The 54,347-nt window shown below is 47.9% G+C and carries 51 protein-coding genes; 25 read left to right on the top strand and 26 right to left on the bottom strand.

Translation table 11 applies throughout. The features are described from left to right. Positions 1-310: 310 nt before the first annotated feature. The 7 genes from QL223_RS23630 to QL223_RS23600 form a co-directional block, all read right to left on the bottom strand. Complete coding sequence (locus QL223_RS23630) at positions 311-940, bottom strand: hypothetical protein (RefSeq protein WP_281546140.1); 630 nt, start codon at positions 938-940, stop codon at positions 311-313. Positions 941-1,085: 145 nt separating this feature from the next. Continuing rightward, positions 1,086-1,478: a hypothetical protein gene (locus tag QL223_RS23625; protein ID WP_039850639.1), complete on the bottom strand. Its 393-nt coding sequence runs from the start codon at positions 1,476-1,478 to the stop codon at positions 1,086-1,088. A 360-nt stretch (positions 1,479-1,838) separates the two neighbouring features. After that, positions 1,839-2,264, bottom strand: a complete 426-nt coding sequence (locus QL223_RS23620) for a hypothetical protein (protein WP_281546139.1) — start codon at positions 2,262-2,264, stop codon at positions 1,839-1,841. Between the two features lie 135 nt (positions 2,265-2,399). Further along, entirely contained in the window at positions 2,400-2,693 is a 294-nt protein-coding gene (locus QL223_RS23615; protein WP_051997557.1) for a hypothetical protein, read from the bottom strand. Between the two features lie 141 nt (positions 2,694-2,834). Beyond that, positions 2,835-3,104, bottom strand: a complete 270-nt coding sequence (locus QL223_RS23610; protein WP_002542505.1) for a hypothetical protein — start codon at positions 3,102-3,104, stop codon at positions 2,835-2,837. Positions 3,105-3,236: 132 nt separating this feature from the next. Beyond that, a complete protein-coding gene (locus tag QL223_RS23605) occupies positions 3,237-3,803 on the bottom strand; it encodes an ankyrin repeat domain-containing protein (RefSeq protein WP_083939979.1) in 567 nt (188 codons plus the stop codon). 108 nt (positions 3,804-3,911) lie between these two features. Then, positions 3,912-4,175, bottom strand: coding sequence for a hypothetical protein (locus QL223_RS23600; RefSeq protein WP_281546138.1), 264 nt, complete (start codon positions 4,173-4,175; stop codon positions 3,912-3,914). 44 nt (positions 4,176-4,219) lie between these two features. Between QL223_RS23600 and QL223_RS23595 the strand changes: the two genes are divergently transcribed. The 5 genes from QL223_RS23595 to QL223_RS23575 all read left to right on the top strand — a co-directional run bounded on the left by QL223_RS23595 (position 4,220) and on the right by QL223_RS23575 (position 6,922). After that, positions 4,220-4,867 (top strand): RecT family recombinase, encoded by a 648-nt coding sequence (locus QL223_RS23595; protein WP_281546137.1) that lies wholly within the window; start codon positions 4,220-4,222, stop codon positions 4,865-4,867. 83 nt (positions 4,868-4,950) lie between these two features. Then, on the top strand, positions 4,951-5,130 hold the full coding sequence (locus QL223_RS23590; RefSeq protein ID WP_281546136.1) for a hypothetical protein: 180 nt from the start codon (positions 4,951-4,953) through the stop codon (positions 5,128-5,130). A gap of 1 nt (position 5,131) precedes the next feature. Next, on the top strand, positions 5,132-5,515 hold the full coding sequence (locus QL223_RS23585) for a single-stranded DNA-binding protein (protein ID WP_281546135.1): 384 nt from the start codon (positions 5,132-5,134) through the stop codon (positions 5,513-5,515). A gap of 26 nt (positions 5,516-5,541) precedes the next feature. Next, positions 5,542-5,778 carry an excisionase gene (locus QL223_RS23580; protein WP_002542500.1) on the top strand — a complete coding sequence of 79 codons (237 nt, stop codon included), beginning with the start codon at positions 5,542-5,544 and terminating at the stop codon, positions 5,776-5,778. Continuing rightward, positions 5,768-6,922: a phage integrase Arm DNA-binding domain-containing protein gene (locus QL223_RS23575; protein WP_281546134.1), complete on the top strand. Its 1,155-nt coding sequence runs from the start codon at positions 5,768-5,770 to the stop codon at positions 6,920-6,922. Before QL223_RS23580 ends, QL223_RS23575 begins: the two co-directional genes overlap by 11 nt. Before the next feature lie 311 nt (positions 6,923-7,233). Here the strand turns inward: QL223_RS23575 and QL223_RS23570 are convergent, their stop codons facing one another. From QL223_RS23570 to QL223_RS23545, 6 genes are all read right to left on the bottom strand, one after another. Continuing rightward, positions 7,234-7,470, bottom strand: coding sequence for a hypothetical protein (locus QL223_RS23570; RefSeq protein ID WP_002542498.1), 237 nt, complete (start codon positions 7,468-7,470; stop codon positions 7,234-7,236). Positions 7,471-7,482: 12 nt separating this feature from the next. After that, positions 7,483-7,806 carry a hypothetical protein gene (locus QL223_RS23565; protein ID WP_002542496.1) on the bottom strand — a complete coding sequence of 108 codons (324 nt, stop codon included), beginning with the start codon at positions 7,804-7,806 and terminating at the stop codon, positions 7,483-7,485. Positions 7,807-7,890: 84 nt separating this feature from the next. After that, on the bottom strand, positions 7,891-8,760 hold the full coding sequence (locus QL223_RS23560) for an aldo/keto reductase (RefSeq protein ID WP_281546133.1): 870 nt from the start codon (positions 8,758-8,760) through the stop codon (positions 7,891-7,893). A 178-nt stretch (positions 8,761-8,938) separates the two neighbouring features. Next, a complete protein-coding gene (locus tag QL223_RS23555) occupies positions 8,939-10,054 on the bottom strand; it encodes a lipocalin-like domain-containing protein (protein WP_281546132.1) in 1,116 nt (371 codons plus the stop codon). After that, positions 10,054-12,513: an ABC transporter permease gene (locus QL223_RS23550; RefSeq protein ID WP_281546131.1), complete on the bottom strand. Its 2,460-nt coding sequence runs from the start codon at positions 12,511-12,513 to the stop codon at positions 10,054-10,056. Before QL223_RS23550 ends, QL223_RS23555 begins: the two co-directional genes overlap by 1 nt. Further along, complete coding sequence (locus QL223_RS23545) at positions 12,494-13,165, bottom strand: ABC transporter ATP-binding protein (protein WP_281546130.1); 672 nt, start codon at positions 13,163-13,165, stop codon at positions 12,494-12,496. Before QL223_RS23545 ends, QL223_RS23550 begins: the two co-directional genes overlap by 20 nt. A gap of 398 nt (positions 13,166-13,563) precedes the next feature. Between QL223_RS23545 and QL223_RS23540 the strand changes: the two genes are divergently transcribed. Further along, a complete protein-coding gene (locus QL223_RS23540) occupies positions 13,564-15,024 on the top strand; it encodes a DUF2867 domain-containing protein (protein WP_039850641.1) in 1,461 nt (486 codons plus the stop codon). Between the two features lie 34 nt (positions 15,025-15,058). Here QL223_RS23540 and QL223_RS23535 read toward each other — a convergent pair whose 3' ends face one another. The 3 genes from QL223_RS23535 to rsuA form a co-directional block, all read right to left on the bottom strand. Next, entirely contained in the window at positions 15,059-15,712 is a 654-nt protein-coding gene (locus QL223_RS23535; RefSeq protein WP_281546129.1) for a DUF2913 family protein, read from the bottom strand. 4 nt (positions 15,713-15,716) lie between these two features. Beyond that, entirely contained in the window at positions 15,717-16,916 is a 1,200-nt protein-coding gene (locus QL223_RS23530) for a Bcr/CflA family multidrug efflux MFS transporter (RefSeq protein WP_002542487.1), read from the bottom strand. A gap of 504 nt (positions 16,917-17,420) precedes the next feature. After that, entirely contained in the window at positions 17,421-18,140 is a 720-nt protein-coding gene (gene rsuA / locus QL223_RS23525; protein ID WP_281546128.1) for a 16S rRNA pseudouridine(516) synthase RsuA, read from the bottom strand. A 269-nt stretch (positions 18,141-18,409) separates the two neighbouring features. Between rsuA and QL223_RS23520 the strand changes: the two genes are divergently transcribed. From QL223_RS23520 to rplY, 3 genes are all read left to right on the top strand, one after another. Further along, on the top strand, positions 18,410-18,877 hold the full coding sequence (locus QL223_RS23520) for a GNAT family N-acetyltransferase (protein ID WP_002542241.1): 468 nt from the start codon (positions 18,410-18,412) through the stop codon (positions 18,875-18,877). 59 nt (positions 18,878-18,936) lie between these two features. Further along, positions 18,937-20,712, top strand: a complete 1,776-nt coding sequence (locus tag QL223_RS23515; RefSeq protein ID WP_281546127.1) for a DEAD/DEAH box helicase — start codon at positions 18,937-18,939, stop codon at positions 20,710-20,712. Between the two features lie 202 nt (positions 20,713-20,914). Further along, complete coding sequence (rplY, locus tag QL223_RS23510) at positions 20,915-21,193, top strand: 50S ribosomal protein L25 (RefSeq protein WP_002542243.1); 279 nt, start codon at positions 20,915-20,917, stop codon at positions 21,191-21,193. 73 nt (positions 21,194-21,266) lie between these two features. On the opposite strand, the gene QL223_RS23505 is transcribed toward rplY, so the two are convergent. Beyond that, a complete protein-coding gene (locus tag QL223_RS23505; protein ID WP_002542244.1) occupies positions 21,267-21,530 on the bottom strand; it encodes a DUF1289 domain-containing protein in 264 nt (87 codons plus the stop codon). Between the two features lie 278 nt (positions 21,531-21,808). Here QL223_RS23505 and QL223_RS23500 point away from each other — a divergent pair, with 278 nt between their 5' ends. Continuing rightward, positions 21,809-22,120, top strand: coding sequence for a hypothetical protein (locus tag QL223_RS23500; RefSeq protein ID WP_002542245.1), 312 nt, complete (start codon positions 21,809-21,811; stop codon positions 22,118-22,120). 77 nt (positions 22,121-22,197) lie between these two features. On the opposite strand, the gene QL223_RS23495 is transcribed toward QL223_RS23500, so the two are convergent. Next, positions 22,198-24,555 carry a DNA polymerase II gene (locus tag QL223_RS23495; RefSeq protein WP_281546141.1) on the bottom strand — a complete coding sequence of 786 codons (2,358 nt, stop codon included), beginning with the start codon at positions 24,553-24,555 and terminating at the stop codon, positions 22,198-22,200. Between the two features lie 171 nt (positions 24,556-24,726). Here QL223_RS23495 and QL223_RS23490 point away from each other — a divergent pair, with 171 nt between their 5' ends. The 6 genes from QL223_RS23490 to QL223_RS23465 all read left to right on the top strand — a co-directional run bounded on the left by QL223_RS23490 (position 24,727) and on the right by QL223_RS23465 (position 31,941). Beyond that, positions 24,727-25,476, top strand: a complete 750-nt coding sequence (locus QL223_RS23490; protein ID WP_281546126.1) for a response regulator transcription factor — start codon at positions 24,727-24,729, stop codon at positions 25,474-25,476. After that, on the top strand, positions 25,476-27,974 hold the full coding sequence (locus QL223_RS23485; RefSeq protein ID WP_281546125.1) for a PAS-domain containing protein: 2,499 nt from the start codon (positions 25,476-25,478) through the stop codon (positions 27,972-27,974). Before QL223_RS23490 ends, QL223_RS23485 begins: the two co-directional genes overlap by 1 nt. Before the next feature lie 104 nt (positions 27,975-28,078). Beyond that, complete coding sequence (locus QL223_RS23480) at positions 28,079-29,101, top strand: sugar ABC transporter substrate-binding protein (RefSeq protein WP_281546124.1); 1,023 nt, start codon at positions 28,079-28,081, stop codon at positions 29,099-29,101. Positions 29,102-29,189: 88 nt separating this feature from the next. Continuing rightward, on the top strand, positions 29,190-30,230 hold the full coding sequence (locus QL223_RS23475; protein ID WP_281546123.1) for an ABC transporter permease: 1,041 nt from the start codon (positions 29,190-29,192) through the stop codon (positions 30,228-30,230). Next, positions 30,227-31,024: an ATP-binding cassette domain-containing protein gene (locus tag QL223_RS23470; RefSeq protein ID WP_046308019.1), complete on the top strand. Its 798-nt coding sequence runs from the start codon at positions 30,227-30,229 to the stop codon at positions 31,022-31,024. Before QL223_RS23475 ends, QL223_RS23470 begins: the two co-directional genes overlap by 4 nt. 5 nt (positions 31,025-31,029) lie before the next feature. Next, positions 31,030-31,941 carry a substrate-binding domain-containing protein gene (locus QL223_RS23465; RefSeq protein WP_281546122.1) on the top strand — a complete coding sequence of 304 codons (912 nt, stop codon included), beginning with the start codon at positions 31,030-31,032 and terminating at the stop codon, positions 31,939-31,941. Positions 31,942-31,951: 10 nt separating this feature from the next. Here QL223_RS23465 and QL223_RS23460 read toward each other — a convergent pair whose 3' ends face one another. Further along, positions 31,952-32,848 carry a DMT family transporter gene (locus tag QL223_RS23460; RefSeq protein WP_281546121.1) on the bottom strand — a complete coding sequence of 299 codons (897 nt, stop codon included), beginning with the start codon at positions 32,846-32,848 and terminating at the stop codon, positions 31,952-31,954. A 223-nt stretch (positions 32,849-33,071) separates the two neighbouring features. Here QL223_RS23460 and QL223_RS23455 point away from each other — a divergent pair, with 223 nt between their 5' ends. Then, positions 33,072-33,761 (top strand): DUF2786 domain-containing protein, encoded by a 690-nt coding sequence (locus tag QL223_RS23455; RefSeq protein ID WP_002542258.1) that lies wholly within the window; start codon positions 33,072-33,074, stop codon positions 33,759-33,761. 297 nt (positions 33,762-34,058) lie between these two features. Next, positions 34,059-35,057, top strand: coding sequence for an OmpA family protein (locus tag QL223_RS23450; protein ID WP_281546120.1), 999 nt, complete (start codon positions 34,059-34,061; stop codon positions 35,055-35,057). Between the two features lie 49 nt (positions 35,058-35,106). On the opposite strand, the gene QL223_RS23445 is transcribed toward QL223_RS23450, so the two are convergent. After that, complete coding sequence (locus QL223_RS23445) at positions 35,107-35,673, bottom strand: gamma-glutamylcyclotransferase family protein (RefSeq protein ID WP_281546119.1); 567 nt, start codon at positions 35,671-35,673, stop codon at positions 35,107-35,109. Between the two features lie 240 nt (positions 35,674-35,913). On the opposite strand from QL223_RS23445, the gene QL223_RS23440 reads away from it, so the two are divergent. Beyond that, positions 35,914-37,407 carry a carboxypeptidase M32 gene (locus tag QL223_RS23440; protein WP_281546118.1) on the top strand — a complete coding sequence of 498 codons (1,494 nt, stop codon included), beginning with the start codon at positions 35,914-35,916 and terminating at the stop codon, positions 37,405-37,407. Between the two features lie 48 nt (positions 37,408-37,455). On the opposite strand, the gene QL223_RS23435 is transcribed toward QL223_RS23440, so the two are convergent. The 3 genes from QL223_RS23435 to QL223_RS23425 are packed head-to-tail and all read right to left on the bottom strand — an operon-like array spanning position 37,456 to position 38,085. Then, a complete protein-coding gene (locus tag QL223_RS23435) occupies positions 37,456-37,620 on the bottom strand; it encodes a DUF2256 domain-containing protein (RefSeq protein ID WP_083939975.1) in 165 nt (54 codons plus the stop codon). Continuing rightward, a complete protein-coding gene (locus tag QL223_RS23430) occupies positions 37,617-37,868 on the bottom strand; it encodes a TIGR03643 family protein (protein ID WP_002542264.1) in 252 nt (83 codons plus the stop codon). Before QL223_RS23430 ends, QL223_RS23435 begins: the two co-directional genes overlap by 4 nt. Positions 37,869-37,908: 40 nt before the next feature. After that, the gene (locus QL223_RS23425) at positions 37,909-38,085 is read right to left on the bottom strand and encodes a DUF6435 family protein (RefSeq protein ID WP_281546117.1); all 177 of its coding nucleotides are present in this window, start codon (positions 38,083-38,085) and stop codon (positions 37,909-37,911) included. Positions 38,086-38,514: 429 nt separating this feature from the next. On the opposite strand from QL223_RS23425, the gene QL223_RS23420 reads away from it, so the two are divergent. Then, a complete protein-coding gene (locus QL223_RS23420) occupies positions 38,515-40,320 on the top strand; it encodes an HTTM domain-containing protein (RefSeq protein ID WP_039850597.1) in 1,806 nt (601 codons plus the stop codon). Between the two features lie 128 nt (positions 40,321-40,448). Here QL223_RS23420 and QL223_RS23415 read toward each other — a convergent pair whose 3' ends face one another. Further along, complete coding sequence (locus QL223_RS23415) at positions 40,449-41,039, bottom strand: porin (protein WP_281546116.1); 591 nt, start codon at positions 41,037-41,039, stop codon at positions 40,449-40,451. A gap of 157 nt (positions 41,040-41,196) precedes the next feature. Further along, positions 41,197-47,004 carry a VCBS domain-containing protein gene (locus QL223_RS23410; RefSeq protein ID WP_281546115.1) on the bottom strand — a complete coding sequence of 1,936 codons (5,808 nt, stop codon included), beginning with the start codon at positions 47,002-47,004 and terminating at the stop codon, positions 41,197-41,199. 908 nt (positions 47,005-47,912) lie between these two features. Between QL223_RS23410 and QL223_RS23405 the strand changes: the two genes are divergently transcribed. Further along, positions 47,913-48,791 carry a DUF1989 domain-containing protein gene (locus QL223_RS23405; RefSeq protein WP_281546114.1) on the top strand — a complete coding sequence of 293 codons (879 nt, stop codon included), beginning with the start codon at positions 47,913-47,915 and terminating at the stop codon, positions 48,789-48,791. Here the strand turns inward: QL223_RS23405 and QL223_RS23400 are convergent, their stop codons facing one another. Further along, the gene (locus QL223_RS23400; protein ID WP_281546113.1) at positions 48,792-49,127 is read right to left on the bottom strand and encodes a TraR/DksA C4-type zinc finger protein; all 336 of its coding nucleotides are present in this window, start codon (positions 49,125-49,127) and stop codon (positions 48,792-48,794) included. It lies immediately after the preceding gene. A 359-nt stretch (positions 49,128-49,486) separates the two neighbouring features. Between QL223_RS23400 and QL223_RS23395 the strand changes: the two genes are divergently transcribed. From QL223_RS23395 to QL223_RS23380, 4 genes are all read left to right on the top strand, one after another. Beyond that, a complete protein-coding gene (locus QL223_RS23395) occupies positions 49,487-51,676 on the top strand; it encodes a lipoxygenase family protein (RefSeq protein ID WP_281546112.1) in 2,190 nt (729 codons plus the stop codon). Positions 51,677-51,689: 13 nt separating this feature from the next. Beyond that, entirely contained in the window at positions 51,690-52,061 is a 372-nt protein-coding gene (locus QL223_RS23390) for a hypothetical protein (RefSeq protein ID WP_281546111.1), read from the top strand. A 252-nt stretch (positions 52,062-52,313) separates the two neighbouring features. After that, entirely contained in the window at positions 52,314-52,685 is a 372-nt protein-coding gene (locus QL223_RS23385; protein WP_002542779.1) for a hypothetical protein, read from the top strand. Between the two features lie 274 nt (positions 52,686-52,959). Continuing rightward, the coding region (locus tag QL223_RS23380; RefSeq protein WP_281546110.1) for an Ig-like domain-containing protein at positions 52,960-54,347 on the top strand (1,388 nt) is incomplete at its 3' end.

The raw sequence follows: 54,347 nt of genomic DNA, 5'->3' as shown, positions 1-54,347 counted from the left end.
TCATCAAGAAGCCGAATATACGTACGCATCTTAACTTTGATTGCAGATTCGTTTTGTAGGTACGTGGATTCCATATATGGAATGGGGCAAAAGCCACTTACCTTACCGCCCTTCGCTTCTCGGCACTCAACACGCCATCACTGTCTAAAACTTTTGGCGTGAATGTACCACAAAGTGCATAAAGCCAGATTTGATTTTGATCGCATGGGAGTTTGATTGGGGAGATTTTGTTCAAAGAAATTAAGTAGTTGCGGATTGAGAGGGTTGGCTGCGCGGTGCAGCCAGGGGGCATTAGCTTTGTAGAGAGACTTTACACACTTGGGTCAGCGTTTCGCTTGGTCATGACTTTGTGAATGATAAAAAGATACAACACGGCCAGAACATCTAATTGTACAAATCCGTTTGACCCATTACCTGATGAGAATGAGGCAATGCTCCCCCCCAACGAGAAGCCAAACTCAACAACATTGTAAACGGGTAAGACCCAATCATATGTTAAGAAGACGCCACCCAAGCCGTAGTAGTTAAAATAGAAGCCACCAATCCCAACAGAAAATACCTGTAGCCCTATATTTAGGTACGATAAGAAGAAATACCTATCGTCTCTTTTTACAACCGTATACCCTGCAGCGATATTCAATGCTGCAACGACAAAACCAAAGAAGGCATCCACAAATAACTGGTTGTAGAGAGACAAAACGCAGGCCACGATAGCGAGAACACCGGTCGTAAGTTGGCAGTAACCTATCACGGAAAAATACGACTCCCATCTCTGCGCTTTCTGCTGTTCCAGCGAAGCTTCATAAAGCTCAATCTCTTCTCGGCGAGCAGATATCTCGGCAATCAGCTTTTGGTAATTTTCTGGATGAGCATCTGGGTCAATTGAAGAGAGTGCCTCAATCAGAGACTTGGGAGAGTATTTTGAGTAGTCAACGTACATTGTCTTCCTTCAAACCGAAATGGTGGCCAACAGGCATTCCCTGCCCCAAAAATCAGATTAAGCGATTTTGGGGGAGGTGTGCAAACGCTGCGCGGGGCAGCCGGAGAATGCTATGGCCTGTTGACTGGAGAATGGTTCATAGGAGTTAGGTGAGTGCCAAAAAGAGCAAAGGTGATAACGCTATGAATAAACAAGAAAACAGCCAGAAGTAGAAAAATAGCAAGAAAAATATATCTGAAATCGTTTTCCCAATTTTAGCTGCCGTCTCTCCTGCATCTGAGGCTGCCACTCTTACAGCGATTGGCCCAGTTAAAATGATTTTCTTCCTAGCAAAATACTTTGCGGACATCATTCCCAAAAAGCATAAAAGCAATATGCTAGCTGCGGGTCCAAATAACATATCGCTGATTGAAGTTATTAGCGGTAAAAAAACGGCAAACAATATCATCATCGCGAAGCATGTAAGCCATATGCTCAATATCGAAGAGTCTTTAAAGTAGGCGAACTTCTGAGCAAACCATTTGGGAAGATAGAACATGGCAATCCTCTTTTGGAGATAACATCGAAGTAACAGGCATTCCCTAGCAAAGAACCAGCGTAAGCGAACAAGAGATGTTGTGCAAAGTGACGGGGAGATAACGTGCGGTCGGCATCAGGATAGACTTGAGAGCCCAAACACCAAAGCGTTGACAGGAAGAAAGGTGTGAAGGGCTCTCACTGACAATGAGAGCGGATTTGGCCGGTGATGGCCAACCAAGGCGTCCGCTTTACGTGTGATGCGGGTACACGGTGTAAATGAGCGCTTTGTTATTCGGAAAGTTTGGGGGAGAGCTAAAAGCTGAGCCGCCCTTTCATTGCATGGGTCATGGGCGGACGTGCCGTTTATATGCTCGTAGCGTTAGCTGCCAAACAAGCTACGAACTTCACGCTTAAGTCGAGGCACCTCTACCCAGAAGGATATTTGAATTAATCCATATCCAGCCAAAGCCAACAACGCCAATAACAGTGCGCCAAGGAAGGTAGTATTGTAGATTGCGCTAATTAAGCCATCCAAAATGAACACTGTCCAGAATACATAAAAAACGCATCCAACAAATCGGGGACGGTATGTGACAACCACCTCAGATACTTGATTACCTACCTGACAGACTGCAACTGGTCCAAAGGCATTTCCTAGCCATGATTTGTATGTCAGCTTTAATGATTCCCCTGAATACGACCCTTCAAGCTTCGAAGAAGATATTCTGGTCTCAAGTGAGGTGTCGGAAATTTCTACCAGATGTTTCTCTTGAAAGTACGGGAATAATCCAAAAATATTTTTCACACTTACATGCCATCACTAATTGGAGTGCTAACGTCACGATAACGGGCGTTTACTAGCCAAACTGACTGAAACCCCTGAATCACAGCGTGTCTATGAAAAATGCGCCACGAGTAAACGTCATGTTGATGGCACTTGTTATGAATCTGCGCTATCGTCTCGTTCCAACGATCTAATGATCCACTGCTGATGAATGCTTTTCCTAACTGCACTCATCATGGGTTCAAGGGTGGCCAAATCTCTAATACTATTGTCCATTTCAATTAGATGACCAACTCCAACTAAGTGCGGTTCTCCTTCATCTACACAACCGGGAACACCACAAAGAAATTGCCAGTCACCATCGGCATCGCGAACGCTATATCTTACTGGGCGAGTTTTTCTAAACACATGCTCGCACACGTAAACGCCGTAATTGGGGTTAAACTCCATTCAGCCTCCAGTCATAACGTCGCAATAACGGGCGTTTATCAAAATACCCAAACCGCTTTAACCCATTGAATTAAAGACACTTTAAAAAGCCACTGTGATGGCAAAGTGTCACGTTCATTGTCTTTGTTACGTTACGTATCACTACACATCTTCAATTGTTACTGCACCGAAAACACCGGAGAGTTGCTCTAGAAAATAACCAAGAAAACTAAAGTAATCCCCAGAGCGATGGCAGTACAACCCTTTACTAACAATTCTGATTTCAAACATCATCTTGCAGCCTTCAAACTCTGAAACCGTCCAAAGCTCCTTTTCAAATTGAAGCCTTGCTATTTTATTAAGATTATTAATAAATGATTGAATTTCTTCTGTGCTTTGATATTCAAATTGGAATGTCTGAGCTAAGCCCACAATCTCTCCTCTGTGACATAACATCGCAATAATGGGCGCTTATCAAACCGCCCAAAACTGCTTTAACCCCTTGTATTAAAAACACTTTTAAAAGCTGCTGCATTGAAAAAGCGTCCGCGTTCATTGGCTTTGTTAGGGCGTTTTTGTCTCCAAAGCTGCTAACAGTTCTCTGTTGCCATTCTCTATTGCTATAGAAACAGCTGATACACCTTCATTGTTCGTATAGTCGGGCTCAGCACCATGTGCAACTAATATCTCAACCGTACTGTGATGTTCATTAAGTGCCGCTATCATTAAAGGACTAAACGCTAATTCTCCAGCAACAGAGTTGGGTTCAGCTCCTGCTTGTAATAACTTGACCAATATATCGTCTTCACCCCATTGAGCAGCCATATAAACTGGTGTTTCACCCTGCCAATTCGAAACATTGGGATTTGCTGACTTTGACAATAGCAAATTAACCAATGGCTCATCACCCATAATAGTGGCTATGTGCAACATGCTAGCCCCACAGCTATTTTGATAATTCACATCTAAACCATTTTCAATAAGTCGAAGAGAACGAGAATTGTCTTTCTCCTTAACTAAGGATTCGATAGCCTTATTAAAATTTGTAGTAGGATCAGTGTGACAAGGCTTGTCACTACATCCAGTCACGAGAGCCAAAAGAAACATTAAACTCAGTAAATTTCTACCCATTGTTTCTGCTATGCCCTAACGCCGTGCACAGCGGCTTGTAAAAATGGCGGTTGTTTTGCGGGTTTTGCAAAACAAGTGACAGTTTTACAAGTCCGTTGCTGCACCTTGTTATACGCTTGCTGATTTACCATGCCAAAACACTTCTTCGTGCCAGTAGTGAAGTACCCACGACTTATCTTTTGGCCAAACTGAAACGTCATCACTTGCACCATAGCAAAAGTCGTCCCAGTACTGAATAAACAAGTCTGTATTTGTAAGAACTGCAGTATCTCGTTGCCAAGAAACGATAATATCGCATTTTGGTAATCTGTTAGTTAGCCATTCTCTCACTTCATTTTGATCAATAGCCTCAATATTGATCGCCCAATTCACCAACACCACCGAAAGCCGCGTTTTCCGCGCGTAAGGAGCCCACGATGACAACCACAGAACTCGCCACCCAGGACACGCAAGCTTTGGCCATCGTTGATATGGACATGCCCCACTACGATGTCGCGACCATGATGTTTAACCCTGACATCATGGGACGCCTGGAACGCTTTGCAGAGCTCATGGCGCAAGGGAAAACCACGGTCCCTGCCCACCTGCGGGGCAGCGTCGGTGATTGTTTGGCGGTGACCCTTCAGGCCATGCAATGGCGCATGAATCCCCACGCAGTGGCACAGAAAACCCACCTGGTGAATGGGACCCTCGGGTACGAAGCCCAGCTGGTCAATGCGGTTATCAATACCATGGCGCCCACGAAAGACCGGTTACATTACGAGTGGTTTGGCGACTGGGATAAGTACATCCATGCTGGGCTCCAGAAGAAAGATGAAGACGGACTGGGCGTGCGCGTCTGGGCCACATTGAAAGGCGAAACCGAGCCCCGTCAGCTGGAAATTCTGCTCAAGCCTATCACCGTGCGAAACTCCCCGAACTGGAAATCCGACCCACGTCAGCAAATTGCCTATCTAGCGGTTAAGCGCTGGTCACGTCTGTATTGCCCAGATGTCATTCTCGGCGTGTACACCCCTGATGAGCTCGACATGCCGACCGAAAAAGCCATCAACGCGGTACCGTAAAAGCAGAGTAAAACCGCATCATTGCTGTCCAAACTGGCCCGGCCCCCGAGGCCGAAGTTCCAACAGAGGCGCTGGACAGAGTGTTGGAAAAAATCCAGGCCGCGCAAACAGAAACGGAACTGGCGGAAATGGAAGACACCGCCAAGACACTCCCGCCAGCCGCATTAAAAACCGCCCGCAGCGCGTACAAAGACAAATTGGCCAGCTTACGCGCAGCCGATGAACAGCCAGAGCACGTCGTTGATGCAGAGAAGGAGGAATAAGATGCTGACCGTATTATGTCTATTAGGGGCAGACGCGGTCCTAAGGACCACGCCCAACGGCCACAACGTGGCTAGTCTCTCCCTTGCCTATTCCATTGGCTATGGCGCGAACAAGGAAACCCAATGGCTCAATGGCCAACTTTGGGGTGACCGAGCGGTGAAACTGGCGCCCCACCTCACCAAGGGCAAGCAGCTGCTCATCCATGCCGAGGACGTGGCCGTCGATACCTACCAAAAAGGCGATGGCACCACAGCCGCGTCGCTGAAGGCAAAAATCATGAACGTGGAGTTCACCGACAGCGCCAAGACCGAAACGGCCCCCGCGCAAGCACAGCCCGCAGCACCGATTGAGACTGACTGGCGTGATATCAAGCCCCCTTTCTAATGGATTGAACGTCTTCGGAGGTTCGAATGAGCAATTATCACTTTATCCGGCTGTCTGATTGGGCAGCCGCCGTATTCCCTGGTGAACATTACTCCGCGGCGACCATGTCGCGCTGGGCCAAAACACGCCAAATCGATCCGCCTCCGCTAAAAGTGGGCGGCCGATGGATGGTCAGGCAGGACGCGCGGTTTATTGGGCTTGGCGAGGTAGCCAGCCATTCGTCAGATCCATTGGTAGAAAGGATTTTGCACCATGGCCGCTAGACCCCGCTCTCATAACCTCACCATCCAGAACTTATATGAAAAGCTCGATAAGCGCTCCGGCAAAGTCTACTACCAATACCGGGATGCCAGAACGGGCCGCTTTCACGGGCTGGGCACCGATAGAAAAAGAGCCATCGCAGCCGCTAAAGAGCTCAATGAGCGGATCGCCGTCCAAATGCTGGAGCACTACCAAAACATTCTCGAGCAGAACACGGCCAAGGTGACCCGTCACGGTATCCGCACCGCCACCTGGTGCAAAAGGTACATGACACTTCAACGCGAACGGCTGAAAAGCGGCGAGCTGACGGAGAATACAGTCAAGCAACGGGGCTATTGCATCAATGTGCTCGAGACCCGGCTTGGACAAGTGGGACTGAAAGACATTGATACCAAATCACTGGCTAAGATCCTCGATGAATACAGAGCCAAAAAGAAAATGCACATGGCAGCACGGCTGCGCTCAACCTGGATAGATTGCTTTAAAGAAGCACTTCACGCCGGGGAGATTGAAGGCGGGATCAATCCGGCGGTGGCGACACGTGCGCCAAGGCTCAAGGTGGCAAGAAACCGCCTGACACGGGACGAATGGCCAGTATTGGTCGAGACGGCCAAGAAACAGTCTTTCCCCTATATGTTGCACTCACTTTATCTGGCCCTCACGACAGGTTTACGGCGGCAGGACCTGTGCGACTTGAGGTTTTCGCATGTCAAACACGGCCATCTGTTGGTGAGTATCAACAAATCGCGTGGCAAAACAAAACTCGCGTTTCCACTGACGCTGACCAATCCACTGGTCGGCCTGTCCTTGGGGGAAATCATTGAACTTTGCCGCGCCACGGGCGTGCTCAGTCACTACCTGCTCCACCTCACCACCAAACATGCCCCCACGCGCAAGGGCTCGAAGGTCAGTGCGATGTCTCTCAGCAAATCGTTTCTCAAAATCCGCGACGAGAGCGGTTTGACATGGAAAGATGGCACGGCGCCGAGTTTTCATGAGCTGCGCTCGCTGGCTGAACGAACCTACGCCGACCTCGGCTATGACACGCAGGTGTTACTGGGACACAAAAGCCGAAAAATGACAGACAAGTACCATGATGAACGTGGAAGTGAATATATCTATGTCAAAGCGCCTTTAAAATTGTGACGTTGTCACTCAAAACCCGTTTCTTGGGATCAAGGCACAATACCACTGGATCATCGCTGTCGTTTTGGAGGGATAGTTTTGGAGGGATTTTGGAGGGAACTTTTTATTACGTCTCACCGAATGAGTGAAGAAAATAGAGATAAGAAGGCATTTATCCGTTTAAAAACCCCAATCACCTCCATTAAAAAGTCAAAAAACAAAAGTGCTAATCATCTGTTATTAATACAATAAATGGGAGTATTTATAAACTTAAACCAAAAAGCGCCGGGTTTCCCCAGCGCCTTACATAACCTTACCCAAAGTCGGCATTTTTACTTCGCTATATTGAAGAATGCGCCGTCTTTACAAGTGAAGGTGTAGTATTTTTCACGCTCCATGTACTTCTCAAAGCCTTTACCTTCACAGTAGGTCGCGTTTAAATCTGAAGAAATGTTCAAACGGCTATCAACCACACGCTGATCTGGGTTTGGCATTGACTCCGCCGTTTCAATTGAAGAACAGCCTGCCATCAAAGCCGCTGCAGTAAGAGAAATCAGTACTTTTTTCATTGTCATCTGCCTTTATAAAACGTAGTTAGAGCCATCATTGCAGGCGAGCTTAATTTCGCCGCTCTTACTTGAGACGAAGTCACGAATACCCATGCTAGAGCAATATACCCTGTCCATCTCGACTATTTGTTCCAAAGAAATGTCACCACGGATAATGTAAGAGCTACCGCTGTCACACATCACGCGCAGTCCATCAACCGTGTGTGAATAGGCTTTTGCGCTGTCACTCTGACAAAGCTTGATAGCCGCATCGATACGTTCATCCATAGGATCTGGTGCAGACGAACAGGCTGCGAGCAGAAGAACGCCAGAAGCCACAAGTAACTTTTTCATCATCTTTATTAATCCCAATGACTAGTTTACTCAACACTTCCAACACATTAGCACAGACTGGATGGTGAAAACATATTGCGACTTGGTTCAAATCAAAAGTTTTAGGTTATCTTTTAGCCGCTCTATAGAGGAAGCAGTCGTCACGGGCGTGACACCATAATCAGATATGGTTTTTAGCACCAAGGAGGATGTCGTCGCTTCGCTCTCTTCTGCCTGCATTTGTAACTCTTCCACCATGATTGCATTGAGCAGATTGTCATACTCATCAGTTAGCTCGTCTGGCGAAAGCTCATAACTCCCATCTAGCAATGGGCTGTAACCAATGATTTCTGGTTTGCATTCAAGGTGTTTTAAAGCCCCGAATAAGTGTTCGTTCATCACTACCTGAGGGCCAAACTTGGCGTCGATGTTAGGAGACAACAAGGTATAGCGATACTGAACGTATTTGAATGGCTCAAGGTTGTTTTGATTGATCACATCGAGCAGCTCCAGCACTCTTGGCTCTTTATAGTTCGAAATGCCAAGCGCCTTGACTGTTCCCTGTTCGACAAGCGAAGACATCGTTTTCCAAGTTTCAATCAGCGGTGTGTTTTCATCGTCAACGTGGGCGTAGAGAACATCAATGTAGTCAGTTTGAAGACGGGACAAGCAATCATCGATTGACTGCATAATATTGCCGGGCGAGAGTCCATCCAGCTTGTCGTAAGTAAAGCCATCCACCGACTGAGCGCCGATTTTTGTCATGATTTCAACATCAGAACGGTCTTTCGTCTTCAGCCACTCTCCGATAACAGTTTCACTTTCGCCCCCTTTACCATCGGGATGCCAGACAGCGTAGTTATTAGCGGTGTCGAGTCTCCGTCCCCCCAACGCCAAGTATCCATCGAGAACTGAAAAACTCTCTTCGCGACTGGTATAGGTGCCGAATTTAGCCGTGCCCAAAATAATGGGGAACATATGCGCTCGCCTCGCATTCGCTAACTTTTCAAGCGGACTCGAAAGTTGCAATTATGTTAATAGTCATATTAACCATAGTCTTTGAGGGGAAAGAGAACAATATGTGAAAGATCAAATCACTAAGGTGATTCAGAACTTGAACAGCATCAGAGTGAATAGCAACGACATGGCCCAAGGCCTAGTAACCCGTTGCTTCCATAAAGCCGACGCCTTTTACCGAGCCATTTATCATGATTGGCCCTTCCCAATAAGGGAAAGTAAACGGTAACCAGTTCTGTTCATGGATGGGTTTAGTGGTAAGCATAATGTCCTGTTCAGGCACCTGAATCTTCCATTTGATCGGAAGATGGCGGCCAGTGGGCATTTTCGCGAAGGCGATAGGTTGAAGTTCAATTTCGCCGTTTTTCAGCGTCTTGGTGTTTCCTGCGGCATCAGTGATAGAGCCAAACCGGTAAGGCGATTGCTCCCCGCGAACCTGCACCAACATAAGCGAACGACCGTCATCAAGTTGAAGAGAAAACCAATCCCAACCAAGTTGATCTTCACTCAAGGCTTGGGTACTCCATTCGCGGTCAACCCAGCCTTTTCCAGATACCTTCACGGATTTGCCGTTCAATTCGATCACTCCATCCAATGCGACAGCTGGCACGCTGAAATAGTAAGAGGCGACATCTTTTACCGCATGTTTTTGGCTATAACCATTATCGCCTTGCAAAATCTCTGGAAGGTTTTTTGACATGGTTAACTTGAAAGTAAAATCCTTGTCTTCCGCTTGCAGTTTGGCTGGAAATGGTTGCTCTCCGTTTCCACGCCATTGCCAGTTATCCAACCACACATTGAATGGCTTATCTGATACGCCTGCTTGACCAATTCCGCCCCGGGAAAAACGCTCTGCGGCGAAAACACCCGCTTTCGTCGTCAGCACGGCATGAGCCATGAAAATCTGGTTGTTGTCCCAACCCTCACCTCTTTGCGATGAGATGGCAGAGCGGAACAACGTCCACTGAATACCATAATGATTTCCCGCTTCATCTTGCAGATTTCCTGTGACGTACCACCACTCCTGACGAAAATCGTCGTGCGAACCGTAGTCTTTCGGAAATTGGATTTCCCGGCCAGGAACTACCTTCGTAAAGTCTTCAGCATTAGCGGCAACCAGTGCAGCCACAGCAGTTCGGTCTGGCGGATCGTCTTTCAGCAACACGGAACCAAACAGTGCCAACAAACACAGCAGAGCAGCAAAGCTCCAGCCAATGACTGTCAACATAAAGGGTTGTGGCTTCGCCTCGCGCATTACTGAGCCTCCCGCAAGGAAAGGATTGCAGACCGCTTGATCAAACGCCACACAGGCCAACATCCTGCCAATAGCAACGTCAGCAAAGAGCCACCCAAGGTAATAAGATAACTGGCTGGGAAGTAGGACACCGACATCGTCCAGCCAAAAGAGTATTTGAGCACGATGTTAATTAACACTTCAGCGATAACGAGCCCAAGAGGCAAAGCAAACAGCGCGGAAAACAAGCCAATCAGCATCAATTGACCGCCACCTAAAAAAGCCAATTCCCGCCCTGATATCCCCATATATCGAAGCAGAGCATACTGACGTTGGCGCGAAAGCTCAGTTGCCAGCGTTGAGAAGAACAGTCCACAAATGGCGATGATAAGGGTTAGCGTGCAAAGCGTATCAGTAACCAAAAACGTTCGGTCAAAAATACGCATTGCAGTAGCAAGAATATCTCTTTGATTGCTGACTTGCGTCTCCTGCAGATTGAACTGCTTGCGCATGCCATCAACCAGCGCTTCTTCATTAGCGCCCTCATTAAAAAGTGCGGCCACTCCTACCCGTCCCGCATCCTGAATCCAAGGAATTAAAGAAGAGCGGTTAGAGACAATCACTTGGCTATATGGGTTACCGTAATCAAAATAGATGCCCGCCACTTTCCAGCCATCACCAAATGGGGCTGGAAGCGCAATGCTGTCTCCTGGTTGAGCATCAAATTTAAGCGCCAGTGACTCACTCAACATCATAGACTTGCCCTGATGCAAGTGGTTCCAGTAATCTGGCGCCGCCACTTTTATAGCCAGAGCCTCACGCTCTTCTGCACTGGTACCAATAGTATGGATTTCGACAATTCCTTGGGCGGTGTCTATTTCATGTCGCCACTGAACCAGACTGCGCTTAACTTCGTCTTGTTGTTCCAACCAATCTGATAGTTGCTGCGCCACCGCTTTTTCTGGTTTGACGTAGATGTCAGCCGCCAGTCGTTGCTGAAGCCAGTTTTCCGTTGTAGTTCGGAAACTTCCCACCATGGTTTCCATACCAATATTGGTGGCAATCGCCATCATAAAAGCCATGGCAGCAATGCCACGATAACTCAGGCTGGCTGACGCATCGGAAAGGAACCAACGCAGGCGGGCAATCTTGATCTTTTCAGAAAGTAGCAGAAAGCATTTCCACATCATAAACGGCAGAAACAAGCCGCCGCTGATAAGGATTAAGGCTATTAAGGTAAACCCTTGCGCTTGGCTTTGGGGTGCGCTGTAAACCAACATGGCGATGACAATAAACAGGGAGGCTACAATCGCTTGCCAGCTGAATTCTCGGCCAGAAAAACGAACCAGAGACATACGCTTTGAAAGGCGGGCAGGTGGCGTGGTAAGCAATCGATATAACGGCCAGCCAGATGCCAAAGCAAAACCACAAACGCCTAACAGGAAGCTGTAGAAGCCCCACTCCCATTGCCAGTTTAATGTGAGGTCGACATTCGCACCATAAAGGTCACTCAGGGTTGTTGCGACCGTTGGCATCAGTTTTTGGGCCAGTATCAGGCCTGCAATATTGCCGCCAATCAAACCCATAAAGAGCCAAATCAGCATTTCAAGGCTGACAACCCACGCTAGCGATTTCCTGCCAACGCCCAATTCTCGCATCAAGCCAACCAGTGGTTGTCGCTGTGCCATGGAAAGCGATATCGCTTGATAGAAGATAAACAGGCCAACGACAAAGGCCAGAAGTCCCATAGCGAATAGATTGAGGTGGAACGCTCTCGTCAATGGGCCCAATTGCGCCGTTTCTGTTCGGGATAGCGTGATCGTAGATGGAAGAACATCGCGCAATGCATCACGCTCGGCTTTATCCATGACCCCACAGTAAATAAGTTTGAAACCGTCATGGTCTGACAAGCCGCGGATAATAGACATGTCACCGAAAATACGGGTACCAGAACCAATCTGGCCACCTTCTACCAGTTTGATAGGTCCGATTTTGTTCCCATCTTTTAGCGTGATTTTTTGCCCATCCACCCAGCCAAGATGGTTAGCGAGTTCGGTGCTCACCCACTGGGTAGTGAATCCGTCTCGCAATGGCTGCTCTGCCGCCACTGAATCAGGGTTTGCTACGTTGAAAGCGAACATGGCGACGGTATCAACACCCATTAGCTGAATATCATGGCCATCCTGTGTTGAAGTTCGGTAGATATCGACAGGCACGCACTGGTTGAATCCTGCACGTCGCATCGAAATATACAGCGGCTCATCAACGCGTTTTCCGCGCTCACGATGATGGAGCACATAAGGAAACGGATTAGTAAATAAGCTGGCGCCTTTTTGGTAGCTGTCTTGCGCGTGTTGGTTGATTGACATAACACCAACCAACAAAGCGACGCCTAGCGTTAACCCCAGCCAGACAAGAAGAACCTGAAACGGATGTCGGCGGTAGTGTCCGAATAGCGCTTTAGCTACGGGTACGTACATTCAGAACGCCCCCTTGTAGCGTGACACGATGCCCAAGATAATCCGCCACTTTTTCACTGTGAGTGACAACGAGCAAAGTGCAATCAAGCGAATTGGTCAGTGTCGTGAGAAGACGCATTACTGCGTCGGCATTGCGCTCATCCAGACTGCCTGTCGGTTCGTCAGCCAGCAGGATTTTAGGTTCCATATAGAGAGAGCGCGCAATCGCTGCGCGCTGCTGCTGGCCACCAGACACCTCCTCGGGGTAGCGACCCAGCAAAGGCATCAAATCCAGCGCAGAGAGGATTTGTCGCCACAGAGCGTCGTCGTCATGCAGGCCTTTCAATTGGCGACAGAAACGGATGTTGTCAGCGATGGTAAGCGTGGGGAGCAGATTGAACTGCTGGAAGATCATGCCGATGTTGTTGCGGCGAAAACGAGTGCGGTCGCGCTCGGCAAGCTCGTGGATAGGCGTTCCCGCGACAATGACTTCACCGGAATCAGGATTATCTAATCCACCAATAAGGTTCAACAGTGTACTCTTACCTGAGCCACTCTCGCCCATCAAGGCCACCTGATCATGCTTGGCTAAGGATAGCTCTGCACCTTGCAATACTGGATGGAATTCCCCTCCATCAAGATAGCCTTTGCAAAGTCCAACCAGCTCTAGCATTTTTTCCCCTTGGTTTTTCCAACAAGCGTCGAAAAAGGTCGCGCGATAATGTGATAGGTGAAGCAATTTACCGCAAACTTCGGCGTCAAGAAAGGTGTTTGAATCCACAGCACATTTTGACAATTAATCACAATCGCCTATTTAACCATCAATTCATGCAGGCTATATCCAGCTTTAAAGGCATAGATAATCACAGATTTTTACTCTCTTTTCCGATAGCCTTGTTTCTTTGACACTGTGCTGACAACGAACAGTCACGCTTTCGCAAGTTAATTTGTCTTATTTCTCAATAAGGTCGTTGCGAAGGGAGTTTGTGCCAATGACAAAATATACGAGCAATCCTGCGGCAGAGATCGCTCTCATGGAATGAAGAAGTTTGCGATGAGATTCAAAATATGATGCCCAGTAAAAAGATGTTGGTGATTGGTGCGACGGGTTATGTGGGCAGTCATTTGGTGCCAAACTTATTGGCCTTAGGCTATCAGGTCATCGCAACCAGCCGCTCATTAGAGACACTAAAACATCAGGCCTGGCATAACCATCCCAACGTGACACTGGCGGAAGTGGATCTGTTAGACGAAGGTGACCTCTCCTCCATTCTGTCAGGAGTATCACAGGTCTTTTATTTGGTTCATGGCATGGCATCTGGATCAGATTTCTATCAGCATGAGCTCAATATGGCGCGTCATGTTTCAAATCAGATAGCAAAAAGTCAGGTTTCCCGGCTCATCTATCTGGGCGCGACCCAACCCAACAATGTCACTTCTACCCACCTCGCAGCCAGAAAAGTGACTGGGAATATCCTACGCGATTGCGGCAAGCAAGTGATTGAACTGCGCGCAGGCATTATCATTGGTAGTGGCTCTGCGGCCTTTGAAGTCATGCGAGATATAGTCTCTCACCTCCCTGTCATCACCACGCCAGTCTGGGTCCGTTCCAAATCCAGCCCGGTTGCCCTTGAAACCATGATTGGCTACCTCACCAAATTGATTGAAGTGCCTGTCGAAGGCTCTCCGATATTTGATGTCAGTGGCCCCGAAGTGATCAGCTATGAAGATCAAATGCGTCGTTTCGCCCGCATCATCAACAAGCGGATCTTCATCATTAAGGTGCCTTTACTGACACCCAAGATTTCCTCAATGTGGCTAACGCTTGTCACGACCGTGCCCAAATCTATTGCCAGTGCACTGATCGATGGACTGCGTTATGACTTGCTCCCTACCGGCAAGGACATAGGCACTCTAATTCCCGTACCACAACTCGGTTTTGAACAAGCCGTTGAATCCGCACTCAGCAATGAAAGTGATGTCGTAAAAAATGATATTTGGGGGTTTGACCCTGATGCCATCGCTCGCTGGCACCGAAATTATGGCTACTACCCCAAGCATGCTGGCTTCACCGTAGAAACCGATGCCACTGCGGCATCGCTCTGGTCGAACATACAAAAAGTTGGCGGTGATGAAGGTTATTTCTTCGGGAATTGGCTCTGGAAAATCCGGGCTTACATGGATGCAGCAGTTGGTGGAAATGCGCTGGGAAAACGTCGACCGCAAAGATCTTCGCTTGAAACTGGTGATTATATCGATAGCTGGAAAGTGATTCAGTGCCACCCGCAAAAACATTTGTCACTGCTGTTTGGCATGAAAGCACCGGGACTAGGCCGTCTGGAATTTACGGTGAAGGACTTGGGCGAAACGCGTTTGTTGGATATCCGCGCTTGGTGGCACCCTGCGGGTTTTAGCGGCTTGCTTTATTGGTTTGCGATGATGCCCGCTCACCTTTTTATCTTCAAAGGCATGGCTTTTGCTCTGGCAAAAAAAAGTGGTGCGAAGAAGACTACTCCTTCGCACCACATATAATTTCCTTGGGTCTGCTGACCTTTGCTTAACCTTATTAAGGCTTCAGACTCTCTGGTAACACCAGCAGTCTATCGGCTTGGTTGCGAGGCCAAATCTGGTATTCACCGTGGTATTTCACGATAGATTTGTAGTCAGTCACTTTGGTCATCAGCATGCCATGTTCGCGAACGGTTTCAATAAACCAAGATTCTGGACCACGAACATAAAGGCTCAACGGTTTTATCAGCTCGCCTTCTTCATTGAAGCTTTTGCCCAAAGCAATATTGCAGACTGCAAAAGAGTGCTGACCGTCTGAAATCACACGCACCTTACGGTTGATCTCGTATTCGGTGTGGGTCATCCAATCGGCCTCTTCAAGCGCGGCTACCAAAGCGTCAAACTGGCTTTTAGTAATCGCACTGTGCTCATCACCTTGCGGGAAGTGGTGATGATAAACGCTCGCAATATGTTGCATTTGGCCTTTAATATTGGCGTGTTTGCCCATGCTACGACCCTGCTGCACCCAGGCCGTCATTTCTTTAGAAACAGAATTTCCAAAGCGCTGTTTTTTTACTGCTTGGGCCACCCAACGGCAAAGGAAAGATTCCTCACTCACAGGGTTGCTTTGTAATTTGCCGCTAGCCTTTGCTTCTTCAAGTTCAGCAAGGGCAGAATCCACGACGGATTTAATGTCTTCGATGTAGCTCATTTTCTTATTTTTTCGCTAAGCCCCAGTAAAACAGGGCGGATAAAAACGCACATGCTGCCATAGCACCAGTCATCGGCCAGGCTGAATTCACGTGAATGACCGCCACTGTACCACCAACTATGGTGCCCGTACCAAATCTCAATGTTCCTGCCAGCGAGGACGCAGTGCCCGCAAGCTCGGGATACGCACTCAATACACACGCCATAGAGTTGCTTCCGACGATAGAGATGGTGCCGACAAAGAACATAACGGGAATCACTGTTCCCCATAAGCCCCATTCAAAAGCTTGCCCAGCAATCAGAGCGATACCTGACAGAAGTTGAATCGTCAGGCCGATTTGCAGCATCTTCTCACTGCCGATTTTGCGCACAAACTTGCCGTTAAAAGAGGTCATCACAATCAGACAGACGACGTTCAAGCCGAACAGATAACCAAAGTTCTGGGTACTTACGCCATAGTAGTCGATGTACACAAATGCACCGGCTGTCAGGAATGAGAACATGCCCGCGAAAGAAAAACCGGAAGCAAAGATATAGCCGACAGACTTTCTTGAGCGCAGTATCTTCATATAATTGCGCAGCGTTGAGCCAAGACGGAGTGGCGGCCTTCCCTGCACGGGTAAGGTTTCTGGAATCAGTGATAACACCAAAACAATAACCAACGCGGCAAAGCCCGCTAGCACCCAGAAAATCGAGCGCCAGCCAAACCAAACCGCCAGATAACCACCAATCATCGGCGCTGCCAGCGGTGCCACCGTCATCACCAAGGTGATAAACGACATGGTGCGAGCAAATTCTTCGCGGTCAAACATGTCCCGTACCAATGCCGCGATAACAACCGCTGCTGCAGCACCAAAAAAGCCCTGAGCAGCACGAACATAGGTCAAGGTTTCAATATCTGCCGCCAAAGCACTGACAACCCCACCAACCAAGAAAAATGCGACACCGCCAATCAGAACAGGGCGTCGGCCATAGCTGTCAGAGATTGGGCCATGAATAAGCTGACCAATAGCGAAGCCTGCGGTATATGCCGCCAGCGTTTGCTGGACCTGTCCCGGCGTTACCGACAGATCTCGCGCAATGTCAGGCATGGCTGGAAGGTACATATCAATAGCTAAAGGCGTGAGCGCGGCAATAGCGCCGAGCACAAGGATCAAGAGAAAGGTCAGCTGTTGCTGCTGTTGGTTTACTGCATTCGTCGTCATGTATGCCTTGGTAAAAGAGGAGGTGGAGAAAAAGTGGCTTACCTTGATTGATTCGAAGGCTCGCTGATACCCATCCTGGAAAGAGAGAGCGGGTATGGATCACATATTAACATCAAGATTCATTCCAGTGAGGAAATGATGCCTTTCTATCTGGATACAGTCGATAAATCCTTAATCTACTGAATTAGCAATTTTTTATTCAGATCAAAAAGCGCTGCAAAGCTGGCTTTGCAGCGCTTTATTTGATTCAAACTATTATACCCAAACGACCTGGAGATGCTCGCATTCAGAGGTCATCAATGCGTTCAATTCGAGGCAAATTTTACGTGGAATAGTCGCTCTATTTCCGTGGAATTTGACGAACAAGTGGGCGCATTGATGTCCTCCCTTCGGGCGAGTTGACTGACGGCGTGCTCTTTGTTGTTCCTTTTTGATGGAGGTGACTAGACCTACAAAGGAACGCCGCGATCACAACGCCAGTCAATCTCGCTGAATCCTGCATCTTCAGGTTGTTTGGGTATATTGCTTAGGTAAGAACAGTGCAATCTCTTCTTCGGTCAGCTCGCGGTATTCACCCGGCTCAAGTTCTTCATCCAGAATGAGTTCTCCGATGGATTCACGATGAAGACCAACCACCTTGTTGCCTACTGCGGCAAACATGCGTTTTACCTGATGGTATTTGCCTTCGTGAATGGTCAGAAGCACTTCTTTTTCGTCTATCTGTTCCATCTGAGCAGGTAAGGTTTCTGTCTTCTCGCCACGCAGTTTAATACCTTCTGCAAAAGTCGCTGCAACGCCCTCTTCGACCGCATCATCCAACCACACTCGGTAAGTCTTGTCGCATTTGTGTTTTGGGGACGTCACACGGTGTGACCATTGGCCATCATCGGTCAGAAGCAATAGACCGGTGGTATCGCAATCCAAGCGCCCTGCAATGTGCAGCTTCTCAGCACCGATTTCATCCAGCAGGACAAAAACCGTTGGATTGTAGGGGTCGTCGTGCGAACAAACATACCCTTCAGGCTTATTCATCATGTAGTAACGAGGACCGGACAGGCTCAGCGACATGCCATCGAATTCTACATCCGCATCTTCGGCAATTTTGATAGCACCGTTTTTGATGACTTCACCATCAACCGTGACACGTTCTTCTTTGAGGACTTTCGCTGCTTGTTTGCGCGTAACACCGACTGTTTCGCACAAGAATTTGTCTAGCCTAATCATTGCTTTTCACCACATATTTCTGAGGGCGCGGATTATATACTTAAACTCCCAAGAGAGGCAGTGTTTAAAGCTCGCTGCCGGGTGTTTTATCAGGAAAGTTCAGATCCGTTTATGTGCTCTCATTCCTTATTGTTGAAATTGCACTCTCCGATTCTCTGTCTATAACTAAGAGATGCCGAACTTAACAAAATCGCCACAGTCTAAACTCGTGACTTCTAAAATATGATTATAATCTCCCATCGACTAACTTATTGATCAGGGAAGCATTTATGAAAATTACGCTGCAGTCGCCTTCCGTAGAGTCAATGCCACGTCTGCTTGAACTGTCAAAGTTTATGCACGACCACGAGGCACTGACTTTTGATGTCGAACATGTGACTTCCGCATTCAGTTTCCTCATTGGACACCCTAACCATGGCGACGTTTTCCTTATCAGCCTTGAGCAAGGAAACGAGCAGGAAATTATCGGATATGTTGTGCTTTGTTACAGCTTCAGTATTGAACTGGGCGGACAAATCGCGGTGATCGACCAAATCTTCCTCCAGCAGGATTGGCGTCGACAAGGTGTCGGCTCTCATGTTCTACCGAATATCGAGGCGCATGCCCTCGAAAAAGACTGCCATGCTGTGATTCTTGAAGTGAACATTGGTAACAGCGGTGCCAGAGAGTTTTACGAGCAGTTTGACTATATGGCTCGCCGCCAGCATTGCATTATGTCCAAGCGTCTATCGCGCTAGCCTTTACTTTGTGTGGCAGATACACTGGGCAGCCTTGAATTGGCTGCCTTTTTGATTCCATGTATACCCTTCGTCCTTATCAAGCTGACGCGGTCAAAGCCGTCGTCCACTACTTTAGAAACAACACCACACCAGCCGTTGCGGTTCTCCCAACCGGTGCAGGAAAAAGTCTGGTTATCGCAGAGCTCGCGAAGTTGGCACGTGGTCGTGTTTTGGTGCTTGCTCATGTGAAAGAGTTGGTCGAACAAAACCACGAAAAGTACGAAGGCTATGGACTGAAAGGCGGGATTTTCTCTGCAGGTCTCGGCAGAAAAGAGAGCAACGACAAAGTCGTCTTTGCTTCTGTGCAATCCGTGGTGCGAAATCTTGATGCATTTAAAGATCAGTTTTCTTTGTTAGTTATCGATGAATGCCACCGCGTGCCGGATAATGAAGACAGTAGCTACCGTAAAGTCATTTCCCATCTCCAAACCGTTAACTCTGGCATTAAGGTATTGGGTCTAACAGCGACACCTTATCGACTCGGTATGGGCTGGATTTATCAATATCACACCGCTGGCCGTGTTCGCAGCGAGAAACCCAGATTCTTCCGCGATTGCATCTTCGAGTTACCCATCAGATTTTTATTAGATGAAGGCTTTCTTACCGAAGCGAAGATCCTTGATGCGCCAGTGTTGAGTTACGACTTTTCATCACTCAAAGCGTCACCAACAGGATTCTATAAAGAAGCGGATTTGGACCGTGTGATAGAAAACGCGCCAAGAGCAACGCCCCAAATCATTAATCAGGTTCTGGATTACGCCAAAGAACGGCATGGTGTGATGATCTTTGCCGCCACGGTAAAACACGCTCAGGAAATTCTCACCCTGCTGCCTGAGAACGAATCGGCACTCGTTATCGGTGATACAGCGCAAGATGAACGTGACAGTATTATCCAGCGCTTCAAAAAACGGGAAATTAGGTATCTGGTCAACGTATCAGTGCTGACAACCGGCTTTGATGCACCACATGTCGATCTCATCGCCATCTTGCGTCCGACAGAATCCGTCAGCCTGTATCAACAAATCGCAGGACGAGGATTACGCCTCTCTCCCGGTAAGACTGACTGTTTGATTCTGGATTATGCAGGCAATGTCTACGACCTATATCAACCTGAAATTGGCGATCCTAAGCCGGATAGCGACAGCGAAATCGTTACTGTTCCCTGCCCTGCCTGTGGCTTTAACAACAATTTCTGGGGCAAGTTGGATAACAATGGTTTTCTCATTGAACACTATGGCCGTCGTTGTCAGGGCTTCTTTGAAGACGATGATGGCGAACGTGAAATCTGTGGCTACCGCTTTCGCGCCAAGTTTTGCAGCGAGTGCGGCGCAGACAACGACATAGCCGCAAGGCGCTGCCACCAGTGTGATCACGCACTGGTCGATCCTGATAAAAAGCTGAGAGACGCCTTAAAGCTCAAAGATGCCATGATCATGGCCTGCGCTGATATGCGCTTAACAGCAGGGAAAAACAAATTCGATAAACCGCAGTTAAAAGTCACCTATGTCGGGCAGGATGGCGCGGAAATTCATGAAGTCTGGCCCCTTTCGACCAAACGTCAAAAGGATGAATTTCTCGCTAAATTTATCAATCCACATTTGGTTGACCGACACAGACCTTTTACCGACACGGCGCCTTCTAAAGTCGCACGTGCAGAGCACAGGCTGAGGTTTCCCGACTTTATTGTGGCGAGAAAGAATGGGCGTTTTTGGGCGATTAGAGATAAAATCTTCGACCTGAATCAGTTCGCCTCACAGCAAGAGGTCAGAACCATGTTGACCAACGTGGCTTGAGCGGAAAAACATCGCAACCCACCTCAAACCTGATGATTAAAAACACAATGCGCACAAGTACTCAGCATTCACGCATTAAATCACTGGTAACGCTTGTTATTACCCAGTCTCAATGTTAGTATCCGCGCTCGATTTACTTGGTACTTAGTTTGGTCGCAAATCTAGGTACTTATTTTCAACTCTCTATTTAAGAGTATTTATTATGAAATTCGAAGCAGTAGTACGTACTGAGCAGGGTAAAGGTGCGAGCCGCCGCCTGCGTCACGCTGATCAATTCCCAGCAGTAGTTTACGGTGGCGAAGCAGCTCCTGTAGCAATCGCTCTGGACCACAAAAAAGTGATCACTCAAATGGACAAGCCTGAGTTCTACGAAGCGATTACTCTGGTTATCGACGGTGCTGAAGTTAACGTTAAGCCTCAGGACATCCAACGTCACCCATTCAAGCCAAAAGTTATGCACATGGATTTCATCCGCATCTAATTGCGTTTGAGCTTGAATTGAAAAAGCGCCTCTCGAGGCGCTTTTTTTGTATCCGTTGTTTGCCGTCAGCTAATCAGTCTTCATCACCAAACAGGGACTGTTGTGGGCTGACCTCTTCCACATTTCCTTCAGCTTCTTTCGCCAACTTAGCCCGCATCACGCGCACGTAACGCTGCTTACAAAGTCGAATCACATTGCGTCTTTGCTCACCGGTAAAATCATTCCAGTGAAAACGCTCTTCCCTACTTCGAAAGCAACCTTTGCAATAGCCTTTGTTATTCACCTGACACACACCAATGCAAGGGCTAGGCACGGTAAAGAAATCGAGTTGTTCCATACACCCTCCGATGTCGTTTGTGTCTGTGTTTTCATTCAAGCGAGTTTTCACTCGAAAAGCAAATTTCCTTCTGTAACTCGCTGATATTAACTTTACGCCCAATCATTTCCGCTTAGGTGATTTCCACTAGCGGAATAAAATTCCATTGCGTTTAGTGGTCTAAATTTGTTAAGTTGACCACATAACCTTTTGGGTTATCGCCTTTTTGCAGTACAGAGCTCCAACTCTGAAAGAATAAAATAAAAGGGCGCAAGGATGATTGTTATTTAGGAGGAGTTATGTCGTTTTTTGTTCCGTCCGCTGAGTCCCAAGATCACGCAGAATCCATTTACTTAGCCATTGCTAAACACGTTGATGCCCCAGTCAAGGATTCACGCATTGAAAGCCTGACATGGGAACATGAAGGCCAGGAAGTGAAGGCTAAAGTTGGCGATAAATTACCGACCTGCTTTGGCACTGACGATGAAGTAATTCTCGCGATTTTTGATTGTGGTGATGTCTATAAAGTGTGCACACCAAACCGTGGTGCCGTCTGCTTTGACCCGGTTGTTGCCTCTCGCACTTACGTTTCAAGCGTCGATTTCTTCTAGTTCGAAGTATTTTGAAGACAAAGAGCCGGGCAATAAATGCCCGGCTCTTTGTTTTTCTTCGACGAATAAAGCCGAATTTAGAACAACCCTAACTGTGGCATCGCTAAATCATCAAAGTTCTTACCAATAAAGGGCAATATGCCGTCTGCAATCGGCTTCAATTGTTTGTCGACATAATGTTGATAGTCATACGGACTATCCAACGCTTCTAATGGCTCGGCACCGTTAACAGTGATTACGTATTCAATCCAACCGCCGTGCTGATACTGAAGGTTACGCCCTAGCTTCTTGTTCGCTTCATCGGCTTTGCGTGCCGCTTTCACATGCGGTGGCACATTCTTTTCATAGTCAGAAAGCTTACGGCGTAATCGTTTACGATAGATAAGTTGACCATCATTGTTACCGCGTAACGTGTCTTCCACCGTATTACGCACGTATTCTTCAACCTCTTCTCCGTCAAAGACCTTCTGATACAAGGTTTGTTGGAATACCTGCGCTAATGGTGTCCAGTCCGTCCGTACCGTTTCCAATCCTTTATAGACGATACGTCGCTCACCATCTTTATTGACCAAACCCGCATAGCGCTTTTTGCTGCCGGTATCCTGTCCACGAATCGTAGGCATCAGGAATTTCTGGTAGTGGGTTTCGTATTCAATCTCAAGCGCCGAGGTAATTTCATAGTTTTCGGTTAAGTGATTAATCCACCAAGCGTTGATATGTTCCACCAGCGCTTTACCCACTTCATCAGCCTCTTCGTTTGAATAGAGCCTTCCTAGCGAAACAAAAGTCGAGTCAGTATCGCCATAAATGACTTCATACCCTTTTGCTTCAATCAGCTCACGGGTGGTCTTCATAATTTCATGACCACGCATGGTGATTGACGAGGCCAATCGATGATCAAAGAAGCGGCAGCCCGAAGAACCCAAGACGCCGTAAAAAGAGTTCATGATGATCTTAATCGCCTGTGAGAACGCCTTTTCGCCTTTCAGTTTGGCTTCGTCGCGGGCTTTCCAAAGGTTTTCGATCAATGACGGCAGGAAATGTTTTTCTCGGTGAAAGACACCACCACGAAAGCCCGGAACACTGGTTTCCTGAGCCTGAAGCCCTTCAATCAAACCTAAAGGGTCGATTAAAAACGTACGGATTATCGAGGGATAGAGGGATTTGAAATCCAATACCAGCACGGAGTCATACAAGCCGGGCTTACTGTCCATCACATAACCACCAGGGCTGGCAATCCAGTTTTCGCTAGCCAGTGTTGGCGCGATATAACCAGCACGATGCAACCTTGGCATATAAAGATTGGTGAAAGCCGCCACTGAACCGCCAATACGATCCAGTTCAATCCCTGTTAAACGGCTACGCTGGATAAGAAATTCCAGTAAGTGGGTTTGCTCAAAAATGCGGTTAACCAGCACACAGTCCTGCAGGTTGTATTTGGCAAGCGCAGGTTTGTCGTCACGGAACATCCGGTTGATGGAATCCATGCGATCGTAGGGGTTATCAATCGCTTTGCCTTCGCCGAACATTTCACGGGATACCGATTCAAGCGACCACGAACGAAAGCTGTATGTCGCCGTTTTCAGCGCATCAATCCCATCAATCACCACACGCCCTGGCAGAGTGATAAATCCCTGTCGGCTGTTTGAAGAATCGCGCCAATGTGCTTTTTCGCCACCGCGCCCTAATCGTAAATCCAGCTTGTGAAATGCAGCGCGTTTGACCAGAAGTCTGAAGTCAAAATCAATCACACTCCATCCCACGACCACATCAGGGTCAAACGTGACAAACCAATCATTGAGCGCTTTCAGCAAGTCATATTCTGACGCCACCCACTGAATCCAAGGGTACTCATCAGCATTGGCTGGCTTGTCGCCAATCATGATGACACGGCTATCACGCTCGCTATCTAGGCCTACTGAGTAAAGGACGCCCTTCTCTGAGCACTCGATATCAAGTGACACGCGGGAAAGTGAAGTGGAATAGTCGGACGATTTCGCTTTGGCTTCGCGATATTCCACAAAACCTCTACGTTGGGTAGCATTGCCCGCGAAAGTTAGTCCACCGCAGATAAACCTTTCCATAAGATATCGGTCAGGCAAACGGACATCAGATTCGAGGGTATCAATCTCTTCCATCTGAAGAAGGCGGCTTGCACGATTGGCAGCGTTGATAGTATTGAAGTAAAAACCAGATACCGTTTGGAGAGCAAAGTCTTTCAAAGGCAGTTCGCGGCAAGTGAAGGCGATACCTGCGGTATTGAGTATTGTCTGAGCCTGGTTCACATGAACGGACGCAACAAAAAACACTGGCTTTTCGCCCGTGACAATCAATTTCGCGGGCCCATTATCGGTCTGAACCCAGAATGTCAGCTCAGTCTGTTCACCGATATCACGACTGTGTCGACTGATTAAAAAACCGTCTTGATACTGCAAGTTAGCCTCTGAAATAGCAATCTCACGTGCAGTATACCCCAGCTTGTCGCCCATCGTTGATTTTATCTGTACGTACGAACAGTATGATACCCACGAGTACCATTCATTCTCAGAATTCCTCCATTCAATTCAGTAGCCTGTTGTTATAGTTCCTAAGTCAATGGAGGAAGTATGATGAGCAGTCAGGTCTCACATATCGTCGTCGTCGATGACGAGCAGGAAGTGAGAGACGTCCTAGCCGATGCCCTAACTCAGGTTGGTTACAACGTCACTAAAGCAAGTAATGGCAACCAGCTTAGGGCAGCCAGTGATATCGATTTGGCCGTGATAGATCTCCGTCTAAACAACGAAGATGGTCTCCAATTAGCGCGTCAACTCAGAGAAAGCAGCGATATTCCCATTATGATGCTCACTGGCAAAGGCGATGCCACCGATCTGATTATTGGACTGGAAGTCGCCGCCGATGATTACATGATGAAGCCCTTCAACCTGCGCGAGTTCACCGCCCGGGTGAATGCGCTGCTTCGTCGAAGCAAAAAATCACAGACGCTTGAATCCAAACCTGTCGTGAGTGACGAAACTCTGTATCAATTTTCTGATTGGACGCTCAACCTTTCCCGACGCCAACTCATTCATACCAATGGGCACCAAGCCGACCTCACTTATGGTGAATTTTCCCTTCTCGAAGCCTTTATTCTCTCCCCTCAACGAGTTCTGACCCGTGAGCAGTTGATGGAGAAAACACATGGTTTCGACAGTGATTCAATGGACAGAACAATCGATGTTTTGGTGGTCAGGCTTAGGAGGAAAATCGAACCAAACCCTCGAGTTCCCTCGTTGATCAAAACTGAACGGGGCCTAGGTTATCGCTTTGACTGCTCCGTCGTCCAAGTCACGAATTCGGCGTTAAGCGACCAGTAATGCGAAGCCAGAGTATTCGCCCGCATTTAATGCTGACACTGTCGGTGTTATTGCTTCTCACCACACTGATGGCGGGCTTTTCCCTGTTTACGTTATGGCAGAATCAATACCTGCTCGATCGCGTCACGGAAACTACTCTGACCGATACGCAAACGGCTTTGAATCTCTCTGAAGGTGTCGCCCAAATTGCGGCAATGGCGCCTTATACCGCCTCGTCTGCCCGTCCATTTCAGGTACAGAACGAAAAAGCCCAGCTCTACGCCAGAGCGAAAGCATTGCGGGAGAATGCCGCCAAACTGACAAATCCAGATTATGCCCTAGAGCTTGGGAAACGTTACCAAGAAGTCGAAAACACACTCACCAAACTGATGGCCAACGTCGAAAGTGAGTTGTTTATTCGCGAAGACTTGATGGCCCAGCAGTTCTCGCTGGATGAACTTGAAACCTATTCTTTTGGTAAAGGATTTGTCGATGCTTTCCGCAAGGATCCCACCCGGATCCAGTCCGGGTGGATAGAACAGGTGATGGTCAGCATTGAAAAAGCAGCCGCTAACAATCCCAACTTGTCTCGTAGTGTTTCACCCGTGCTGGCAACCCTTTCCCGCAGTAACGAACAAATCAACGCATTGCGTTCAGAAAACGCCTTCTTACTAGCCTCTATCCGTGCGCAGTCAGAGCGAATGGCTGACTACGTGACGGAGATTGTTCAAACCCACCAGAATGATGTCAACGAACAGCAGCTCCTCGCAAGAAAAGCCATCAATCACGTTGCGCTGCTTATGGCGTTCATATTGCTCTCTCTCGCCGTTGGCGTGTTTTATCTTTATCGTTTTAATGATCGCATGGCGAAAGACCTTCAACGGGTCACTGATGAAATGATTAGCCTCGCCAGTGGTAACACAGAACATGAACCTATCAACATTCCCCGTCAGGATGAAATCGGTAAGCTCGCAAGTGCTTTCAAAGCTTTCCAACACAATGCAATCGAAAAAGCCCGGGTCACAGGCGACTTGTCTCGCCAGAAGCTTCTTCTAGAAACCTTGTTCCACGATATGCAGGATGGACTAAGTGCCTTCGACAAAGACAACCGCCTGTTGGTGTGGAACCGAAAATATATCGCCCTGCTGGGTATCGATCCCCAAAAGTTAAATGAAGGCATGCATATTGAAGATGTTCAGGCATTGATCACCCCTTCACTGTTGCAAAGTGACCAGGAGTCTCTCGATGAAAAAGAGACCATTGCGCAGCGCCACTTGGAGCAACAGGTGTTTGAACGTCAATTCAAGGACGGCAGAATCGTCGAATACCGAAGCCAGCCCCTTCCTTCGGGCGGCTTTATCACCCTGTACCGAGATTTAACCGAAAACCGTCAGATAGACTTGAAATTACGCCAAGCGCAGAAAATGGAAACGCTGGGACAACTGACTGGCGGCATCGCACACGACTTCAACAATCTGCTCTCGGCCCTTGGTGGCAACCTTGAACTGTTGGATATGAATGCCCCGCTCGAGGGAAACAACAGAACCTATCTAAACCGCGCCCTGTCCGTGACAGAAAAAGGCACACAATTAGTCGACAGGCTACTGGCTTTCAGCCGCCGACAGCCGCTTCATCCAGAACCCGTGAATCTGGAGCAAACCCTGTGGGAACTCGCCGATCTTCTTGAGTACACGCTGGATGGTACAAGCCGACTAACGTTGGATCTTTCTGAACATGAAAGCTGGGTTTACCTGGATAAAAGTGGATTGGAGAACGCATTGATCAATATGCTTCTCAATGCCAATAGCGCAATGCCAGAAGGTGGTGTCGTCACCCTTTCCACCCGAGCCTGCCAGATGCTTGAAGCCAATCAGGAAGCGGTATTGTTGGAGATTTCGGATACCGGAAATGGCATTGCATCGGATGTGATGACCAAAGTCATGGAGCCCTTTTTCACCACCAAGGAAAAAGGACAAGGCAGCGGCCTTGGCTTGAGCATGGTGTACGGCTTTGTCGAGCAATCTCATGGTGAAATTGCTATCAGCTCGCGGTTGGGCGTTGGCACTCAAATCAGCATCATGTTGCCCTTCACGCAGGAAAAACGTAGCGATAACGCTTCAGAATCATTCCCTGAAACCGTTACACGTGTTGGCAACCGTAGGGTTTTGTTGGTGGATGATGATGACGATGTATCCCTACCCATCAAAGCCCTTCTGGAAAACGACGGCGCCAAAGTCACAGTGGTTCAGTCAGCGAGCGAAGCGCTGACAACACTTCAAGATATCTCCTTCGATTGTGTACTCAGTGACATCAATCTTGGCAGCAAAGAAACCGGGATTTGGCTGCGAAGTAAGGCGCTTCATCTATTCCCTGACCTTCACTTTGTTTTGATGTCCGGACTCCCTGCCAGCCAACTTTCTGAGCAATTTGGCTACCAACCTGACTGGCCTTTGATCACAAAACCAATAAGTTATCGTCAGCTTCACTTATCTCTCTTTCCAAATCATTCAAACAGTTAGCCGCTTTATTTCAATTGTGAACAACAAGATTCACGATTTGAAACCGTTCATTCGTTTTCATTTGCCAGTGTATTTGAAAAGACAAAGACACAAGGAGATCTGCTATGAAAACGCTGTTACGCAAAACCGCTATTGCCGCTATGTTTGCAGCCTTGCCACTGGCACAGGCTTCCGCAGAAGAAGTGCTAATTGGTCTGATTACCAAAACCAACACCAACCCATTCTTCGTGAAAATGAAGGAAGGCGCTGAAGCAAAAGCAAGTGACTTGGGCGCGAAAGTCAGTTCATTTGCAGGCCGTTTCGACGGTGATACTGACTCTCAAGTTCAGGCAATTGAGAATCTGGTTGCCGCCGGTGCAAAAGGGATTCTCATCACCCCAAGCGATCCACAGGCACTTGCACCGGTTGTCAAACGCGCCCGTGAAGCAGGCGTCCTTGTTATCGCGCTGGACACCCCGTTCTCACCTGCCAGCGTCGCCGATGCCACCTTTGCAACAGACAATTTCAAGGCTGGCGAAATGATTGGACAGTGGGCAAAAGCAAAACTGGGGGACAACGCAAAAGACGCCCGTATCGCGCTGCTGGATTTGAGTACCGCCAACATCACCGTCGATGTAGCACGTAATCAGGGATTTCTCACAGGGTTTGGTATCGACACCAAAAACCCCGATATTAACCGCGACGAAGATGACTCTCGCATCGTGGGTAACGACGTGACCCAAGGCTCAGAGGAAGGCGGCCGTCGCGCAATGGAAAACCTCCTCCAGAAAGATCCTAGCGTAAACCTCGTTTACACCATCAATGAACCTGCTGCGGCTGGCGCTTATGAAGCCCTCAAAGCAGTAGGCCGTGAAGATGACGTGATTATTGTTTCTGTCGATGGCGGCTGCCCAGGTGTGGATAACGTCGAAGCAGGTGTGATCGGCGCGACGTCTATGCAGTTCCCTCTCAAGATGGCATCACTGGGTGTTGAAGCGGTGGTGGAATACGCGAAATCTGGCGTGAAACCGGGTGCGACACCAGGCAAATCGTTCTTTGATACCGGCGTAGAACTCATCACTGATGAGCCTGTTAACGGCGTGTCTTCGTCTACTTCGAAAGAAGGTAAAGGCAAGTGTTGGGGCTAACCCCTTAGGTTTCGAGAGGGAGCCCTTCCCTCTTTTTTCTAATCTCGGACATTTCCTGTCTGGACACGGACGCACTCAGGAGCAATAAATGTCATCTTCATCTGAACAAAACCGCACACTTGGAGACCAACTCCATCAAGGTTTTAGCGTTGGACAGCGCATTCAACTCTATTTACATAATCACCCGACTGCCGCCCCTTTTCTCGTTCTGATCATTGCTGTTGCGGTGTTTTCAACCTTGGTTGGTGATCGTTTCTTCCACCCATTCAACCTTTCTTTGGTGCTCCAACAAGTCACTATCATTGGTGTCATTGGAATCGCGCAAACCCTGATTATTCTCACCGCAGGCATTGATTTGTCGGTCGGTGCCATCATGGTCCTCACTTCTGTGGTGATGGGAAGATCAGCCATAGACTATGGCTTTTCCGCCCCCGTTGCTTTGTTGGCAGGATTATCCGTCGGCGCAATATGCGGCCTAATCAACGGCCTTTTGGTCTCGCGGATTAAGCTCCCGCCGTTTATCGCCACATTGGGTACATGGAACATCTTTTTTGCTTTAAACCTTTGGTATTCAAACAGCCAGACAATCCGCTCACAAGTCATTGACCAGCAAGCGCCATTGTTACAGTGGCTTGGCAATACCATCGAGTTCTTTGGTGCGCGCATTGCTTACAGTTCCATCTTTATGCTGCTGCTGTTTGTGATCATCTGGTATGCCCTAAACTGGACAGCTTGGGGACGGCACGTTTACGCAACGGGCGATGACCCCGATGCGGCCCGGCTTGCTGGTATCCGAACACGCAAAATTCTGCTGTCAGTCTACGTACTCGCTGGCGTGATATGCGGCCTTGCGGCCTGGGTACTGATTGGACGAATCGGCTCAGTCAGTCCACAGGCAGGTTTCACCGCCAATCTGGATTCTATTACCGCTGTTGTGATCGGCGGAACCAGTCTCTTTGGCGGCCGGGGCTCTATTTTTGGCACTCTGATTGGGGCACTGATTGTTGGCGTCTTTAGAAACGGACTGGCGTTACTGGGTGTTGATGTACTTTGGCAGGAGTTTACTGTCGGCATTCTCATCATTGTGGCTGTCAGTATCGACCAATGGATCCGGAGGGTGGCATCATGAGCAATGAAAACCAAACGCCTGTACTTCAAGCCAAAGGGCTGGTTAAACGTTATGGTCGCGTCACCGCGTTGGATGGCGCAGATTTCGATTTGATGCCCGGGGAAATTCTGGCTGTTATCGGTGATAACGGCGCAGGGAAATCCAGTTTGATCAAAGCCCTTTCCGGCGCGCTGATCCCCGACGATGGAGAAATCATCTTGGACGGCGAGCGCGTTAAGTTCTCCAACCCAATGCAAGCCCGTGAAGCCGGTATCGAAACGGTTTACCAGAACTTGGCAGTTTCCCCTGCCCTCAATATCGCAGACAACCTCTTCCTTGGTCGGGAAATTCGTCATTCAGACTGGCGCGGCAAATGGTTCCGCATGCTGGATAAGAAAGCAATGCGCGACAAAGCCAAGGAAAAGCTCACGGAGCTTGGCTTAATGACGATTCAGGACATCACCCAAGCAGTAGAAACGCTCTCAGGAGGGCAACGCCAAGGGGTCGCCGTGGCACGTTCTGCTCTGTTTGGCTCAAAAGTGGTGATTATGGATGAACCCACTGCCGCTTTGGGCGTAAAGGAATCCCGTCGCGTGTTAGATTTGATCCTCGAAGTGAAAAACCGTGGGCTTCCTGTGGTGCTGATCAGTCACAACATGCCTCACGTATTTGAAGTGGCTGATCGTGTGCACATTCACCGCCTGGGCAAGCGGGTGGACATCATCACTCCGCAGACCCACACTATGAATGATGCCGTCGCAATCATGACGGGGGCAATGGAACCGGGGCAAACCATCGAAATGTCTGAGGCTTAGCTTGCATGCCGAAAGCGCTACTTATATTTGTTCTTTCCATTTTGATGCAGCCGCCCGCCGCGGCTGCCATCAAAGCCGGAGTCAGCGTCACTGATCTCACTAATCCCTATTTCATTACTGTGGTGCGTACGATCAAAGAGGAATTATCCAATCGCTTTGGTGATGATAGTGTCCTTCTTGTTCGCTCAAGTGCCTATGATCACCCAAGGCAAGTACGCCAGCTCAATGAGTTTATGGCAGAAGAAGTCGATGTAGTGTTTCTCGTCGCGTCCGATGAACACAAGATTGGACCTACTGTTCAACAACTTTCCAACGCTGGGATTCCCGTGTTCGCTATTGACGTAAGAGCTGACGGTGCAACTGCCACTGTTACCACTGATAACCTCCGTGCAGGAGAAGTCGCTTGCGAGGGTTTGGCGAGAGTGCTCGGTGGTGAAGGGAATGTACTAATTATCAACGGGCCACAAGTTTCGGCTGCTGTGGAGCGGGTTCAAGGATGCAAAACAGCGCTGGCAAAACACCCGAAACTTCATTTGTTGGGCGATTCTCTTAATGGCACGGGGAGTATGGAAGGTGGACTGGAGAAAATGGCCTATGCCTTGCAGCTTTATGATGATATTGACGGCATTTTTGCTATCAACGATCGCACTGCGCTAGGTGCTGAAAGCGCATTACTACAAGCAAAATCTGATGCGGTGATTATCTCGGTGGATGGTAGCCCAGATGCCAGAACAGCATTTCTTGAACGCAGACCAAACTGGATTGGCTCCTCAGTTCAATCGCCGGAAACCATGAGTCGTGAGGCTGTTCAGATAGCTGCAAAGTGGCTTAAAGAAGGACAAATCGAAAAAGTAAACGTGCTTATTCCCACTCGATTGATGACGTCGGAAAATGCGTCCACATTCAGGGAGTGGTGACCCGTTGGCCTTAGGCCAATGACGATTGCTTATTCTCTTTGCCCAAAAAGGTCACGGTTATACCGAACAGAATCACCGCAGCAGAGATGACCATTCTCAATGTCAGCGTTTCATCCAACAGCATGTAGCCAGCAATCGCCGCAATGATTGGCACTGATAACTGCATCACCCCAGCTTGAGTCGCTTTGAATTTCTGCACGACGCCATACCAAATCGCATAACCAATTGCTGACGCCCCTGCACCAGATAAAACAGCCAACCAAATACCCTCCGAAGACACAGTATTCATTGGAATGTTGAGCAAGAAAAATGGCACGACGAAGAAAATACTCAAACGGAAGTTAATACAGTTAGCGGGAAGCTGCGGCACTTTCATTTCCTTGCCAAGCACACTGTAGATACCCCATGCCACGCCAGAAATTGCCATCAAGCCCGCGCCCCAAGCATCAGGTGCATTCATTCCCGGAGAAACCATGTAACCAAGGCCTGCAACCGCGATTAATGCCCCGATATACTCCAATCCACTCGCACCACCTTCTTTATGATGGCTATATGCGAACATGGTTAGTTGAACGAAAGCGAACAGAATGAGCGCGCCAATACCGGTTTCCAGGTACATATAGGCAAAGGAGAAAGTCGCTGCATACAGAAACAGCATGGCAGCTGCGAGCCAGTGTTCCATCGGTTGCTGAACCAACGCACATTTTGGTGAATCACTCTTTCTGGAGTGAAAAATAAATGAGAGGACATAAAGCACTAGTGCACCTGACACCAATCGAATCGAGGTAAACGATGCCGGATCAATATCACTTTCCGCTAATGCCATTCGACACAATACCGAATTGGCGGCAAAGAAGGTCATCGCGACCAAAGCCATCATCAGGTTTATCAGCGTTAACCTTGTCATGTGAACCATCTTCACCGTCCTTACATCATCACTTGCTAAATCTGACCGCCCTAGCCGACTTCCACTTTCACAAATTTGAGAAAAAATGGATATATTGACAAATACTCCTGAACTTTTTGAAATTACCTTAACTGATTGATATTTGCTCTTGCATACAGTGAAGTTTGGTAAAACGGCTCGAAAGCGGTAAAATACCGCTCCCGTTTTTTCAGTGGTGAAGTGAATGTCTGAAGCGAAACGTAAAGCTCTCAAGAAAATTGCTAAATGCCTCGAGTTAAGCAATTCCTCTAACATCAACGAAGCTGCACAGGCCATCAAAATGGCGCAGCGTTTGATGAAGAAGTATGGGCTTGATCAGGACGATATTGACTTCATCAGTATGGGTAAAACCACGTCTGAAACCTTGCTTCCAACGTCTATCAGCGACGGTATTCTAAAAATCATACGCGGCATTAACACACGCTTTGGCGTCGAGTGCGTGCTGACCAATTACAAAGGTCTAAAGAAAGCAGAATTTATCGGCGATGCCGATCGGGCGATCTTTGCTGCTTTTGCATTCGATATCGTTTACCGAGAAATGAACGAGCACATTGGCCAGTTCAGAAACAGCTTCCAGGGTTCTGGTACCTCTCAGGTTGAACTAAACCGTCGCGTTCAGTCATTTACCATGGGTTGGCTTGAAGGAGCCTTGGCTAAGCTTCCTAATATCGCGCCTGACGGTGATGCTGATAAGAAGATCAAAGACTATATCGATAAACAGTTTGAAAACATCGATCGCGAGACTTTCAAACAGCAATTGAAAGAAGCGATGAAGAACATCACCGATGATTACGAAAAAGGGATGCGGAAAGGAAAACAGGTTTCCGTCAGCCGCCCCGTTTCGGGAGCACAAGAAGTTAAGCGCCTAAGTTAGGCGCTTTTTTACAATTGAGACTCTACCCAAATAGAGTAATTGATAATGTTGTAACTTACTGACTTCACAAAGACTCACCGAAAAACCACCTCTTTTTGAACACTGTTGTATTAAAAAAGCCTGAATTTGCCGCGTTGCTATTGTGTTGCAGAGTGCCAAGCCCTAGCCTAGCTTATTAAATCATCACGCAGTTGGTGGTTGAGAAGATTTGCAAAAGCAAACTCAAGGATGGTGACTCAAAGAGAGATACCATAGTCTACCTTCCAAACCCTCTCTAGAAGGAATGGAGAAAGCAAAATGAAAAAAGCAGTGACAAGCCTTGGACTCATTGTGGCCTTAAGTCCAGTGGCAAGTGTATTCGCCCAAGATGATTCAAACTTTTATCTGGGTGGTCGTTTCGGTGTATCTACGCTGACTGATGCCTGTGAAGCAGGCGATTGTGGCAGCAATGATGATGTTGCTGGCGGCCTGATTCTTGGTTATGACTTCGGTAATAACTTCTCTATCGAATCGACTTACGACTATCTGGGACGTTTCGATACCGCATTCACTGGCGTAAATGCTGGCGCTGGTGATCTTACCGCACTGACTTTGGCACCAAAGTTCAACGTTGGTGTGACTGATCTTACCGACATCTACGGTAAGCTTGGTCTTGCATGGTGGAATTGGAACAGCAAAGTAGGCACTGGTGACGTTGATGATTACACAATCTTGGCAGCACTGGGTGTTGACCACCGTGCGAACGATCTGGTTAACGTCCGCCTGGAATACCAATACCTTCCAGATATGGACAAAGATTACTTCGATGCAGACAACCACCTGATCACCGCAGGTGTTACCTTCCACTTCGGCCGTCACTCTGAGCCAGAGCCAGTAGTTGTAGAAGAAGTGGTTGTGGTTGAAGAAGTAGTTGTGGTTGAAGAAGCCAAAAAGTATGTCTTCTCTGAAGCAGACGAAGTTGAACTATTTGCATTTGGTAAATCTTCACTTTCAGATGGCGCAGCGCAACACCTGGAGCCAATGCTGAAACGCCTGCAAGACTTTGAAGAGTCGACTGCAATCATCATTGGTCACACCGACAGCGTCGGTTCTGAAGCATTCAACCAAAAACTGTCTGAAGAGCGTGCACAAACAGTGGCAAACTACTTCATCGACAATGGTATCGCTGCTGAACGTCTGTCAGTAACGGGTGAAGGTGAAACTAACCCTATCGCGTCTAACGATACTGAAGACGGCCGCGCGAAAAACCGCCGTGTTGAAATCGAATCTCCTGAGTTCGTTTACGAAGAGATGTAAATCCACTCTTCAAAGACTATAAAGCCACGCACTTGCGTGGCTTTTTCTTTTAATTTTCGATGTAATTTGGAAAATCCGCCAGCATCAAATCGATCTTGCTCCTGTCCTCATCAGCGACACCTGCTACACGCTGATAGACTGGCGAGTGGCGGTCGTCAATTCGCGGAAAACTCCATCCGTATGTTGAAGAAATAAAGCTCTCTGCAAAATCAGCCGAGTATCGCAAGCATCCCGCTAAAACCGTATCGACATAGCTTTGAGCTATGGGATGATGACTGCAAGGCGCTATCACTTCATCTGTCACGTACACATATACAGGGCCATCAACAGCAAAACCTTCTTCCAGTACCTGAATACGGTCAGACTCTAAAGGCACACGTTGATACCCCGCTTCGCGGATATCAAACACCTCTAAGGCGTTGTCATCAATGTGAATCAACACGCCATTGCAATGCCCTTCACCTTCGCGAACAACCAAATGAGACATCACTGGTGACCCCGTATGCCCCCAGTGTCTTTGCAGACCACTCACAACCGCAGGAACGGCAATGCCCGTCTCTCCAGTGAGTTGACGTGAAGCTGCATTGATTAAACTTCCATATCCGAATATATACATAAATTTGTTGACAATTCTCCTAACACCTTAATTGGATTAATCCAAACAACACGTGCTACTGTCAACGGTGTAACGTGAGAATCGGTTGTTGTTCAGAAAAACCAACGTTCTCTGCATAGCAACTCTCAATCTTTCCTAAATTTCTTTACGTTCAGAATACTTTTAAACCACTATTCTGCTCGACCGCAGTGCGAAGGATTTACCTGCGGTGCCTCCAAAGATACGACATGGATAAAAACAATGACCGCTTATAAAAGCTTAGAAAAGCAATTCAAGAAACTCTCCAATTACGAACACCTCGCCGCGATCTGTGGTTGGGACCAGGCTGCCATGATGCCTGATGGTGGCAATGATGCCCGCGCACATGCAATGAGCGAACTCGCCGTGCTATGCCATGAAACCCTTACAGCGCCTGAAATGGGTCAGTGGATAGTAGAAGCAGAGGGCAACATCGCGTCCCTTTCCGCAGAACAACAAATCAGTTTGAAAGAGATGAAGCGCGTTTGGCAACAAGCCACTGTGTTGCCGTCCGGTTTAGTCGAAGCGAAATCTATCGCGGGCTCAAAATGCGAACATGAATGGCGCACCCAACGTAAAGAAAATGATTGGGATAACTTTGCCGTCAATCTCAAAGAAGTGGTCAAACTGGCGCGTGAAGAAGCAGCGATTCGCGCAGAACAAACTGGCCTCAGTAGATACAATGCAATGCTTGATCTTTACGAGCCAGGCATGACAACAGAGAAGCTGGACGTTATCTTTGGCGATCTCAAATCCTGGTTACCAGAACTCACACAGCAAATCATTGAGAAGCAGTCGACAGTCGCTGTCGAAGATCCCGCTGGACCTTTCCCTACAGAGCAGCAAGCAGAGCTTGGTAAAAAGCTGATGGAGATTCTGGGTTTTGATTTCAACCGCGGTCGACTGGATGTATCAATGCACCCGTTTTGTGGCGGTGTGCCTGAAGATGTGCGAATTACCACTCGCTACAATGAAGACGACTTTACCCAAGCCATCATGGGCGTGATTCATGAAACCGGACACGCTCGTTATGAGCAGGGTTTGCCTAAACACCTTGCAGGCTTGCCAAGTGCAGAAGCACGCTCAATGGGCATCCACGAGAGCCAAAGCCTGTTCTTCGAAATGCAGCTAGCGCGAAGCCCAGAGTTTGTTCAGCACATTGCCGAATTCGCAAAGGATACATTTGGCCGCGAGTCTGATAAAGCCTTTGAGATTGCCAATATCAACGCTCTGTATAAACGTGTTCAACCGGGCTACATTCGGGTTGATGCAGATGAAGTCACCTACCCTGCGCACGTTATTCTGCGATACGAAATAGAACGCGATCTGATTGAAGGAGTCATTGAGGTAGATGATATTCCTGGCATCTGGAATCAAAAGATGCAGGAATATCTTGGTATCTCTACCGAAGGTAATTTCACTGATGGATGTATGCAAGATATACACTGGACTGACGGCTCATTTGGCTATTTCCCAAGCTACACGCTGGGTGCGATGTATGCGGCGCAGTTTATGGCAGCAATGCGCAAGACAGTTGATGTCGACACCTGCCTGAAACGGCTGGACATCGCACCGATTAGCGAGTGGCTGAAAGAGAACGTTTGGTCGAAGGGATCAACGCTTTCAACAGATGAGTTGGTGACTCAAGCGACTGGTGAACCACTCAATGCTGAGTACTTTAAGCAGCATCTGATGGCACGTTACCTGGACAACTAGCAGCACCTTACTCGAAATGCGCGCTCTCCGTTTAGTTCAAAGGCAGGATCACCCTGCCTTTTTCTTTTCTCTTCTACACCTTTCTGAGCAATATCTGACCTCGTCCCAACAAGTAGTCCATTTTTTCCTCCAGGAAAATGGCCTTTCACAAACAACGCAGATTTTGGTTGGCAGGTGTGCTTTGTTACCCCGGTAACGCTTTGTCGCTTTCATCGCTGTTTGTACTGTGTTGGGCAATAGCCACGACTTACTTGGACAGGACGCAACTTTTGATGCTTGGTTTTTCTTGCAGACACGCGTTTACGCCAGCTTTTGAAACTGCTCGGCTTTAGTGAACGACGCATCAAGCCAATGAGTTGAGGTTCTCCCAGACCAAACTGATGATCGATAGCTTCAAATGGCGTTCTATCCTCCCACGCCATTTCAATGATTCTAGAAAGGTCTTCGTCGCTAAAGTCCATCAAATTTAGCTCCCGCAATACATGATTCGCCGTCTGAGCATCAGGATTGCTGCTCACTTGTCTGTTTGAATTCGTTGAACACATCCTCAGCTTCGGCGGTCAGTTTTGAATACATTCTGATGTCCCCCCTTCTCTGGGCTTGCATCGCTTGTTCCAGCAACATCGAGTGTTTCTTCTTAAGTTTCTTTGCGGTTCTGTCTTTGAACAATGAAAACACGGCTCACTCCTTTAGATGTGGATTTGATAGTACGGAAGCACATAAAAAATGGATTAACACTCTCTTTTTTAGGTGGTGGTTGATGAATATAAAATGCTTTAAAAAATACCAAAAATCGAACTTCATCGTTTTTAAAAAGCTATATCCCCCATTAGAGGCCATGCATTTCTCACCGTTACTTTAGCGAACATAAACTTTAAAGATTAAGAACATCTCATACGTTAAAATTAGCTAGACATAGCTGTCCAATATAACCTCACCAGGTATTACAAATTAGAAAAACAATAATAAACTCCATTTTTTAACCCATTGCACCCACAAATAGAAAAAAGATCCGATACTATTTACATAAACGCTACTAACAAGAAAAACTGGAGAGGTCTCCCTGGCATAAGTAGGTTTAGGAGGATAAAAAAATTGTGGCGAACAATGACATCATTTAAAACAATATTCGGCATAGATTTGAGGTCGCTGGCGCTATTCCGTATCGCTCTAGCAATATTAATTATGGTGGACCTCATCAGCAGGGCGCGCGATATTGAAGCCTTTTACACAGACGAAGGCGTTCTAACCCGCTCCGCGTCAATGGGATATGCTTCAGATTTTCGCTGGTCCATTTATTGGGCAAGTGGTAGTGAGTGGTTCGTCGTTTTGCTATTTATAGTCGCCTTTTTGGTGGCGTTTCTGTTACTCATTGGCTTTAGATCTCGGTTGATGGCTTTCATCAGCTGGATATTTTTGCTTTCCATTATGAATCGGAATGCTGTCCTAGGAGCTGGGGGCGACTCCCTACTTACCGTAATGTGTTTTTGGGCCATTTTACTGCCAATAGGAGCCAGATTCTCTATCGATTCAGCCCTAAATCGACGATATCAAACTGAACCAAACGCAGAACCCACAAGCCATAATTACTTCTCTATAGTGTCAGTAGGTGCATTACTTCAGGTCATGTACCTATATTTCTTCACTGCGATTTTGAAAACGGGTGATGAATGGCGTGTGACTATGGATGCAGCTTACTATGCTGTTCATCTCGATCAGATGGCGACTGTCTTCGGTGTTTGGATGAGAGATTTTCCAGCGCTACTGACACTTGGTACTTACTTCGTGTGGTACTTAGAAATTGTGGCCCTATTCCTAGTATTCTCGCCGATCTTCCATGTTCCCCTTCGTCTTTTCACTTTGGCGTTACTGGTCGCAATGCACACGACTTTCTTTCTCGCACTACATATCGTACTGTTCCCTTTTATCGACTTCATGTCGCTCAGCTTATTGATTCCTGGGGTATGCTGGTCTTGGGTGGCGAGAATTAATGATCGCGCTAAACGGAGAGACGTAACCATCTTCTATGATGAGGACTGCGGTTTTTGCAAAAAAACATGTCTGATCCTGAGAAGTTTCCTACTGCCAGAGAGCGTAAAAATACTGCCGGCCCAGACAAACCCAGACATTTATCCGATTATGGAACGTGAAAACAGCTGGGTGTTGCGTGACCATAAAGGCGGCCTGCATACCCATTGGAATGCCGTACAATACCTCTTTCGGATCTCTATTCTTTTCCGTCCAATCGGAACGGTAATGGGTTTGAAACCCGTCCTTAAAGCAGGCAACAGACTCTACGGCTGGATAGCAAACAACCGAGCGACAATGGGTCAAATAACGGAACGCTTCCTTCCATACAGAGAGGTCAAAGAGCGGGCTAACTGGGTTGAAAATGGCCTTGGCCTGGGTACGCTTTATATCGTCACCTATTACAACATCGCAGGCATCCATCAATGGAATATCAAGTACCCTAAGCATGTTTCAGCCATTGCTGAAACACTCCGCCTTGATCAACGCTGGGATATGTTTGCTCCCTACCCTTTTAAGTTTTCACAGATGCCAGTCATTGAAGGGAAAACGCGCGGTGGTGAGATTGTCGATGTGTACCGTATGACTTTTGATGAACCGATACGCACATACCCGAAACTCTTATCTGCGGATTTCAAAAATTATCGGTGGCGGAAATACTTAGGAAGAATCTCCTCAACCAAAAACACCAAGGTTCTATCAGGATATGGTAACTATCTATGTCGACAATGGAATAAAGGCCCTGATGTCCCTAAAGACAAACAGCTCGCCATTTTTACCATAGAATTCGAGCGTTTAAAAAACATGCCAAACTACCAAAAACGTGTTCCATTAACGATTTCAGTATGGACTCACTGGTGTTTTAAAGAATATGCTGTTAAATAAGCAATAAAAATTATGATAGAGGGAGCTACATAACACGGCTCCCTCTTTTTCAATGGTATAAACATATGCTTTTCCAAATCAATCCACGGTGATGTTCAACCACCGATCAGAAAAGCATAAGCCTCTGTTTAATCGCCAAAAAAATAGTCCATACCAACCATGAGAGCATGGCTGTCGTACTTGTCTGTTTTATTGTCGCCAATATCGTCGATAAACTGGTAGCCCACGCTAAGGTTTATGTTAGGTTCAAGCTTGTACTGAAGACCAACTTCAGTGAGAAATGAAAACCCATTAGCGTTGAGGTCGGGTCGACCAACTTGCTTTTTTTCCATGTCCCAGTAAGCCACTCCCATCTGACCAAAAACAGTAAAGTCGTTTTCTAGATCCCACCCATAGCGCAAAGCCGCTTTTGCAAGATTTGTATTCACTTTTACGCCAGTTGCTTTAGCATCCAACTCCCCATGAAATTGATACCCTAGCTGCACGCTCCACTGAGGCCTAAACTGAATCCCCCCACTAATTTCAAAAATACCACTCTTTGGGTCACTACTATTATATGCACCATCATCAGCCACTTGATAACCACCATTAATACCAAAAAAATAGTTAGGGTATTGTAATGTGAGATTGCTCATTTCTTCTGCCAAAGACCCATGGGATAGCAAATATAAACTTAGGGCAGAAAATACCTTAATAGAACTCTTTGTTTTAATGTTCATTATTTATCTCCTTAAAGAGATTTCAAACCAAGAATGAAATACACTAATTTAGCGCTACAAATATGAAAGGAGCCCTCATACCTCATCAATCAAGCATGGACGAATTGAAAGATAAAGTAGAGGGCTCGCTTGTTCTATAATTTGACCAATTTAATTTCTAATAGAGATAGACTTCTCCAGATCTAAATCCTGTACTAGAAGAGCCTTCATCAGGAGCGCCAACAATGACATTGTTATTATCTGACACATCAACAGAGTAACCGAAGTGCTCACCCGCAACAGACCTTGGTGCTTTCAAGTAAGCGCCTTGCGACCATTCAATACCATCAAAATTGAAGAGGTACGCTGCGCCCGACTCGCGTGCAGACACATTTGGCGTACTATTAATACCTGCGCTACTGGAATTCTCTAGCCATGCACCAACAATGAGCGATGTTCCATTCGGTGACATTGAAACACTATTACCAAACCACATGGTGCTGTGAATAGTCGATGCTTTGACGTAAGCCTGTTGAGACCAAGAGTCACCGTTGCGTTGGAACACATAGGCTGCGCCTGAATCGGTGAGTGAGTTGTTTGGTGTACTGTTAATCCCTGTTGTGCTGGAATCTTCGTACATAGCACCAACAGCCAACGTGTTTCCATCAGAAGAAAGGCTCACTGAAGTACCAAATTGATCACCACCACCGGTATTGGAAGCCTTCACATAAGCCTGTTGCGCCCAACTTCCATCAATGTTTTCAAATACATAGGCCGCACCAGAGTTTGTCGAGGCATTGTTTGGCGTAGTATTGATACCGGTTGTACTGGAACTTTCTCCAACCGCACCGACCACAAGGGTATTGCCATCTCCGGACATCGTAACCGATTCCCCGAATTTATCTAAGCTTCCTGGGTTAGAGGCTTTAATATATAGCTCCTGAGCCCAGGCACTACCGTTAAAACTGAACAGATATGCGGCGCCAGCCCAGCTGCCTAAGGAGTTGTTTGAGATACTGTTGATTCCGGTAGTGCTTGAGTCTTCTCCCGGCGCGCCGATGAGAACCTTATTGCCATCCGATGACACCGCAACACTTCGGCCAAATCTATCATCAAAACCAGCATTGTCGGCTTTCAAGTAACGCTGAAATACCCATGCATCATTCTCGAAACGGTACACATATGCGGCTCCCGCACTACCTGAGTCGTTGTTATAACAGCAAGGGGATACACTCAAATTACTTCCGTCTTCCTGTGGTGCACCGACGACCAAGGTGTTGCCGTCTTCAGATAATGCCACTGCCCAGCCATAAAAATCATTTGCGTCGATATTGGGCGATGTAAGCAGTTCCTCTTGTTGCCATAAGCCATCTGTAAAGCGGAAGATATAAGCAGCACCTCGTGCGGTATTTTTATAAGGCGCGCCTGCAGCAAACACTGTACCATCGCGTGAAATTGATACAGAGTAGCCAAACTCTGCAGATTGACTTGGATCTGAAGCTTTAATGCTGGCGATCAAATCATTTGCATCGGTTGAAGACAAAGAGAGCAGGTTAGACGACGCAGACCCTACGCTGTTTGTTGAGATAATAAAAAACTCTGAAGATAGCGCGGAAAGAGCCCCCGTCATACCAACCGTTAGCTCCAGCGCCCCATCCGTTGTACCTAATGGTTCGCAGTCGTTATCAAAGTCTTCATTTTGAGTGCAAACAGTGTATCCCGTGGCCAGCTCAGACTTTTCCCATTCCAGCGAAACAGGGAAAGTAAGCGTCTCGGACGAACCTGATTCCACAGTCAGAAGGTTAAAAGACTCAGGGGGTTGTGGGTTGAGGTATTGGTCAATAGCTGCCTGAGACCCACCGATAGTAATAACAATGTCTGTCGTCGTTACACCATCAGACGCCGTCACTTCAATGACATCCTGCACAACAGTGTCTTCAGTGAAATCAGCCACCGCTGTATCATTCACCGTATATGTCCAAGTACCGTTGACAATCACCAAAGAACCGAAGTTACCCTCATAAGGCCCTGTGCCATCGAACGTTACCGAGGAGTTGTCCGAGTCAACGTCTGTCACGCCAATGCTGCCTGAGGCATCAAAGGAGGACATCGTAGCGCCAAGCTCGGTATAAGTGAGTGTCGGGGTTTCTGCCGAACCAGATACTGCACTTGCGGAAGTACCTTTAACTAATGAACCCGACACTGGCACTATAAATGCCGCGTATTCATTCGAGTCACGCCAAACATAGGGTGTTCTTCCGTTACCGTCCAAGTCTACAAAAACGTTTGCAACAGTCACGACTCGACCCGAGAAGCTGTACTTCCCTGTGCTCCAGACCATATAGGAATAGGTTTTGCCATCAATGATAACTCGCTGAGTATCATCACCCTCATATGTGTAATAGTCTGGAGCTACTAAGCCACCTCGGTCGACCGTTGAATCATTATCGATAAACTGCAGGGTTGTTCCATCGGTGAGGATATTAATGCCATTAAAGCTACTACCGATAATCGAATAGTCATCACCTCGCCTCCATCCTCTCACCTCATAGAGGTCGCCCTCAAAGCCTTGATCGAGGAACAAGTTTATCTGAGCTGATGTATCTCCTGTCGCTACCGGCGCGTCATCAGAACCAACAATTGTGATAACAATCCGTTGGGATTTTCCGTCCGTCGCTTTAACAGTGAATGTATCTTCTACCTTCTGGCCTTCAGCCAGAGCCTGAACCAGAGTGCTGTTATTGTTCAGGGTATATGTCCATCGATCCTCATTAAGGTTATACCAAGCACCGTCTTCGAGTAAGAATGTGCCATAAGTACCATCCACACTCTCGTATACCAACGAAGGAGAATCTGTAGAGTCAGGATCTGACACTGAGATCTTCCCTGTCACGGTCGATGATTCGCCGGGATCACGCTCAGTGACTTGACCTGAAAAATCACCAGATATGACCGAGTTGCTTGCCAGGAATGCATCAATCGCATCTTGAGACCCGCCGATAGTAATAACAATATCTGTCGTCGTTACACCATCAGACGCCGTCACTTCAATGACATCCTGCACAACAGTGTCTTCAGTGAAATCAGCCACCGCTGTATCATTCACCGTATATGTCCAAGTACCGTTGACAATCACCAAAGAACCGAAGTTACCCTCATAAGGCCCTGTGCCATCGAACGTTACCGAGGAGTTGTCCGAGTCAACGTCTGTCACGCCAATGCTGCCTGAGGCATCAAAGGAGGACATCGTAGCGCCAAGCTCGGTATAAGTGAGTGTCGGGGTTTCTGCCGAACCAGATACTGCACTTGCGGAAGTACCTTTAACTAATGAACCCGACACTGGCACTATAAATGCCGCGTATTCATTCGAGTCACGCCAAACATAGGGTGTTCTTCCGTTACCGTCCAAGTCTACAAAAACGTTTGCAACAGTCACGACTCGACCCGAGAAGCTGTACTTCCCTGTGCTCCAGACCATATAGGAATAGGTTTTGCCATCAATGATAACTCGCTGAGTATCATCACCCTCATATGTGTAATAGTCTGGAGCTACTAAGCCACCTCGGTCGACCGTTGAATCATTATCGATAAACTGCAGGGTTGTTCCATCGGTGAGGATATTAATGCCATTAAAGCTACTACCGATAATCGAATAGTCATCACCTCGCCTCCATCCTCTCACCTCATAGAGATCACCCTCAAAGCCTGAGTCTCTCCACAAGTTTATGGTGCCGTTATCATCTCCAGAGATCACGGGCTCATCGTCGGTACCTGTAATCTCTATCACAACAGTTAATTTGCTGTTATCGCTCGCGATGATATCTATCTCGTCCTTGACGATTTCATCTTTGTAAAGTGACTGGACCTTCGATTGGTCTAGTGTGTATGTCCAGACACCATCGGCCAGCGCCAACGAGCCATAACTACCTGACCTATTTTGGTTAGTGAATAGCTGAGAATCCTCTTCATTCAACTCTCCACTGGTTTTCACTTGATCACCAGGATCTCCCTCGTTTACTGAGCCAGTCAGGACACTTGGTGTTGTGCCACCACCGTCTGTGGTGCCGCCATCTGTCGTACCTGTCGTTGAACCGTCGGTCGTACCTGTAGTGCTGCCGTCAGTGCCGCCGGTGGTCGAACCATCGGTGGTACCTGTGGTGGTGCCATCAGTACCGCCAGTGGTAGAACCGTCAGTCGTACCTGTAGTCGAGCCGTCGGTGCTGCCGGTGGTTGAACCGTCGGTGGTACCTGTCGTTGAGCCGTCAGTACCGCCCGTAGTCGAACCGTCGGTCGTACCTGTGGTGCTGCCATCAGTACCGCCGGTAGTCGAACCGTCTGTCGTACCCGTCGTTGAGCCGTCAGTACCGCCCGTAGTAGAACCGTCCGTCGTACCTGTGGTCGATCCGTCAGTGCCGCCAGTGGTCGAACCGTCGGTCGTACCTGTGGTCGAGCCGTCTGTCGTACCCGTGGTCGAGCCGTCCGTCGTACCCGTGGTTGATCCGTCGGTGCCGCCCGTGGTCGAGCCATCGGTCGTACCTGTGGTGGTGCCATCCGTACCGCCCGTGGTCGAACCATCGGTCGTACCTGTGGTGGTGCCATCCGTACCGCCGGTAGTCGAACCGTCCGTGGTACCTGTTGTTGAACCGTCCGTGGTACCTGTTGTTGAACCGTCAGTGGTACCTGTGGTCGATCCGTCGGTGCCGCCGGTGGTTGAGCCGTCGGTGGTACCTGTGGTGGTGCCGTCAGTGCCGCCGGTAGTCGAACCGTCCGTCGTACCTGTGGTTGAGCCGTCGGTGCCGCCCGTAGTCGAACCATCGGTGGTACCTGTCGTCGAGCCGTCAGTACCACCCGTAGTCGAGCCATCGGTGGTACCCGTGGTTGAGCCGTCGGTCGTACCTGTAGTCGAGCCGTCAGTGGTACCTGTCGTTGAGCCGTCGGTCGTACCTGTAGTCGAGCCGTCAGTGGTACCTGTCGTTGAACCGTCGGTAGTACCTGTCGTTGAGCCGTCGGTGCCGCCCGTGGTCGAGCCATCCGTGGTACCAGTAGTCGATCCATCGGTACCGCCGGTGGTTGAACCATCGGTCGTGCCTGTGGTTGAACCGTCCGTCGTACCCGTAGTGGAGCCGTCAGTAGTACCTGTCGTGGTGCCGTCGGTTGTACCCGTAGTGGAGCCGTCGGTTGTACCTGTGGTGGTGCCGTCAGTGCCGCCGGTGGTCGAACCGTCGGTAGTACCTGTGGTCGAGCCGTCAGTACCGCCCGTAGTCGAACCATCGGTCGTACCTGTGGTGGAGCCGTCAGTGCCGCCAGTGGTCGAGCCGTCGGTGGTACCTGTGGTTGAGCCGTCAGTACCGCCCGTAGTCGAACCGTCCGTGGTACCTGTGGTTGAGCCGTCAGTGCCGCCGGTGGTCGAACCGTCGGTCGTACCCGTCGTTGAGCCGTCAGTACCGCCCGTAGTCGAACCGTCCGTCGTACCTGTAGTCGAGCCGTCCGTGGTACCTGTGGTGCTGCCATCAGTACCACCGGTAGTCGTACCTGTAGTCGAGCCGTCAGTACCACCGGTTGTTGAACCATCGGTGGTGCCCGTGGTGGTGCCATCCGTACCGCCGGTGGTCGAACCGTCCGTGGTACCTGTAGTCGAGCCGTCTGTGCCGCCGGTGGTTGAACCGTCGGTCGTACCCGTCGTTGAGCCGTCAGTGGTACCTGTCGTTGAGCCGTCTGTCGTAACGCCGGGGCCACCATTTGGTGGATTTACGCCATCGGTTGAACCATCGTCCCCCGAGCCATCTGTTTTTCCATCTGTCGAACCGCTGTCGGTTATACCGCTGTCTGTCGAACCACCATCAGTTGAGCCAGTCTCTGTGCCGGGATCAGTAATTTCACTATCAGGGTTATTTGCACCAAAGGCGTTATCGCCTGAGTCACAGCCAACTACCAGCAGAACCGAAATTAATATTGCTAATTTGGTTCTGAGCTTGAATTCACGCATGTCATTTGCTCCCAGCAAATTATTCTAAGCACCGAATTGGACAACTATGTGTGAGAGGATTTGGTACAAATTAAGGCAGTTCAACAAACAGATTCATATGACTTCCATGGTCAACAGCCTTTAACCCTTAAAAAGAATTTCCCGTCCTAGCAGGCGCTATTAATGAAAAATATCGGACAGGGAAAAATAAACACAACACACCAAATACATTGAATATATAAGTAAGAGTGAATATGCAAACTTAAATGGAAGTGATGTTTTTCTATCAAATCATTTAATTTTTCATTTTTTAATAATGTTATCCATTAGATTTTAACTAACTCTAAACTCATGCTTATCTAGTTCTTTTCTGGTACTAAAAACACTAACTTTTGTGTTGTTATGCGGATCAATATCACATTAATGCATTTTAGATGCATCTAAGCGCTTACTGTTTTTGGTGCGTACTTTCATCACCTTATGATTTTATTGATCTTCCAAAAGACTCACATAACAAATTAAAATAGGTATCTACCTAAATTACATTAGGACTAGTTTTTAAATTAGCAATCCCTATATAAGTTAAAAAATAAAACTGATAAATACAAAGTTTGAAGATCATAAAATTCATCAAAATATAATCGTGACCAGCATTTAAAACTAGCCACAGCTGACAGTTAAACTAGTCAAGCAATCGATGCTGATTTAATGGGATTTATATAAGAAGTGCAGAAAACCGTAAGATAAAGACTAAAAGTAAAAGGTATCAAAATTAAGGCATCCCGAATATAATTTATGTTACTATTATTTCCATATTAAAATTATGGAAATAGGTTAATGTTCGATTTTATTAACTTTTTCTTGTATTACCTTATGACTCTATACTGATCCCTACAGATTGATGTTGACTGTTTGTCAGGAGTAATAAAATGCATGACCCCAAGTCGACTCTTTGCAGTGCAAACGGTAATCTAATCAATACTCTTGATAATGCTGCACAGTTAAGAGCCTCACCTCCCGTTATATGTTACCAAACGGATTCTCTTCCTTTTTTTGACATAACTTTCTATAAATCAGTCAGATCAGTATCTGTCAGAACACTGTTGTTTGACATACCGCCTCGGCAAGCGCGATGCTTTACTGTTCCCGCTGGCAGCTTCTTTCGCATTTCCTGTTTACACGGCTCTCAAGTTGGGGATTTAAACCTTTGGCAGCGCGACAATTTGAGTGAGCGCTTTTTCAGCGGAAAAACACGTCAGTTACATGCAACTCACCTAACCACAGGTGACAGGCTTTGGAGCAATATGCCTTATCTGCGCCCAATAGCTACAATCACCGATGATTCACTGCAATGGTATGGCTGGGATGATGACGGTGCTGGTGTACATGACGTGATTGGCACACGATGCGATCCATACACTCATCACAATCTTCATGGCGAAAATTACCATCACTGCTGCCATTCAAATCTCACCAAAGCACTTGCAGACAAGCTCGGTGTTAGTCAGAGAGAAGCGGAACCACATGTTCATGATGTGCTGAATGTGTTCATGTGCACAGGTTTTACGAAAGATACACATCAGTATTTTATGAAGGCGAGCCCTGCCAGAAAGGGGGATTATATTGAGTTCTTTGCAGAAACGGATTTGCTTGGGGCATTGTCAGCATGTCCAGGTGGAGATTGCGGTGCGACGCACTCTAGCGACGTGGCGGAATGCCACCCGCTGACTGTAGAGGTGTTTACCGCACCTGCTGAAAGTTTGAAGGATTGGACACCATTCCAGCCCAGTGAATATCGCCCTGATTAGCTAGCGCGCTTCTTGCCCTTCCTGGCAGCCAACACAATATCTGACTTCCGGTTTAATGGCTAAGCGGGCATCGGGAATATCCACACCACACTCTTCGCAAAAGCCGTACTCTTCATCTTCCAAACGCTGAAGTGCGGCATTCACTTCATTTAACTGGCTTTGAAAATACCTAAGATTGGATTTGGCCATTTCGTTTTGTTGAATCGCATCGATTCGCGAAACTCGGCCGATGCAAGGTTGGTCAAGAGCGACAGGATCCGCTTGGTCTTTCAACAAATCCAGCTCTTCCAGGATGTGAGCTCTCAGGTTTTCCAGTCTTGCTTGATGTTCTGTCATACCGCGTCCTTGAAGCAGAATTCAACCGTTCAACTTTTAACCACACTACCAGAGATTCGAGGATTAAGACAAAAACTGAGGTTTTGTCGAAAGCCATAGGCAAACTCTTGGGTTCTGACCGGAAAACTATCCATTCGCGACGTTATTGTGTTTTTAATGACAACTCTTCTACGTGCAGGGATAACAGTCCCTGTCCTTCTCACTGTTACAGTTTCATTGTTCCATCGACAAACTCGCAGCCCTCCATCTAGAGCCACAAGATGAAGGATTGCATCGGACTATCGCATTTTTCTCTCAATCAGAAAGGGATTGAACGTGTCCCTATGTTGGACCACCTACAAGAAATAAAGGGGTAAACAATGAGCGATAACAAAATCGAAGAACTTCAGTCTCTACTGAATGTTCCGGATCCCAATGCTACAGCGGCCTCAAGTGATGTCCAGACGCGCTCTCTATTCGGTGCCGCGCAGTGCCACAAAGGGACTGGCGTTCTAGCGGATATATTGAATGCTTTGCCTCCCGGCGGATTAGGCGGCAACGAAGAAGCCGCTTCTCCCTATCCGCCAGTTTCATTGCCTCAATACGACTTCACTACTTCTGCACAACGGGCTTACGCCCTATCCAAAGCCCGAAAAGAAAATACCTTTGAATACCTCAAACTTCCCGGCGCCGTCGTACACGGAAATGTTCAATGTGAAGACGTCGCGAACGCCAATGAATGGCGATACCGGGGAGGGTTAGACGAGCAGGAGTACAACTTCGATGTGAATGATGCCGACCCGAACTTCGCTGGGGTACGTCTTTTTGAAGGGACGGTAGCCTACCTTGAGAAGCACTTTTGGACCATCGTACTGTCACCGGATATTGCCGCGAAGTTTATTAACCTTCTGACCGTTGTATATAGTGAATTGGCTGATGGCAGACCAGAGCGCATTACTTTCGAAATCATGGACCCCATCCTGCTTACCTTCCCGCACAGGAAGTGTAATACCGTCGATGAGCTCGACTTCTACCCCACTTTTTGTACCGACCATCCAAAATATGAAGAACGCATCAAGCAGTGGCCGAAGGCGCCATATGATAAAGATTTCCGTTCCGATGACTTGATTGGCTGGCTGGTGACTGCCGCACCGACACCAGTATTTAATTACTTCAAGCCTTATACCCAGCACATGAGCAAGTTCCCCATTACAAATAGCCACTTCAGACGTGTTCAGGGGTTTGAATCGGACAATCTCGATCAGGCCATGGCAGAAGGTCGCCTCTTTATCCTCGATTTTGCCGACTTCCATGATGAAACTGTCGCCAAACGCAATTTCGATAACTTCGGTGCCCGCCTGCATGCAGGTATCTGTCTGTTTGCCATTCCTGCGAATGGTACTGGGTTAAAAACCATTGCTATTCAGCCAACACAAACCCCACAACCTGGCGGTTTTTGGAATGATATTGGATGGTTCTTCCTGGGTATGTTCGGGTATGGCGACCAGAAGCATCCGCCTTCAAAAATCATCACAGCGGGAGATAACTACTGGGCGTGGCAGATGGCCAAGAACTGCATCACGACCATGACATCAATGGCAGGCGTTATCGATCACCTCTCCACCCATGTTTACCTTGGTCCGATTCCCGTGGCATACTTCCGTAACATCACGGAGTACCATCCTTTGCGACCGCTACTGGATACCCACTTGATGGCCTTGGTCACCAATAACCACATCGGCATCTTCGAAGAAGTTGGCACTAGCGGACTGCCAAATGGTGAAGGTTATGAGTATACCTATGGCAACCCATACAATGGCCTGCTAACCGGCGCAATTCAGAGATTGTCTGGTTTCAGCAGCACAACCTTTGTGAACGCCACGCTACGAAGAAAAAATCACTACCATTTCTTCGAGCACAGCACACCGATTGATCGCATGGCCGACCCAGTCCTTGCACAGCTTGATGAGTACCCACAGCACGACGACAACGGACTTGCTCCTATCATCAATGAATGGGTCGATGGATATCTTCGCCTTTACTACTACTCAGACCAAGACGTTAAAGACGATACGGAACTTCAGGGCTTCCTCTATGAAACAACACATTATGGCAATGTAAGAGGCTTCCCGGATCATGCCGACACGCTGGAGGAACTGATTGATATCGTGTCCCGTATTATTTACTGGATGTCGGTCAACCACGCGTTTGGCAGCATGGTTTCCTTTATGAAGTTGAGTGCTTTAGGCGTTTACAGAGACCATCCCATCGACCCACACTTCGGTTATACGGAACGTGATTGGCTGAATATCTGTCCTCCAATGAATGTCGGCGCAGGCTTGTTTATGTTCTCGCGTATCTTTACCGACTTACCTGAGGATTGGCATCGCTCTCTCGGCAAATATCCGAAAGGACAATTCAAACACGACCCAAATGTTTATCCATTGCTTGATGTCTTCCAGCAACAACTTCAAGCACTGGATGATGAAATCCGCGAGAAGAACTCACGCCGTCGTTGGGCATACGACTTGAGAATGCCATCCACTATTACTGTCAGTCCTTGGAATTAATAGGAGCCTTATCATGGATAAGTTTGACCCATCCCGACGGGATTCAATGCGCAAGATGATCATTGCTGGCGGTGCTTGCGTGGCTTTGTCGCAAGTGAATTTGTGGAACCAACCACAGAAAGTACTTACCGCGCCAAAAGTGGATGACAAAGAGATTAAAGCGGCGGGCGAAGAACTGGCGCTGACCACGCCAGAGCAAGACGTCTTCGCCGTAATTAAGAAGAACCTGATGCGATCCAAAAACGTTACCGATGAGCAAATTGGCGACTTTTCACGACGCATCGTGGCATCAAGCCCAGAAGGTACGGATTTCAAACAGGTTTTTTCCGGTTTGCAGAATGAGTTTCATCTGATGGAGCATTTCATTCGATATATCCATACCTAAGCGACGACGCAACTAAACGAGTGCTTTTGCCAGGTTGTGGTAGCGACAACCTGGCCTTTTTTAATCAGCTCTCAAACCCAATCAATACATTTATCCCTGCGCGCTCTGTCGGATAGCGATCTGGCGTCGAATGACAAGCCGACCCCCTCTCCGTTTTATAACATTTGAATATAAGAACTGAAGCCTTCGTAACGTCAGTTGGCATCTTTAGAGGGGATAAAGACATTGGAAATAAGCAGCCATACAAATTTAATGCAAGCGGATCAGGTGCGCAAAGGCATGATCATCAGCAAAACCTGTGCTGTCATCGCCAAAGGGAAAAGCCCTCAAACCACACAGCCAGGATACTCACTACAATCTATGCGCCATGGCGAGCCTGTTAATGAAGACGCTATTCGTGCTAAAGCGAAACAATTAGGCCTTAATCAACAAGAACAAGATCTTTTCGTGGTCATCAGACGCAATCTTGTTCATTCGAAGAAAGTCAAAGACGGGCAAATCGCCGCCTTTGCAAAGCATGTTGTCCAGTACTGTGATTCTGAAGCAGACATCTATAACGCGCTGAAAGGCATTGAACAGCAAATGGCAGTCATGGACCATTTCATTCGCTATATCCACGTGTAAAATATCTCCTGAAAACGCCTTATTTCCCTTGCCATTCTCTGCCGTCAGACATAGTAGTGCCTTAGGCTTTTAACCTGAGGCAAAAACCACCCTATTCCCCCCCACCCAACAAGCTTGTCAGCCGCTTGTTTTAGTGACTCATTTTTTTACCGTATTTCGCCCCCTTAAATATGCAATATCGAGCCACATCTACTACTTTTAACAAAACACTCATTTGTGAAATTTGTGTAACACAAATGATTGGGTAATTTCTTTATTATTTGGGTCTGGATCTATGGGGCACGTTAAAGTACCGAACAACGCGGAAGTTCTTTTTGTCAGTGGGTTAGCCTCATTCGTTCATGCAGGTGAAAAACAAGCTCTTAAACTAGGTACGCAACTTCATTCCGGCGACACAATCGCAGTCGCAGAAGACACACTGATTGAGTTTCAGGGTGATGACGGAACCGTATTTGCCTATGTGGGTGGCGAAGTTGACAGCCTTACGGATTTACTGAATAACCGGAACTTTGATGATGGGGAAAAAGAAAAGATCCGGGAGATCATTGATGCGATCAAGCTCGGACAAGACCCTACCCTAAATGAAGACGACGCAACTGCTGCGGGTACTGCACTATTAAGCTCTGGTTCAAATGGATTTTTTGTTTTGTCTCGATCGGCAAGCGAAACCATCGCGACTGCGGGTTATGACACAGAATCCTATGTTGAGCCTCTCTCCAGCCTTAGCACGAGAGAACAGAATTCAGAATCATTTCTCACAACACCAACAATCAGCCTCAGCGTCGATACCCTTACCAACGACAACACACCCACTATTTCAGGTAGTACAAACATACTGCCTGGTTCTGTCGTTCAGTTAACGATCACTGACTCGATTGGGAATGTCCAAACATTAACTGCAACGGTAGAAGAGGATGGTTCCTTCAGTATTGAAATCACCAACCCGCTGCCGGACGGACCTTTTTCAATTACAGCAACCGTCACTGACTCTCAGGGAAATGCTATCTCGACAACCGCCAACGGTCAGATCGATACACTCGCGCCTGGTGAGGGAACAGGTCCAAATGGGACCAATGAATCTCCTTTGGTTGAGATACCTGAAGCCTCTGGCGGTATCGGTGAAGAGGAACTCACCGACGGTGTGGAAATTTTGGTCACCCCACCAACCGGCACTGAGCCGGGCGATACCGTGACCGTCACTGTCACCCAACCTGACGGCTCTACCTCGGAGGTCACCACCACCGTCCCTGATGGCTGGACTGACGGCAGTGCGGTCTCTGTCGTGGTGTCTCCGGAAGATTTAGGCGGCGCTGGCGGTACCCTCCCGGATGAAGGCGATTACACCATCACCACCACAGTCACCGACAGTGCCGGTAACACCTCTTCCCCGAGCGAAACCATTACCGTCACCGTCGACACCACAGCACCAGGCGAAGGCACCAGTGAAAACGGTACCGATGAACTGCCGCTGGTAGAGGTACCTGAAGCCTCTGGCGGTATCGGTGAAGAGGAGCTCACCGACGGTGTGGAAATTTTGGTCACCCCACCAACCGGCACTGAGCCGGGCGATACCGTGACTGTCACCGTCACCCAACCTGACGGCTCTACCTCGGAGGTCACCACCACCGTCCCTGATGGCTGGACTGACGGCAGTACGGTCTC

Origin of the sequence: Grimontia sp. SpTr1 (assembly GCF_947387585.1) — a bacterium.
In the GTDB taxonomy this organism is placed as follows: Bacteria; Pseudomonadota; Gammaproteobacteria; order Enterobacterales; family Vibrionaceae; genus Enterovibrio; species Enterovibrio indicus.
This window is presented reverse-complemented; position numbering and strand designations above follow the sequence as displayed.

Bases quoted from the DNA above. Each gene is read 5' to 3' on its own strand.
- QL223_RS23535 (WP_281546129.1), bottom strand. From the start codon at position 15,712: ATGAGCTACATCGAAGACATTAAATCCGTCGTGGATTCTGCCCTTGCT.
- QL223_RS23630 (WP_281546140.1), bottom strand. From the start codon at position 940: ATGTACGTTGACTACTCAAAATACTCTCCCAAGTCTCTGATTGAGGCA.
- QL223_RS23480 (WP_281546124.1), top strand. From the start codon at position 28,079: ATGAAAACGCTGTTACGCAAAACCGCTATTGCCGCTATGTTTGCAGCC.
- QL223_RS23575 (WP_281546134.1), top strand. From the start codon at position 5,768: ATGGCCGCTAGACCCCGCTCTCATAACCTCACCATCCAGAACTTATAT.
- rsuA (WP_281546128.1), bottom strand. From the start codon at position 18,140: ATGATTAGGCTAGACAAATTCTTGTGCGAAACAGTCGGTGTTACGCGC.
- QL223_RS23400 (WP_281546113.1), bottom strand. From the start codon at position 49,127: ATGACAGAACATCAAGCAAGACTGGAAAACCTGAGAGCTCACATCCTG.
- QL223_RS23605 (WP_083939979.1), bottom strand. From the start codon at position 3,803: ATGGGTAGAAATTTACTGAGTTTAATGTTTCTTTTGGCTCTCGTGACT.
- QL223_RS23505 (WP_002542244.1), bottom strand. From the start codon at position 21,530: ATGGAACAACTCGATTTCTTTACCGTGCCTAGCCCTTGCATTGGTGTG.
- QL223_RS23565 (WP_002542496.1), bottom strand. From the start codon at position 7,806: ATGATGAAAAAGTTACTTGTGGCTTCTGGCGTTCTTCTGCTCGCAGCC.
- QL223_RS23430 (WP_002542264.1), bottom strand. From the start codon at position 37,868: ATGGACTTTAGCGACGAAGACCTTTCTAGAATCATTGAAATGGCGTGG.
- QL223_RS23445 (WP_281546119.1), bottom strand. From the start codon at position 35,673: ATGTATATATTCGGATATGGAAGTTTAATCAATGCAGCTTCACGTCAA.
- QL223_RS23385 (WP_002542779.1), top strand. From the start codon at position 52,314: ATGCAAGCGGATCAGGTGCGCAAAGGCATGATCATCAGCAAAACCTGT.
- QL223_RS23580 (WP_002542500.1), top strand. From the start codon at position 5,542: ATGAGCAATTATCACTTTATCCGGCTGTCTGATTGGGCAGCCGCCGTA.
- QL223_RS23545 (WP_281546130.1), bottom strand. From the start codon at position 13,165: ATGCTAGAGCTGGTTGGACTTTGCAAAGGCTATCTTGATGGAGGGGAA.
- QL223_RS23485 (WP_281546125.1), top strand. From the start codon at position 25,476: ATGCGAAGCCAGAGTATTCGCCCGCATTTAATGCTGACACTGTCGGTG.
- QL223_RS23530 (WP_002542487.1), bottom strand. From the start codon at position 16,916: ATGACGACGAATGCAGTAAACCAACAGCAGCAACAGCTGACCTTTCTC.
- QL223_RS23435 (WP_083939975.1), bottom strand. From the start codon at position 37,620: ATGAAAGCGACAAAGCGTTACCGGGGTAACAAAGCACACCTGCCAACC.
- QL223_RS23465 (WP_281546122.1), top strand. From the start codon at position 31,030: ATGCCGAAAGCGCTACTTATATTTGTTCTTTCCATTTTGATGCAGCCG.
- QL223_RS23595 (WP_281546137.1), top strand. From the start codon at position 4,220: ATGACAACCACAGAACTCGCCACCCAGGACACGCAAGCTTTGGCCATC.
- QL223_RS23410 (WP_281546115.1), bottom strand. From the start codon at position 47,004: ATGCGTGAATTCAAGCTCAGAACCAAATTAGCAATATTAATTTCGGTT.
- QL223_RS23420 (WP_039850597.1), top strand. From the start codon at position 38,515: ATGACATCATTTAAAACAATATTCGGCATAGATTTGAGGTCGCTGGCG.
- QL223_RS23560 (WP_281546133.1), bottom strand. From the start codon at position 8,760: ATGTTCCCCATTATTTTGGGCACGGCTAAATTCGGCACCTATACCAGT.
- QL223_RS23395 (WP_281546112.1), top strand. From the start codon at position 49,487: ATGAGCGATAACAAAATCGAAGAACTTCAGTCTCTACTGAATGTTCCG.
- QL223_RS23520 (WP_002542241.1), top strand. From the start codon at position 18,410: ATGAAAATTACGCTGCAGTCGCCTTCCGTAGAGTCAATGCCACGTCTG.
- QL223_RS23625 (WP_039850639.1), bottom strand. From the start codon at position 1,478: ATGTTCTATCTTCCCAAATGGTTTGCTCAGAAGTTCGCCTACTTTAAA.
- QL223_RS23615 (WP_051997557.1), bottom strand. From the start codon at position 2,693: ATGGAGTTTAACCCCAATTACGGCGTTTACGTGTGCGAGCATGTGTTT.
- QL223_RS23470 (WP_046308019.1), top strand. From the start codon at position 30,227: ATGAGCAATGAAAACCAAACGCCTGTACTTCAAGCCAAAGGGCTGGTT.
- QL223_RS23390 (WP_281546111.1), top strand. From the start codon at position 51,690: ATGGATAAGTTTGACCCATCCCGACGGGATTCAATGCGCAAGATGATC.
- QL223_RS23440 (WP_281546118.1), top strand. From the start codon at position 35,914: ATGACCGCTTATAAAAGCTTAGAAAAGCAATTCAAGAAACTCTCCAAT.
- QL223_RS23515 (WP_281546127.1), top strand. From the start codon at position 18,937: ATGTATACCCTTCGTCCTTATCAAGCTGACGCGGTCAAAGCCGTCGTC.
- QL223_RS23570 (WP_002542498.1), bottom strand. From the start codon at position 7,470: ATGAAAAAAGTACTGATTTCTCTTACTGCAGCGGCTTTGATGGCAGGC.
- QL223_RS23475 (WP_281546123.1), top strand. From the start codon at position 29,190: ATGTCATCTTCATCTGAACAAAACCGCACACTTGGAGACCAACTCCAT.
- QL223_RS23500 (WP_002542245.1), top strand. From the start codon at position 21,809: ATGTCGTTTTTTGTTCCGTCCGCTGAGTCCCAAGATCACGCAGAATCC.
- QL223_RS23555 (WP_281546132.1), bottom strand. From the start codon at position 10,054: ATGCGCGAGGCGAAGCCACAACCCTTTATGTTGACAGTCATTGGCTGG.
- QL223_RS23450 (WP_281546120.1), top strand. From the start codon at position 34,059: ATGAAAAAAGCAGTGACAAGCCTTGGACTCATTGTGGCCTTAAGTCCA.
- QL223_RS23405 (WP_281546114.1), top strand. From the start codon at position 47,913: ATGCATGACCCCAAGTCGACTCTTTGCAGTGCAAACGGTAATCTAATC.
- QL223_RS23415 (WP_281546116.1), bottom strand. From the start codon at position 41,039: ATGAACATTAAAACAAAGAGTTCTATTAAGGTATTTTCTGCCCTAAGT.
- QL223_RS23550 (WP_281546131.1), bottom strand. From the start codon at position 12,513: ATGTACGTACCCGTAGCTAAAGCGCTATTCGGACACTACCGCCGACAT.
- QL223_RS23460 (WP_281546121.1), bottom strand. From the start codon at position 32,848: ATGACAAGGTTAACGCTGATAAACCTGATGATGGCTTTGGTCGCGATG.
- QL223_RS23490 (WP_281546126.1), top strand. From the start codon at position 24,727: ATGATGAGCAGTCAGGTCTCACATATCGTCGTCGTCGATGACGAGCAG.
- QL223_RS23455 (WP_002542258.1), top strand. From the start codon at position 33,072: ATGTCTGAAGCGAAACGTAAAGCTCTCAAGAAAATTGCTAAATGCCTC.
- rplY (WP_002542243.1), top strand. From the start codon at position 20,915: ATGAAATTCGAAGCAGTAGTACGTACTGAGCAGGGTAAAGGTGCGAGC.
- QL223_RS23540 (WP_039850641.1), top strand. From the start codon at position 13,564: ATGCCCAGTAAAAAGATGTTGGTGATTGGTGCGACGGGTTATGTGGGC.
- QL223_RS23585 (WP_281546135.1), top strand. From the start codon at position 5,132: ATGCTGACCGTATTATGTCTATTAGGGGCAGACGCGGTCCTAAGGACC.